This window comes from Neoroseomonas terrae, assembly GCF_018129025.1.
Lineage (GTDB): Bacteria > Pseudomonadota > Alphaproteobacteria > Acetobacterales > Acetobacteraceae > Neoroseomonas > Neoroseomonas terrae.
The window spans coordinates 57,149-114,219 of record NZ_JAAEDI010000003.1; the positions used below are offsets into that span (position 1 = coordinate 57,149).

The following is a 57,071-nucleotide window of genomic DNA, read 5'->3' on the forward strand; positions in this document are numbered from 1 at the left end:
GCTGTGAGTCTCGATGGTCTCGGCGCCCAGGCCGCTGTTCCGGGCGATGACCAAATCAGCGTTGCGGGGGTGTACCGTGGTGTCGTTGTCCGCATGAAAAGCGATCGTTGGAACGGTAAGGGCGTGCTGCGACGCCCGCGCTCCATCTCGCATGGCCGCAAAGGCGGTCGGCACGTCGCGCGCAGCGCCGCAGGGAAGCCCGGAATGAACACCGACCGCAGCAAAAAGGTCAGGATACGTTTGAGCCATAATGGCGGCGGCGGCGCCACCGGCGGACAAGCCCGCCACATAGATCCGGTCGTGGTCGACGGAGTAATCGCTGCCGATCTGCCGGACCATGCCAGCGATCATCGCCGGTTCGCCTTGGTCGCGGCGCTGATCACCGGGGTTGAACCAATTCCAGCACTTATGGGCGTTCGCCGCTTTGCTCTGTTCGGGATACAGCACCAGGAACCTCATCTCCTCAGCAACGTCATTCATCCGCGTCCCCGCGGCGAAGTCGTCGGCTGACTGTGTGCACCCGTGCAGCATTACAATCAGCGGAACGCGATCTCCGTTGTAGTGACTCGGAATGTACAGCTTGTAGTCGCGATTGCCGGAGGGGCCGCGGAACGTCAGGCGTTCAAACCGCGCACCGTCGGGCACGGGCGCGCTCGGTCTAGTTGCGGGCGGGCCTACGTGGCTGGCGAAGCCTGGTCTCAATCCTCCGAGGGCAGCACGTAGGTGAGATGCAGCACGAACGCCGAATGGGATCCTTCGCGACCGGTCGAGGCTTTCGCGGCGGGCATCCATCCCTGCCTTGTTTGGCGGTATGATTTCTCCTGTCTCGGGATCAATGTCGACGACATGCGGGTCATTAGCTGCGCGCGCTCCGCTTTGGTCCTGCTGCGTGTCCACCTTTGCATCCACCGGCGCGGCGCCACGAAGGGCGCGCTGCATTAACTCAGATGCTTCAGTCAGCCGGCCTGCTCGGGTGAGACGGGTGGCCTCGCGCATTTGGTCTGAAAGAAATGCGTTCATCTCGTTTAAGCTCCGTAGGCCAGCGTCGACCGCGCACCCTTTGCTGGAGGGGCGTGCCCGCTGCCTATGAATGAGGGTGTGGAGGTCAGGTCCGCGGACTCCCGCGGTCGTGATCACCGCATGCGGTCTGCAAGCGCGGCCTTGACCGCACTACTCGCCTGCAAGGCACCCAGGACGGAGATCGACGCGATCGCTGTCCGGGCGAGTTCGGGCGAAACGTCATCAGCTATGCTGGCAAGACCCAACACGCGGATGTCGAGACGCTGCCCCGCGGCCTGGGCTGCCTCCAGATCCGCTCGGGTGTAGCGCCGAAGGCCCAGATCCAGGCTTCGGCGGGCAACAGAGTGCTTTGCTGCGTCCGCGTGTCGTTCGATTTGATTGCGGATGGCGGTTCGGATGAAGTCGGTGCGATTGGAGTAGAAGCCGTCCTGCACCAGCAGATCGATGTGGCCAAGATCGACATAGCCGAGATTGATCGTGACCTTCTCGGTGTCCCCCCCGGCCCTTGGCCGAAGTTCATGCACATTGTCGGTCATTGCATATGCGTCCTTACCATCCGGGTGGAAGGTATGTGGATGCTCGGGGCGATGGGTTCAATGCGCGCCTGTTCACCTGCACCAACGGTCGGTGGAAGCCGGTTGGCCGAGTGTTGAGGGGCGGGCGAAGCAGTATTTGGCGGACATGCCGATGCAAAGATACGCGTCGCCTGTTCTCGGGTGCTCGCGAAAGTCGAAAGCACGGCCGGTACCACTGATTATTATGCGAAGTCCGATGCGCGTATTTCGCGTTCGAGACGCGACGCCGATGATTGCGAAGACCAGGTGATTGCCCTAGACAGTCGCTCGGCCAGTCGATTGTATAAAAAAGAGGCCATGAAACGAAATTTCGGACTAGCTCTGGCTTTCGCTTGGTTGTTGTCAGCTTCGCCGGCTTCCGCCTCGGATCCGTCGGATCTGCGCGCCGAGGGCGTTGCCGCGGCGCGTGCAGGGCGGACAGCCGAGGCTGTGGGTTTGCTTGAGCGCGCCCGCTCGCTTGCCCCTGCCGACCGTGAAATCCTTGCCGATCTGACCGTCGTCCTATCCTGGGCCGGCCGTGACCGCGAGGCACTCGCTCGCTTCGCGACGCTGGGTGAAGCCAACGCCCCAGCCTATGCGCTCGCTGCCGCCGCCGTGTCCGCCCGCCGCAGCGGCCAGACTAGTCGTGCGGTGCGCCTCTATCGCCTCGCCATGCGCCGTGGTGACGACAGCCTCGAGACGCGTCTCGGTCTTGCGCTCGCCGAGGCCGCGCGTGGTGACGCCGCGGCCGCGCGCGCGGCTGTGGATGCGGCTGAGGCCATCGCGCCCGGCAACCCGCGTGTCCGGGAGGTTGCGCAGGCCGTCGACCGCACGCTTCAACCTGACCCGGCCGCGGTGGCTAACCGGCTCCGCTCATCGGCCCGCACGTTGGGCGTTGAGCGCGCGACCGCGGATGCCATCAGCGCGTCCCCTGGGGCCTCTCCGGCCACCATAGCCATGTTGTCGGACACGCTGATGGAGCTGGGTCGCCCATTCGATGCCCTCATCGTGCTTGAAGGCGCTCTACGCGCCAATCGCGACGATCGCGCGCTGCGACGTCGCGAAGCCCTGGCGCTGGCGTCCGTAGGAGCACCAGAGCTCGCGCTGATGCGGGGCCAGGGCGTGTTGGATGTCGCCGAGGACCGGCGCATCCGCAACGCCGCCAATGCCTTCCTGGTGCGGTGGGGTGCACAGATCGCCGCCCCCGACCCCCGCGACCCGGCGTCCCGCTACGCCCGAACGGACGCGGCGCTGGCGGCGATCGACGCGGCCATTGCCGCCTGGACGCCCCTGGGTGCCGAGGCCGCCGGTGCCGTTCGCAATGCGCGGCTCGATCGCGTCGTGGCGTTGCGCGACCGCGACCGGATGGCGGAGGCGCTGGTCGAGGCCGATGCGTTGCGCGAGGGCGGCGCCCTGCCGCCCTATGTCCGCGAAGCGGTGGGCGACGCGCTGATGGCCGAGCGCCGCCCCGAGGAGGCGTTGGAGGAGTACCGCGCCGTCGTCGCAGCGGATCCCGCCGCGCTGAACCCGTCACTCGGCCTGTTCTACGCGCTTGCCGAACTCCGCCAGTGGCAGGAGGCGCGCGAGATCGCGGACCGGCTGGAACGCGAAACGCCGGCGTTCCGGACCCTTCGCGGCCCGGAACCGCCGGCCGAGGAATGGGCCCGCGTCGATGCCGTCCGTGCCGGCATCCTGTGGCGCATGTGGGGCGACGACCTCGCCGGCGCGGAGGCGGAAGCTGATCCACTGGCCGCTGCCGCGCCGATGAACAGTTCCCTGCGGGCGCTGCGCGGCGACATCTGGCGGATGCGCGGCTGGACGGAGCAGGCGCTGGAGGAATACGAGACGGCGCTCACCAACGACCCGAACGCGCTCGACCTGCGTCTCGGCCGGACGGAGGCGCTTCTGGAGCGGCGCCGCTGGGCCGATGCGCGGGCCGAGATCGAGACGCTGGGCCGCGAGTACCCGGCAAACGCCGCGGTGCGGCGCCTTGTCCGGCGGCTCGAGATCCACGACATGCGGCTGTTCGAGGCCGAGGTGACCGGCGGCCTGCAGCGCGGCAACCAGGACCCCGAACTCGATGTCCGGACGCGGCTGTGGTCGGCGCCGATCGCGGAGGATTGGCGGGTCTTCGGCGGCTTCAACCTGCGCACCGGCAACACCGTCAACGGCTACCTCACCACCTATCGCGCCGCGGCCGGCGCGCAGTGGCGCGTGCCGGAAGCGATCGTCACCGGCGGCGTGACGTTCGACATGGAAGGCGTGGATCGCGGCGGCGCCTTCCTCAACGCGACCATCCGGCTGAATGACCAATGGACGCTGGACGGCACCGGCGAGATCACGGCGGCCGATACGCCACTGGCGGCGCTGCGGGCCGGCATCCATGCCGATGCCGCGGGCGTCGGCATCACCTGGCGGCAATCGGATCTGCGCGAGGCCGCCGCATCCTTCCGCGTGATGGAGTTCTCCGACGACAATACGCGGCTGATCGGCTTCGCGCGCTGGCAGGAACGCGTGATGAACCTGCCCGACTGGAAGCTTGACCTCCAGCCCTACGCCTACGCCACCAGCAACACGCGGGACAACGCGCCCTACTACAACCCCGAGCGGGACCTGGAGGTGGCCACGACCGGCGCACTAACCTGGATCGCCTGGCGGCGGTATGAACGCGACCTGCGGGTGCGTTTCATCGCCACCGGCGGTGCCTACTGGCAGGAGAATTACGGCTGGTCGCCGGTGGTCGCCCTGCGGTGGGAGAACCAGCACAACCTGACCGACACCATCGCCCTGTCCTACGGCGCCGGCTGGGTGCGGCGTGACTACGATGGGCTGAGCGAGGACAGCGCCTCCGTCACCGCCGCGCTGCGCTGGAGATTCTGATGCGCCTGATGCCTCTCTGCCGGCGGGGATTCCTCGCGCTGCCCGCGGCGCTGGCCCTGCCGCGCGGCACTGCGGCGCAGCCCGGCCCAGGCCGCTTCGCCGCTCTCGCCTACCATGAGGTCGGCGATGATGGGCCGACGCGCCACTACTCGATTTCCGAGAGCGAGCTGGTCCAGCACCTGTCCTTCCTGCGGCAGGATGGCTGGCACTTCGTCGATGTCGATGCGCTGCTCGCGGCACGCGACGGCCGCCGGCCGTTGCCGGACAAGGCCGTGCTGCTGAGCTTCGACGATGGCTATAACGACTACTACACGCGCGTGCTGCCGCTGATGCAGGCGTTCCGGGCGCCGGCGGTCTTTGCCCTCGTCACCGGCTGGATGGAGACGCCGCCGTCCGGCACCTTCGACTATGGCGGCACGCCGACGCCGCGCAGCGCGCTGCTGACCTGGGCGCAGGCGCGCGAGATGCAGCGCAGCGGATTGTGCGAGTTCGCCTCCCATACGCACGACCTGCATCATGGCGTGCTCGCCAACCCGCAGGGCAATGTGCAGCCGGCGGCGATCACGCGCATCTGGGATCCGGCGACGGCGCAATACGAGAGCGACGCCGCCTGGACGCGACGGGTCGAGCAGGATCTGGGGCGCGCGAGCGCGGTCATGGCGCGCGAATTGGGTCGCAGGCCGCGCGTGATGGTCTGGCCGTATGGCCGGTACAACATGGAACTGGTCGGTATCGCGCGGCGGCTCGGCATGCCGGTCGCGATGACGCTGGATCCGGAGCCGGGCCGCGTGGATCGGCTGGGCACGGTCGGCCGCATCCTGACGATGGGCGACCCGCGCGTACCCGATATCTCCCGGCAGCTCCGCTTCGATCCCATCGTGCGCGACCGCGTGCTGCATGTGGATCTCGATCACGTCTACGACAGCGATCCGGCGCAGAGTGCCCGCAACCTCGATGCGCTGATCGAGCGCGTGGCGTTCCTGGGTCCGTCGCATGTCTACCTCCAGGCCTATGCCGACCCGGATGGTGATGGCGTGGCCGACGCGCTGTATTTTCCGAATCGGCACCTGCCGATGCGGGCGGACCTGTTCAACCGTGTGGCCTGGCAACTCTCCACCCGCGCGGGCGTCCAGGTCTTCGCCTGGATGCCGGTGCTTGCCTTCAAGCTCGGCGGCCCGGAGGATCTGGTGCTGTCCGTCCGTGACGGATCAGCGGCTCCGGATCGCGAGCAGTATCGGCGCCTGTCCCCGTTCAGCGCCCGTGCGCGTGGCTGGATCGGCGAGATCTATGAGGATCTGGCGAAATACGCCCCCTTCGCCGGCCTGCTGTTCCACGACGATGCGTTCCTGACGGATTTCGAGGATGCGAACCCGGCGGCGCTGGCGGCCTACCGCACCGAGGGGCTGCCCGGTGACATCGCCGCCATCCGCGCCGATCGCGCGGCGATGGCGCGGTGGACGGCGCTCAAGACGCGGACGCTGACGGCCTTCACCCTGGAACTGACGGAACGTGCGCGTCGGTGGCGCGCGCCGCTCCGGACGGCGCGGAACCTTTATGCGCAGCCGGTGCTGAACCCCAACGCGCAGGAATGGTTCGCGCAATCGCTGCCGGATTTCCTCGCGAACTATGACCGGGCCGCGCTGATGGCCATGCCCTACATGGAACAGGCGCGGAATCCCGATCGCTTCCTGCGGGACCTGTACACGCGCGTCGCCGCCACACCAGGTGGCATCGCGAAGACGGTGTTCGAACTGCAGGCGGCGGATTGGCGGCGTCAGCCGGCGCGCTCGGTCCCGGCACAGACCTTGCGCACCCAACTCCGCCTGCTGCAGCGCCTCGGCGCACATCACATGGGTTGGTATCCCGACGACTTCATCCGGGGCCTGCCGGACGCCAGGATCGTGCAGGACGTCATATCGTCCCGCACTTTCCCGTTTCGGCGGTAGGCCGCCATGGATCCTGCCGCCGCGCTGCTGGCTGCCCTGTTCGCCTTCGTCGGCTACTGGCCGCTGTTCATGATGCTGATCTGGGTGATGGGTGGCCTCACCTTCTACCACCTGCATGAGCGCGGCAGCCGGCAATCCGACGTGCCCCCTGTCGCGCCCGACGGGCCCTTCGTCACCATTCTCGTCCCTTGCTTCAACGAGGAAGACAACGCCGAGGAGACCCTGCGGGCCTGTGCCGCGCAGCTCTATCCGCATTTCGAGATCGTCGCCGTCAATGACGGTTCGCGCGACCGCACCGCCGAGGTGCTGGATGCGCTCGCCGCAGAGATACCGCGCCTGCGCGTCGTGCATCTCGCGCAGAACCAGGGCAAGGCGGTTGCGCTGCGGACCGGCGCACTGATGGCGAATGGCGAGGTCTTCGTCTGCATCGACGGCGATGCTATCCTGCATCCGCATTGCGTCGGCTGGTTGGTGCGGCGGTTCCGCGAGCGCCCGCGCCTCGGCGCCGTCACGGGCAATCCGCGCATCCGCAACCGGTCGTCGCTGCTGGGCCTGCTGCAGGTGGGCGAGTTCTCGGCCACGATCGGGTTGATCAAGCGGACGCAGCGCCTGGTCGGACGCGTCTTCACGGTCTCGGGCGTCGTCGTCGCGTTCCGGGCAAGCGCGCTGCGCGACGTGGGCTGGTGGACGCCGGACAACCTCACAGAGGACGTGGACGTCACCTGGAAGCTGCAACGTCGCCGGTGGGCCGTGCATTTCGAACCCAATGCGCTCTCCTACATCCTGATGCCGGAGACGATCCGCGGGTTATGGAAGCAGCGGCTGCGCTGGGCGGAGGGCGGCGCGCAGACGTTCCTGCGCTACACGCGCGATTTCCTGGATTGGCGCGACAGGCGAATGTGGGGCGTGCTCGCCGAGTACGCCGTATCAGTCCTGTGGTGCTACGCCATGATCCTGACACTCGTGCTGACCGCACTCGCCGTTCTGGGTGTCCTGCCGCCGTGGCTTGAGCCGCCAGCCACCCCACTGGCGATCTGGGGCATGATCCTGTCGGTGGCGTGTTTGCTTCAGTTTGCTGTGGCGCTCTGGATCGATCGCCGGCATGAACGCGGGACTGGCGAAGCGTATCGCCCGCTGATCTGGGTGATCTGGTACCCTGCGGCGTTCTGGGTGATCTCGGCAGCATCGACCGTTGCCGGCTTCCCGAAGGCGCTTTTCCGGCGCAGCGGCCGGCGCGCGCGCTGGGTCAGCCCGGATCGGGGATTCCGGTGATGGAGGGTTTCACGCCGCCGCTGATTCTGCGCGCGACATCGCGTCCAGCCCTCGCAAGGATCGGCGATGTGGTTGTCACGGCATTGCTTTGGACAGGCTGGCTATATCTGCTGGTTGCCGCCGTAGGCACGCTGTGGGTGCCCCCTTTCGTACACCGGCTGCTACCGGTCGATGCGCCGTCGAGCGTCCAGGATATGCTGACGAGGGCCGCGCTGTGTACAGCGATTGCGGGTGGGCTGTGCGCTGCGGTGCGCTGGCGGGTTTCGCAGCACCGCCGTTGGTTCGCCGGCGAAGATCGGCGTCGTTCGGTGCCGCAGCCGGATCTCGCTACCATGGCGGCGGACTTTGACGTGTCAGCCGAGGCGCTTGCGGCGTGGCGCATGTCACGACGACTGGTCGTGCATCAGGATCACGATGGACATGTCATCAAGGTAGAGCAGGGCTAGCATAATATGCGCGATAATGGCGCTTCAGGACCGGTACGATAGCACAGTAGATACCGACACGATCGGCACGCACCGGGTGGGCATCTGCGCCGCAGAGCGTTCGTGGTCCTTAAGTCCCGCAACGCGGGGGGAAGGAGGAGTGGCTGCTGCTGCGTTGCGGTTGCCGGTGCTTTGCCGCTCCATCACCTCGCCCTGGCGCCTTCCCCTTAAGCCACGCGCACCGAGCCCACGTGGTCAATTCCACCGTTGGCGTTGGCGCTCTGCTGCCTGCCGTTGCTGTTCTTCCATATGCCGGCGCATCTCGTCCGCGTGGCGGCGCCGCTCCTCAGCGTAGCGACGATGCTCCTCCGCTTCCCGCCGAGACGCCTCTGCTCGGCGTCGTTGCTCCTCCTCCCGCCGCTGTTCATGCTCGGCGCGGCGCCGGTCCTCCGCTCGGCGGCGCTGTTCCATCGCGTGACGGTGCCGCTCATCGGTGCGTCGCCGCCATTCCTCCTCGGCTTGGCGCTGGCGCTCCCGAGCCTCGCGGTCTCGCTCTCGCGCCTCACGCTCGCGCTCCATGCCTTCGCGGTGACGCTCCGCACGCTGCCGCTCCTGTTCTGCCCGATACTGACTGCCCTGCGCATGAGCAGGGGTGGCTCCACTGACGACATAAAGAAGCAGCGGCAGGATGCGTCGTGTTGTTCGCGGGAGATTACGCATGGGTTCACGTCCTCTAGCCACATGGCTAATGACGCGAGCAACGCACGCGATCGCGGGAAGTTCGCGGCGACAGGATGGCGACCTCGCGGCAAAAGGCGTGGAGGACGACGCCGCCACTAGGTTGCAACTATGCCGCCAAGCCGCAGGAAGGCTACCGCCGGCATGACATGCGAAGCCTGACCCAGCGAGCCGGGCGCGCCTTGATGGAAAATATCAAGGAAATGAAGCTGCGATTGAGCTTTCTACGGTGCATGCACGCTCCGCGGAGGTCCCAGGGGTTTCGCATCCAGCCCTTCAACTTCGAACGCTGTGAGAGCGGTATGCAGGTCCCTTTCCCTTGCGCACGCGGGGGCCAGCAGATGCATTCGCCATAGATCATCCGGCCTTCGGAGCCACGAGGTCCAGTGCCTCCACGAAGCGGGCGGCAAGGTTCGGCAGCGGCCGCTGGCGCGACGTGAGTATCCGCGCCGGAAGCGGCACCGATGGCAGGAATGGCCGGGTCTCCATCCCCTGCTCGCGCGCCGCCAGCACGGCGAACCCATCAAGCACCGTCACCCCCGCTCCGCCGTGTGCCAGCGCGCACGCCACCGAGGATTGATTCACCTCGACCCCGATCCGCAGCTCAACATCGGCGTCCTCGAAGGCACGAGCAACCAACTGTCCTGCCGGCAGGTGCCGCGCCACGGCGATTATGGCCTCGTCGGCAAGGTCGGCTGGCGTCAGCGTGTCGCGCGCGCAGAGCGGGTGTCCGCGCGGCAGGACGCAGCCGAGCGGCAGTACGGATAGGTCCCTTGCCGACACGCGGGCGTCGCCGACATGGCCGATCACCATGCCGATGTCGACGCGATGATCCGCGACCAGGGATGCAGCCTCCAGCATCGTCATGATGCGCATGTTGACGGTGACGTCGGGGCGTTCCGCCCGGAACGCGCGGATGGCGGCGGGCACGATGCTGTGGGCCAGCGTCGGCGTCACGGCCAGCCGCAGCAACCCTGATCGGCCTGCACGGAGATCGCTTGCCATCCGCTGCACGACGTCGATCGCGGCGAAGGCGTTGAGCGCCTCGGGGAACAGCGAATGCGCCTCGGTCGTCGGCAGCAGCCGCTTCTTCACCCGCACGAACAGCTTGAAGCCCAGCCGGTCCTCCGCCTGCTGGAGCATCTTGCTGACGGCGGGCTGGGAGATGCGCAACGCCTCCGCCGCGGCGGTGACGGTGCCGCGTTCCATCACCTGGCGGAACACCTCCATTTCCCGGAGGCTGAGGATCATAACATCAGACCATGATCTCTGTCGGAATTCGTATTTGAGCGCATGAAGGAAGCCTGAGCAAATCGCCCCAGACGCGGCCACCGAAGGGCCAGCGGTGGAGGAAGCCATGTCCGTATCCGAACGCAGCGCGCCCGGCGCTGCCAGCGCCTTCGCCGAACTGATGGAGGTCCGCGGCCTTGGCAATGCAGCCGACGCCGAGGTCGGGATTGCCGGCAGCGACCCGTTCTTCCGCACGCCGCTGCGCGTCGGCGAAGCCGCGGCTGCCGTGCTCGGCGCCATCGGCGTCGCCTCGAACGATCTGTGGGAGGCGCGCACTGGCCGCCGCCAGCAGGTCTCAGTGGACGTCACCCAGGCCGCGGCGACAACCCGCACCGTGGACTACACGGAAGGCCAGAAGCCCGACGGCAGCTTCGAGCACATCCCCATCCCCCAGGGGATGAAGGACATGATCGCCGCCACTCAGCCCTGGCCGACCAAGGATGGCGCCTGGGTCCTGCCGCATCTCAACCTGCCGCATCTGAAGGACCGCGTGCTCGGCGTGCTCGGCGCGGAATTCACGCCGCCAGCCGTGAAGGAGGCCGTCGGCCGCTGGGACGCCGATGCGCTGGAGGAAGCGATCGCCGCCGCGAATGGCTGCGGCGGCCGCGTTCGGAGCCCCGAGGAATGGCTCGCGCATCCGCAGGGCCGCTATCTCGCCGCGCGGCCGGTGGTCGAGATCACGAAGGTCGCCGAAGGTCCGCCGGTGCCGCTGCGCGCTGGCGATCGGCCGGCCTCGGGTGTGCGCGTTCTTGACTTCACGCGCATCCTGGCCGGCCCGATCGGCGGCCGAACCCTGGCCGAGCATGGCGCGGAGGTGCTGATGGTCGGCGCCGGGCACCTCCCGCAGACGCCCGAACATGTGCGCGACACGAGCCACGGCAAGCGCAGCTGCTTCCTCGACCTGCGCGACGCATCGCAGGCCGCGCGGGCGCAGCAGCTGGCGCGCGAGGCGGATATCGTCATCGGCGGCTACCGTCCTGGCCGGCTCGCCGCCAATGGGCTGGGACCCGAGATCGCGGCGGAGAAGCCCGGGCGCATCTACATGACGATCTCCTGCTTCGGATCGGGCGGTCCCTTCGCGGATCGCAGCGGCTGGGAACAGGTCGCGCAGGTCGTCACCGGTGTCGCGCAGGTCCATGGCGCAGCGATCGGCGACGGGACGCCGAAGCTCGTCTTCGCGCCGGTCTGCGACTACCTCACGGGCTACATGGCCGGGTATGGCGCGCTGCTCGCGCTGGGGCGCCGGATGCGCGAAGGCGGCAGCTATCACGTCAACGTCTCGCTATGCCAGTCAGCCATGTTCCTGCTGCGTCAGGGCACGGTCGGCGGATTCGAGAACGCGCCGGAACGGCTGACGCGCGCACAGATCGACGCCATGCACGTCACCTCTGACACGTCCTACGGACGGCTGAAGACGATCGGTCCCGTGCTGCGCATGTCGGAGACCTCCCCGCATTGGGCGCGGCCGACGCCGGCTTTCGGCAGCGACGCGCCGGAATGGCTCGCTGCCTGACTGCCATGGGCACCATCGCGGCTATCCGTGGCCACCATGTCGGCTTCGCGCCGGCGACGGCGCTCGGCAACGCGGCGGGTTTCATCCGCCGGCGCGACTTCCTACTGCTGGAGATCGAAGCCGATGACGGGACGATCGGCTGGGGCGAGGTCGGTGCTTCGCCCTGGGCGGCGGCCGCGCTGATCCGCCACGGCTTTGCGCGACAGGTGATCGGCCAGCCCGCGGCCGCGCATGGCCGCATCTTCGAGGCACTGCTCGCCCAGCGTGGCTATGACCAACGCGGCGTATCGATGATGGCGATCTCGGCCATCGACATGGCGTTGCACGACGTCGCGGCGCGGCGGCAGGGCGTCAGCGTCGCGGCCCTGCGCGGCGGCGCGCTGCGCAACCGCGTGCCGGCTTATGCCAGTGGCCCGTTCATGCTGGAGGGGCCGGATCCCTATGCGGGCTTCCCGCGCGACATCGATGCGTATCTGCGGCGCGGCTTCCGTGCCATCAAGCCGCGCGCCGGTGCCGGGCCCGCGGCGGATGGCGCGATGGCGGAGGCGCTTCGGCGCCAGGTCGGGCCGGACGTCGCGCTGATGGTGGATTTCAACCGCGGTGTTACGGCGCGCGCGGGTCTGGCCTCGGCGCAGCTCATGGCGCCGGCCGGCCTGCTCTGGATCGAGGAACCCACCGTCCCCGAGGACCTTCCCGGCTATCGCATGGTCGCGCAGACCTCGCCGATCGGCATTGCGGGCGGTGAGGCGCTGGGCAGCCTGGCCGCGTTCCGCGAGCTTCTCGAGACCGGCGCCGTCTCGGTCGTGCAGCCGGATCTGTCCGTCTGCGGCGGCTACTCCGGCTATGCGCGCGTTGCGGCGTTATGTGCTGCCTGGGACCTGCCGGTCATGCCGCACGTCTTTGGCACGCTGGTGAACTTCCATGCGTCGTTGCAGGCGGCGGCGCTGACGCCGTCCCGGCGTGGCGGTGCCGCCATGCCCTATCCCTTCTTGGAGTGCGATGTTTCGGGCAACCCGCTGCTGACGATGCTCGGGGAGGTGCCGCTCGATGCCGATGGGATGGTGCGGTTGCCCGAGGGTCCCGGGGCGGGCTTCGACCTGCGCGCCGAGCAATTGTCGCCCTGGCTCGTCGAGAGCTGGTCGGTCGCGGCATGACGGCGCGCATCCCGTTCACCGCCGGTGATGCGGCGCCCGCATTCCGCGCGCCGCCGGGTGCCGCGGACTGCCACCATCACATCTACGACGACCGCTTCGCTCCGGACGCGCGCGCCGTGCTGCGGCCGGACGCTGCGACCGCGGCGATGTACCGGAGCCTTCGCGATCATCTGGGACTGTCGCGCAGCGTCGTCGTACAGCCATCGACCTATGGCACCGACAATGGCTGCCTTCTCGACGCGCTGCGGCAGCTTGGCGATGCGGCGCGTGGCGTCGCGGTGATCGACGAGGCAGCCAGCAACGGCGCCTTGCAGGAGATGCATACAGCCGGTGTTCGCGGCATCCGCTTCAACCTTGCGCGGCCGGCCGGTGCAACGCCGCAATTGCTGGAGGTGCTGGCCAAGCGGATCGAACCGCTTGGCTGGCATGTGCAGATCCATGCGCCGGCAGGCACGATCGCGGATCTGGCGTCGTCGCTTGCCGCGCTGCCCGTGCCGGTGGTCATCGACCATCTCGGCCGCTTCCCGCAGCCTGATGCCACGGCTCATCCCGCCTGGTCAGTCCTGAGGCGGCTGGTCGATGCCGGGAAGTGCTGGGTAAAGGTCTCCGGCGCCTATCACGACAGCGCCGCAGGTGCGCCGGACTACGCGGATACGGGCGCGCTGACCCGAGCCTGGCTGACCGCCGCGCCGGAACGCGTCGTCTGGGGCACCGACTGGCCGCACCCGGCGGCGACCGCCGGCGAGAAGCCGTTGCCGGACGATGCGCGGCTGCTCGACCTCCTTGCGGACTGGGCGCCCTCCAGCGCGACGTTGCATCGCGTGCTGGTGGACAATCCCATCGCTCTCTACGGCTTCGCGCCCGTGGCGCCGGTGGCCGATCAATCACGAACCATGACAGGAAACGAACCATGATCCGCATCGACCGCCGCCGCCTGCTGGCCGGCGCCGCCGTGCTGACCGCGACGCCCTTCGCCGCGCGCGCGCAGGAGGCCGCCTGGCCGTCGCGGCCGATCAAGTACATCGTGCCCTACACGCCGGGGGGCGGCTCCGACATCGTCAGCCGCCTGGTCACGGCCACCATGTCCGGGCTGCCGGGCGGGCCGCAGTTCGTCATCGAGAACCGGCCTGGCGCCGGCGGCAACATCGGCGTCAAGGCGCTCGCGGACTCGCCGCCCGACGGCTACACGATCGGCGTCATCACCATCGCGACGCATGGTGTGAATCCCACGCTGTATCCGAACCTGCCGTTCGATCCGGTCAACGACTTCACGATGATCTCGCAGCTGAACCTGCAGCCGGTCGTGATCGCGGTGAATGCCAATTCGCCGATCCGCACTCTCGGCGATCTGCTGCGCAACACCGGCCCCTCCGCGCGCGAGCTGACCTTCGGCAGCGCCGGGAACGGGCTCAGCGGCCACGCGGCGGGCGAGCTGCTGCGCCAGCGGGCGGGCGTGAGGATGATCCATGTCCCGTATCGTGGCAGCAGCGGCGCCTGGGCGGACCTGCTGGGCGGGCGCATCGACCTGATCGTGGACAATGTGGCGACGGCGGTGCCGCACGCGCAGTCCGGCCGGGCGCGCATCCTGGGCGTGTCGTCGCGCCAGCCGATGCCCGGCGTCGATGCGCCGACCATCGGCAGCCTCGTGCCTGGTTTCGTCGTGGATTCGTGGAACGTTCTGGCCGGGCCCAAGGGCATGCCCATGCCGATCGTCAATCGCCTCGCCGGCTGGGTCGGCCAGGCGATGGAGGTGCCGGCGTTGCGCGCCCGCTATGCCGAGCTGAATCTGATCCCGCCCGAGAACACCTCGCCGGAGTTCGCAGCGACCTTCGTTCGGCAGCAGATCGCGATGTGGGCGCCAGTGGTGCGTGAGGCAGGGATGCGGGTGGACTGAAACAAACGTTGCGAGTTCGACGGGATCTGGCGCGGAATGCGATCGTCGAGCAGGCCTACGAACGATATCGAATGTGCTTGAGGCGTTTCGAGCTTGGCTTTGGCCGCAACGCCGCAGCTGCCGGCCTGTCAACCTTGATCTGTGGCGTGGTGACTTACGGGGCGCGTGACGGCGCGGCGCCTCGATCTTCATGCGCGCGGTAGGCTCGACCGTGGCAATCTGAACGAAGTCGCGCGGAGCTAATTCTGCGCCAGTTCGATCACCGGCACCTCGGCGAGATCCAGCGTGCGCGCGGCGAGCACGCGCCCGTGGCCGGCGATGATGCCGTTAGCGCCGTCGGTCAGCACCGGGTAGTGAAGCCGACTCGCGGACGCTGGAGGCGATCTGCGCGACCTGGTCGTCGGAGTGCGTGCGCGCGTTCGGAGCGTATGGAATTAGGTCTGCTGTTCTAACCCTTTTGTAGGCGGGGAAGTCTGCGGGCGGCGGGGCGTACACCGGCATCCCTTCGTGTTGGAGCGTCGTTTGGCAGCGCGTCGCGACCACAATTAGATACCGGATCGAGATTCCTCGGCACAATCGACCGCAATTGCGATGCTCCACGCGCAAATTGCGATCGGCGCTATTTTCTTTTCGTGCTCTGCCCTGAACTACGACAGCGATCGAGGACACGATCTCGCCTCGCTCTCCCCAAGGAGCGAGCCGGATTCCCGGGTCCGGCTCCTCCCCTTAGGGGAGCAACTCCGGGAATGCCGGAATGCGGTAGAAAACCACCAATTTTTCGCGTCCCGTGCGCGTCGCTGAGTGATCATCCCTCGGCCGCGCCGCAAGTGATGGAGACGTTGCCTCATGCTCGGCTGGGCCGGGACTTGCGGGATTGTGGCGAAGCTGACCGGCACAACCGGTGGAATCGACCACATGGTCAAGGACAGCCAGTGATTGATCGGCACCGGGCAGATGATCGTCGGAAATCATGATGATCTGGCTGATCGGACTACGGACAGATTTCCTGTTCACGGCGCTGAACAGAAGACTTTTCCCCTGGGCGGTGCTGTGATCTCCTGCACGGGCTGCATCCCAAAACCGGAGCACGCCCATGAGCGGCCCGCGCGATTGCCTCTACGAGCCGGTTCAGCTTGTGGCGCCGCAACTTCGGGTCGGCATCCTGCTGGACGCGCCGAAGGCGGAGCGCTGGGTTCGCTCCATCCTTACCGATATACAGGAGGCGCCCTTCACGCAGATCGCGCTGGTCGTCCTGAATGATGAGGCATCTGCCCCGCCACCGCGCCGCTCCGGCGCCGGCATGTGGGCGGCGCATCTCGAAGGGCAGATGTTCTGGCAGTACGCCAAGCGCGACCAGCGCAACCAACGCAATGGCAGTGTCCTGACGCACACGGATGTGGCGGACCTTCTCGCGGAGGTGCCGCGCCTGCAGGTCAGGCCCGCGCGTAAGGGCTTCGTGCATCGCTTCGCCGATGAGGATCTGGCGGCGATCCAGGAGCACGATCTCGACGTCCTGCTGCGTTTCGGTTTCAACGTCCTGCGCGGCGGAATCCTGCATGCAGCGCGGCATGGAGTGTGGTCGTTTCACCACGGGGACAACAGCGCCTATCGCGGCGGGCCGGCGATGTTCTGGGAAATCGCCGAGCGCAATCCCGTCACCGGCACCATCCTGCAGGTGCTTACGGATGAACTCGATGGCGGTGAGGTGATCTACCGCAGTTGGGGCGCGACGGGGCGATCCATGTGGATGTCCGCGAGCCGCGAGCCGCTGTACCGCAAGGCCTCGCCCTTCGTGATCCGCTGCCTGCGCCAACTCTACCAGCGGGGCGGCGAGCCGTTGCCGGTGGAGGCGCCGGGGGCCAAGGGCCGCCTCTACCGCAAGCCGACCAACGCGCAGATGGCTCCGTTCCTGGCGCGGGCGGCGCTCCGTTCGCTGCGGAGCCGGATAGCGAACCGCCTCGGCCAGGAGGAGTGGTTCCTCGCCTATCGGCATGAACGGGAAAAGTTCGTCACCAATACCGCGCGCGTGGACATGTCGGGCTTCGTGCCCATGCGGCCGCCCGCACATGAATTCTGGGCCGACCCCTTCGTCCTGAAGCACGAGGGCACTGATCACGTGTTCTTCGAGCGCTACGACCGCCAGGCCGGACGCGGCGACATCTGGACCTTCGCCTTCGACGCCGCCGGCAGGCCAGGGTCGATGCGGCCGGTCCTGTCGCTGAGCCACCACCTGTCCAGTCCCTTCGTCTTCGAATGGGAGGGGGCGGCGTACATGGTCCCGGAATCCGCGGAGGCGCGCACAGTCTCGCTATACCGCGCGACGCGCTTCCCTGACGGTTGGGAGCATGTGTGCGACCTGCTCTCTGGCGTAGCCGTGGTGGATGCGACCTTGTTCGAGCACGAAGGCCGCTGGTATCTATTCGCCAATGCGAGCGAGGATGGCGGGCCGCTCGACGACGAACTGTTCCTGTTCCACGCCGAGACGCCGCTCGGTCCCTGGCGGCCGCACCCGATGAACCCGATCAAGTCCGATGTCCGATCGGCCCGGCCCGCGGGGCGGATCTTCCGGCGCGGCGGAGTGCTGATTCGCCCGTCCCAGGATTGCTCGGTCCGCTATGGCTACGCGATCAACCTGTGCGAGATCCGCGCCCTGTCCCCCACGGCGTACGAAGAGCGCGTCATTGACCGCATCACGCCCGACTGGCTGCCGGGACTGATGTGCTGCCATACGATCAATGCGACCGATACCGTCGAGGTGGTCGATGCCAGGCGTCGCGCCGGCAAGGGGTGGCGATCCCTGCGCGCCTAAAGGGCGTGATCCAGTTCACCGATGTGTGCAGCAGCGCAGCTGGAAGGCAGCCGGCCACGTCAGGATGACGAGCGCAGGAAGCGGCCCTTCCTAAGATCCGCTTCTCAGAAGCTGGGCCTTGGAGCTGCCGGGCCCCTTTCGGCCAACATCCGACACAGCAATGCGGTGCGCCCGGCCTACCCGCAGGCGAGGCACGTCACCAGGCCGCGTTTCTCTCGCGCAGGCTCGATCGTATAGCCGCAGCGCATGCAGTTCGCGCCGTCGTCGGATGCGTCGAACGGATCAGCGACGCGCCTGATTGGGCCAATCGCCGCCAGATTGCGCCGCTGGGCAACGCTGGAATGCGATTCAGTAGCTGGGGCGAAGGCGGCGCCACCAGAACCTGCTGGCTCGGAAGCTGGATGTTTGCGAGGTCGCCCCGGGCCGCGGCGCGGTGGGGCGTGCAAGGAGGCGGGCGGCGCCGCATCGGCCACTCGGGCTGAAGATTCCCATGCGGGCATAAGATGCGCGGTGGGTGGCAGTGGTGATTGGGCGGTAGGAGCGGGCTCAAGGAGCGCAGGAGCGCCGAGGGGCGCCTTGGCTCGAAAGCCCTCTTCCCACGATGCTGCACGGACATGCGTGTCAACGCGCTGCGGCCGATCGCGGACCGCACCCCCGGATCTAACACGGACGACTTCGACAGCCCGGCTGCCGGACGCGCCAGCGCGTCGTGGAATGGTCAGCACTTCGCGCCTGTTTGGGGCATCCGTGCGGTCGTCTTTGAAGTTGGCGAAAACGCGATCCTTGTCGTCCATCGATAGTCCTGAAGGGAAGTTGTGCATCGCCTGCGTGATGAACTTGGAGGTCGATCACAGATTCGCAGCAACGAAGGACTGCTCAGGCGATCAGGTTACTGAACATTCGACGGAAGCCCAGAAAAACAAGTCCTGATTTCAATGTGTTAAGCTTGAGGGTAAAATCGGCCCACCCTCAAGGTTCGGAGACTCTTTGCTCTCTCCGGCCGAAATTCGCGCTGGTTGCGCCGTCGAACCATCAAGGCCCGCACGCAAACCCCGGCCAAACCTGCGCCTCAGCGGGGTGCCCTGATCAGGAGAGGCAGGTTGTGAGAGAGACGAATGGAGCAGCGGTGGGTACTGGGAACGGAAATTCTCTGGTGGGCGGGAGACCGGTGGATGGAAGCGGATCCACAGGCCACGCGTTGAGAGATTAACCGCCCAGAATGGCCAATGCTCTGATCGGTGGCACGATCCGTGTCGCAGCTGATGTGTCGCGCCTTCCAACTCGCGCGGGTTCATGACGCGGGCCGGAAGCCCAGTCCTATTCACAGCGTATTCTCGGGACTGTCCGCAACGGGATGGCCCCGAACTACGAGCGAAATCAGTCACGAGGCTCCTCTCGCATGCAGGCGTTCGATGCGAGCCAGCTGGTCAAGACCGCGGCCCCGGCCAGGAAATCGCTGATCTCCATTGCCTCGTCGGGGTTATGACTGCCGTTCCTGTTGCGGACGAAGATCATGGCAGAGGGGACATCAGCGGCCGCGAACGCCGCGGCGTCGTGGGATGCCGGGCTGCCAAGTGGCATCCACGGAATGCCGAGCTCATCCGCTCCTTCTTTCAGGGCTACCTGTAGCTGCGGGTCCATACGCCCGACCTCGGCCGCTGTCCGCCGGCCCAGATCGAAAGTCACACCGCGGCGCTGCTCGATCTGGGTGATGATCGACGCGATCTTCCGCTCCAGCCCCTCGAGCACGGCGTCGTCGTAGGCACGGACATCCAAGCTGAAATCGAAGCGGCCGGGAACAATGGTCAGCCCATGCTGTGCCGGGTCGGTCCCGAACTGGCCAAGAGTAAATGCCATCGGCGTTCCGGCCGCCTCGTGCTCCTCCCAAACGGCATCCAGTGCCACCGCGAAGTCGCTGGCAGCTATCGCTGCGTCACGACGGAACCGGCGCGGCTGTCCGACATGGCCCTGAACGCCCGTAATGCGCGCTTCCGGAAACCGGAAGTTGCCCGGAATGCCCGTGCAGATTGCTACGGGACGGCCCTCCGCGACCAAGCTCGGTGCTTGCTCGATGTGCAGCTCGAGAAAAGCTCTGACCTGTGCGGGATTGAGGTGCCGGGCCCCGGCGCGAATGGCGGCCGGGTTCCCCCCGAGGTCGGCGATGTGCTCGCCCAGGCTTCGTTGGCTATCGACCCGACGCGCCTCAAGGGCGCCGGCAGGGAGGCTTCCCAGCGCCGATCGGCTGCCGATATAGGACACCCGGAACCAGATGCTCTCCTCCGCCCGCACGCCCATGACAATCAGGTCGCAACGTGGTGTCATACCGAGTTGCTTCAGGGCGGCGATGGCGACGAGCCCGGCGGCTACACCAGCCGCACCGTCGTAGTTTCCGCCCTGCGGGACCGAGTCCAGGTGCGAGCCGATGATCACAGCGGGTGCGGACGGGTCGCGCCCGGGCCAGCGCATATAGGTGTTCGCGGCGTAGTCCCGTGTCACCTCGAGGCCAAGGGCCTCGGCCCGTCGGGCAACGAGCGTGTGCGCGAACTCTTCACCCTCGCCATAGGCTGCGCGCGTGACTCCCGCTTCGGCCTGACTTCCGGCCCGCAACTCGTCGAAGAGCGAGGCCGCGTAGCCGGTCTGCTGCAGAACAGCCGCTTGGAGGTCGGCGGGTGCGACGGGTCGCGTGGTCGGGGCCATCACAGAATCTCCAAATTCGCAGGTAGCCGGCGTCAGTGGCTGGGCGCGCGCCTTGATAGCCGCTAACCCGTGACGAACGGAAAGGTCCGGTCGATCGGCACGTGACGGTAGGGCAGCGTTGTCAGGTCGGCCGGCCCCCAATCGGGCGTGTCCACGATGATGATGTGCTCGGCAAGGCGTTCCCACACGGCGCGGAAATGCGTCTTCGAGCGAAGCACCACGATACCGAAGTCGCGCGCGTCCAGGCCGAACTGGATGAAGGGGTCCTCGTCCACGCCGAACGCGGGCTCGCTGACCAGGCTGCCGGTGATCCCACCCACTTGCAGCAACGCTGTGGTCCCCAGGCGCACGAGCTTGCCATGTGAGTAGGGACCGGAAACACGGAACTCCTTCTCGCCCGCGAACAGGACCTTACCCGTCAGTTCCACCGGCCCGCCTGCCCGGGAAGAGGACTTGCCGCCGGCCATCACCGTGACCGTGGCGCCGACGCCAGCCGCTGCGGCCTCGGCGGCGGCCTGCGAGTCCCAGAGGAACGGAACCGCGGTTCGCGTGGCACCGCGCTCCAGCAGGGCGCCCAGTGCATAGGTGCTGTCGTTGGCGCGGTCCGCGTGTTCCAGCAGCACCACGGGGCGGGATGCCCGCTCCGCCAGCGCTATCGCCTCAGTGACGCCGTGCTCTAGGCTCGTGACCATCCCCCGGGGCATCAGGTCGTTTCGCGCAGGAAAGACCCGGTCCGATAGGGAGCGGGCCGCAGCCTCGGCCGCCGCCCGATCCCCATCGGCGACGGCAACGACCGAGAAGCCACAATTCGGCACGTCGGCGTAGGAGAAGCCGGCGAAGAGCGGCACGTCGAGCACAGGCCCCCCCTCGCTCCCGGCCGCGGCGGCCAACGCGACGAGATCGGCAAGCGGCCGCAGGGACGTCGCGCTGGCGATGCTGGGCACCATCACCCCTGGCCTGACGATGGCTGTGACGGGGCGGATCTCGCCGCGAAGCGTGCGTACCATGCAGCGCGCGGCGCGCTCGCCGGTCTCGCGAAGCCGACCGACAAGCCGATCATCAGCCAGGGACGGCGGAATGCAAGGCCGACCCTGGGCTTGACCATTAGGTACATGCGAGCCGCACTATTAGCCGTGACGCCCCGGGGATTGGAGCTAAGCCACTATGAGCATTGCCTTCCTGCACTCGAAGGGCACAGAAGCTGCTATCGCGATCCCCGCAATCGGACTCGATCTCCAGGTCCGCATGCCGCCCGAGGCGAGTGGTGGCGCCTTTAGCATCATCGAGACATTAAACGCACCCGGCGCGGGTCCGCCGCGGCACCGGCACGTCGAAGCCGAGATCTTCCGCGTTATCGAGGGCCGCTACCTTTATGAAGTCGATGGCCGACGCTTTTATGCGGACGTGGGCGACGTGGTCAGCATTCCAGGTGGCGCGGCGCACGGCTTCGTCAATGTTACCAACCGGCCTGCACGGCAATACATCCTCATTGCGCCGGCCTTGGATGCTGTCGGCTTTTTCACGGGGCTCGCGCAGATCATGCGCGACGGCGTGCCAGACACGGCAGCGCTTAACGCCTTCAGTAAGGCCTGGAAGGTCGAGTTCCTGGGGCCGCCAGTGAAGGCGAGCGAGGGGTCTACGCCTTAGGCGCGGGAGACAACGAACCGCAGATCTCGCATTATCGGGGATCCGAAAGTCGACCGGCAGCGTCCGCTTGGCTGCTCGCCTGTTTGGAGCGAATGGTGGAGCGCGCAGCGATCATCGGGCCGCCCCGGAAATACTCGGGGCTCGGCTGGTAGCAACCGGCTTATCGGATGCGGAACCGGAGTCCGACGATGATGAAGCTGTCCGACACTCAGCGCGTGATCCTCAGCCAAGCCAGCCCGCGCGATAGCGGGCACCGCTCGCCGGCCCGCTTCGGTCAAGCGCCGAACCGCGCCCGATACTCCTGGGGCGTTGTCGTCAGAAGGCGAAAGAAGCTGCGCCGCATCGTCTCTTCGGAGCCAAAACCACAGCGTTGGGCGATGCGTTTCGTCGGTAGGCCCGTTTCGATGAGCAGCCGTGACGCGGTCTCCACACGAAGGCGTTCGACGGCGCGTGCGGGCGTCAGGCCGGTCGCCTCGGCGTAGTGGCGACTGAAGCTGCGTTGGCTCATGCCGGCCTCGCGCGACAGGATGGCGAGCGAGAGATCGCTACCGAGGTTCTGCTCCATCCAGCGGTGCAATGCGTCGAAGCGGTCGCCCGACTGCAAGGACAGCGTCACGCTGAACTGCGCTTGGCCACCAGGTCGCTTAAGGAACATGACAAGGCGGCGCGCGACCTCCAGAGCGGTGGCGCGGCCGAGATCCTCCTCGACCATGGCCAGGACGAGGTCGATACCCGCCGTGACACCCGCCGAGCTCCAGACTGAACCATCGCGCACGAAGATGGGATCGGCTTCGACCCGGACTGCAGGGAATCGCTGCGCGAGCTCGGTGCACCAGCGCCAGTGAGTCGCAGCCCGCCGTCCGTCCAGTAGTCCCGCGGCTCCCAGGAGAAAGGCGCCCGTGCAGACCGAAGCAACGCGGCGCGCGTCGCGTGCGCGTGCTTGAAGCCATCCGACAAGGTCCGGATCGGCGGCAGCGGCATGAACGCCGGGTCCGCCGGTGACCAGAAGCGTGTCGACAGGGTGATGCGGCGATGGCAGCGGCGCTGCAACAAGACCTAGTCCAGCGGAGGTGGCGACTACTCCGCCTGATGGAGCGACCACCCGCGCCGAGTACGTCGGCTCGTTGCCTTGCTCCGTCGCCATTTGATTGGCCGACGCCAGGACCTGAAGGGGGCCGCAGACATCCAGCAACTGCGCCGCGGGAAACGTGAGGATCTCGACCGCGCGGCAGCCGGTTGGCGAAGATCGAGGGGCATTTGGCATTCCGGCCAGATGCTGACGCGGTAATGTCGGGTCGTCCAGCGAAAAGGACATGCAAGTCATGGCAGTAAAGGCGCTTGGAACGGCCTCTATTTAAGCCCGACGAGCATATCCCTAGCACAAGAAGACCTGGAGGTAGCATCAATGATCGGACGGCGCTCAACATTAGTCGGCACGACTGCTGCTGCGGGTATGCTAGCCTCTCCAAGGCAACCGGGCGCGCAATCCGCGAGCGGAGGTAGGCAGGCAGGCTCTGCGTCGCAACCTGCAGCAGCCGATGCGCCCCGGAGATCGAAGAAGATCGGCGTGGTGATCTTTGCCGGCTTCGAGGCGTTAGATGTCTACGGGCCCGTCCAAATGTGGGGGCGTCTTCCAGATCATGAAGTAGTTATGGTCGCTGAAGATGCAGGCCCAGTGAAGTCGTCGCAGGGCGCGGAGACCGTTGCCGACTTCTCGTTCGCAAACGCGCCACCTCTTGACGTCTTCATGGTTCCGGGCGGCATCGGCACGCGAAGGGAGGTCAACAACCCCGCAATGCTCGAGTTTCTGCGCCGGCAAGACAGTTCTGCAGAATGGACAACCTCTGTATGCACCGGCTCCGCCGTTTTGGCGAAAGCAGGCATCCTTGCCGGAAGGCGTGCGACGACAAATAAGCGGGCTTGGGCATGGGCAACCAGCCAGGATCAGTCAGTACTTTGGCAAGGGCGTGCACGCTGGGTGACCGATGGGAAGTACGTCACCTCATCGGGCATCTCGGCTGGGACCGACATGGCGCTTGGGTTCGTTGAATTGCTTTACGGTCGTGCCCTGGCTGAACGGATCGCCCACGGTGCGGAATACATGTGGAATGATGACCCCAACAATGATCCATTCACCATTGAATGACATGTACTGAGCCGCCTTAAACTTCGCGGTGTCCAGTCGCCAGGACATGCACGAACCTCGCGCCAAGGCGCGAATGAGGCCTCGGACCGGGACGGCTCAGCGATGCCGGCTCTAGATGGGTCGCAGGCTGAGGGGCGAGTGGGTGCGAGGTGCGCCAAGCTCAAACCATACGGGAGCATGATCGCTCGCTCCCTCCTCCCCGCGGACAGCCCGATCGACACTGGCCGATCGCAGCCTCGGAGCGAGATCAGGACTCAACAGGAGATGGTCCAGCCTGAGGCCCGCATCGCGGGGCCATCGCTGCCGCTTGTAGTCCCAGAAGGTGTAGATGCGCTCGCGCGGATGCAGATGGCGGACTGCGTCGGTCCAGCCCTGGTCGAGCAACCGCTGATAGGCTGCGCGTGGCGCCGGCTGTACGAGCGCGTCCTTCGACCATGAGGTCGTGGGATAGATGTCGATCTCCGTCGGCGCGACATTGAAGTCGCCAGCGATCACGATCGGATAGCCGCCGGCAAGCAGCGAGGCCGCATGCGCCGCCAGCCGATCGAACCAAGCCAGCTTGTAGTCGAACTTCGGTCCCGGCTGCGGATTGCCGTTGGGTAGGTAGAGGCAGGCGACCAGGATGCCGTTAACGGCCGCCTCGACGTAGCGAGCCTGGTGATCGCTGGGATCGCCAGGCAGGGCGGTGCGGGTCAGCACCGGCTCCCGACCTCTGGCAAGAATGGCGACGCCGTTCCAGGTCCTCTGGCCGACCCAGACGGCTTCATAGCCCTCGCTTCGTAAGACGGCCTGAGGAAAGCTGCGCTGGTCGGCTTTCAACTCCTGCAGGCATACCACGTCCGGCTCTGCGTCTCGCAGCCACGCGACGAGGTTCTCGAGCCGCCGATTGACGTTGTTGATGTTGAAGGTCGCGATCTTCATAGATGGCCATCGTGCCACTGGACTCTGACCGCAACGCGCGCTGCGCCGTTTCGTTGAGCATCGCCTTGAGCGACGCGGCGGCTGAACGAGGGACAGCGATGCGAGACCGACCGATCGGCAGTATCGTCGTTCTAAGACATTACGTGAGCAGGCAAACCAAATCGCCCAAGCCCCGGGATCTTGAGCGCCGGCCGTCGCACATCGAGCCCGGCTACTGCTCCGAGGATATTGAGCTCTATACCTTCAACCCACCCCACCGTTAGGCCGGCGTAACCCCCGAGGGTTAGCCTGAAACCGGTGCCCGATGAGGTGCCTCGCAGCCACCGACCGTCATGCGGGTAGTCTTTTCCAATGGCCGTCGGGGGAAGAATGATTCGGGCCTCGGGAGCTGCGTCTATCACAGCTGCGACAAAGGTGTTCGAGTTTGGGCCCGGCCAAACGTTGTAGTCGCCCCTGTTCTGCCAGGCATAGCTCGTAACCGCAGCCTGCATGCGCGGGATCAATGCTGCAGCCGCCGCCCCATCGGCCGCAAAGATCACCTCCGGCGCGCTACCGAACCATCGGCCGTCCGGCTCGAAGCCATTGATGCGGATGGGATCTCCCCACGCAGTGTAGTCGTAGCGTGTGTACACCGCCGCTCCCTCAGGCTTGACGACAATCCAGCTGTGCACGGCGAAGATGCCGCGCCAACGGACGGTCGGAGCCACGAAGACGCGCACGACTGCCGGACGGTAGGATGATGGTGGCGGAAGGTGACCGATGCTGGACCGATCGGCACGTTGCCAGTCGGATCCGCCACTACCAAAGTAGTACATCCCCGCGGAGATCCCGATCGGGAGCAAGTACCCTAACACGAACAAGACGAGCGCGTACTTGAGCGCCCGCATCGATCCCTTAAGCATGTTGCTCCGAGCCGATGCATCGGCGCCACAGTGTTCGATCCGATCCAGCATAGTGCTATCTTTAGCGCATCGTCAGTCGAGGCGAGCCCCCGACCGTCGGACCGCTTCACCCCACCGGCGGTAGTCATCCTCTAGGAACTGGCCAAATGTCTGGGGGTCGCCGCCAATCGCATCGACGCCGAGGACAGAAAGGCGGGCCTGAAGATCCGGCTCCTGCAGGGCCGCTGCGATCTCGGCGCTCAGCTTTGCCGCGAATGCCTCGGGGACGCCGGCTGGGAAGAGGGCACCCTGCCAAACCGTGACGTTGAATCCGGCTATCCCGGCCTCGGCAATCGTCGGCACATTGGGCAGCGAGGGCGCCCGCCGGATGCCGCTCACCGCCAACGCGCGCAATTGTCCGGCCTCGATTGCTGGGCTCGACGACAGCACATTGTCGAAGGCGACGGCGATACGGCCCGCGATAAGGTCGGTCAGCAAAGCTGGGCTCCCTCGATAGGGAACGTGGATAAGCTCTATCCCAGCCTCGGCCTTGATCAGCTCCATCGCGAGGTGGCCTGCTGTGCCATTCCCTGCTGATCCGTAAGAGAGAGGCGCTGACGAAGTCCGGGCGGCCACCATGAGTTCCTGAAAGCTGCTGAATGGAAGCGAGCGGCTTGCGACCAGCACGTAAGGCGCGGAGGTTAGAAGCGAGATCGGCGCAAAGCCACGCATCGGATCGAAGGGTAGTTGTCGAAAGAGGTGTGCATTGATGATGTGGCTGGGGCCCGTAAGGAGCACCGTGTAACCGTCGGGGCTGCTTCGTGCGGCCGTTTCGGTCCCGATATTGCCGGCCCCGCCTGGCCGATTGTCGACGACAAACTGCTGTCCGAGCCGCTCGGATAGCTTCTGGGCCAAGGCTCGGGCCACGGCATCAGCACCGCCACCGGCGGCGAAAGGCACGATGATACGCACTGTCCTCGATGGATAGGCATCTTGAGCATCTGCGGTCATTGGTCGCCACAAGGCCAGTGCGGAGGCGCCTGCGGCGGCACCTCTGATCATGCGGCGGCGGGCAATCGATGTCGGCATTAGTCGATGCTCCCCAGGTTTGCAGCGCATCAGCGTGATCGCTGGACATGACGGGGGTCAAGGCGCCGCCGGCTTCGACATGATCGGATGGTACGACTGCAGCACTTCCACGAGGCACATTGATCAAAGCCTGTTCACCACGGACCAACGGTCGTTGGTCGGTGTTGAACAGATGCGATGGTGGCTCACGGCAGCGGCTTGGGTGCGTAGCGGTCGAGCCATTCCTGCTCCGACAGCCGCGGTGGGACGCGGATGACGTAGCGCTGCCGCTGCTCCGCCTTGATGTCGATCTCCTGCTTCTCCCGCCAACCCGCCCCCGCCTTCATCCAAAAGAACGCCGCCGCGCCGTTGTTCTTCTGCGTCGCCATGGTGAACAGCGCCTTCGCCACCTTGCTGTTCACATCCGCCGAGCACGACGCGATCGTGCCGCGCGACCTGTGGGACCGCGCACACGCCATCCTGCAGGTCAGCCCGCGCAGCCGTGCCGCGCAAAACCGCCAACACGCGCCAGCGCTGCTGAAGGGCCTGATCTTTGGCATCGGCGGCCGCGCCATGTCACCGACACACGCGGTGAAGAACGGTCGGCGCTACTGCTACTACGTGGCGCAGCGCGTGCTGATCCTCAACGGGCACTTGGCAAGCGACGTCACGCTGCCCGCACTTGTCGAACCATTCCCTAATCTATGGGAGGGCCAACGCGAGCACTTGGGGCGGACCTGACGAAGCCGACCGCCGGATGTCCGCTTTGCGCCCGGTTCAGTCGCTCAGGTCACCCGTGCTCGACATCGCAGGCGGACACAAAGCAACTGCAGGAGCACGCGTTGCAGAATGGCCGCGGAGCAGCAGCCTCCGGGCACACCCATCCATCGATGCGAGCCTTCAAGCCCGTACACCGGTGCGCCACGGAAGCTCGCGCCAAGCTGCATCAGCTGTAGACCGGCTGCGTCCCTGGGGGGGGTGTGTAGCCGTAGTTTCCACCTGCCAGGATCTTCTCTCGCCCGCCAACTTCCTCGATGCGCGCGGCCTGGTCGCGGAAGGCCAGCGCGTCTATCGCATCCGGGTCCAAGATGGCGCGCAGCGCCTGCTCACACTCCCGGCGTGGTCCGGCATAGTCCGGATCGCGGGCGAGGTCGTGCTCCTCGCCAGGATCGGTGCGAAGGTCAAACAACTGCGGCTCCATGCCCGTGTAGTGGATGTATTTCAGCGAACCACGTCGCAGCATGAAGGCTCCGGTCACTGCGCCAGAGGCATGGTACTCGCTGAACACGTCGCGCGGATGCGTCAGGCCATTGGCGATGTCGAACAGTGAATTGCCAGGCAAATCCGCATCGTCGGGATGCCGCGGCGCGCCTACGCAGTCGAGGATCGTCGGGAAGCCGTCCACCAGCGTCACCGGTTCGTGGCATACCTGCCCTGCCGGAATGCCCGGCCCGGCCATGATCATCGGAACCGCGACCGAGTCCTGGTACATGTTCGACTTTCCCCAGTAGCCGCGCGCGCCGAGGTTGTCGCCATGGTCGCTGGTGTAGACCACACGCGTGCTGTCCATTAGCCCGGCTTCCTCCAACGCCGTCATCAGTCGCCCGATGTTGTGGTCGAGGAAGGAGATCATGCCGAAATACGCCGCGATCGCGCGGCGCATCTTGCGCTCGCTGTCGAAGCCTTCGTGGTAGTTCTGGAAGATGCGCAGCGTGTCCAGGAACGGATGCCGCGGCCATTCCTGCCGTTCATGCCGGTGCGGCAGCGGCACCTGGTCCTCGGGGTACAGATTGAACCACTCCTCGCGCGCGATCAGCGGGAAGTGCGGGCAGACAAGCGACACGAACAGCGCCCATGGCTTGCCGGCGCGCTTGTCGGCGCGTTCCTTGATCCACTGGACCGCCGCGTCGGTGATGGCATCATCGTAGCGCTGATAGGAGGAATCGCCCGGCCCTGCCTCTGTCGCCAGCTTCAGCGTGGCCTTGCCGGGGCGGACATCCTTGCGCAGCAGGCCCGACACCATGCCGACGCCGTTCAGCACGTGCATGGGCAGCACTTCCTCGACGAACCCATTGTCGTCGTCAGTCGCGCGGAAGTGCAGCTTGCCGATCGACGTGACCTCGTGACCGTTCTCGCGCAGCCGGTGGTGCCAGGTCGGAACCGTTCCGTCGTAGGGGATGGCGTTATCCCAGAAGCGGATCTGATGGACGTAGCGGCCCGTCGCGAAGCTGGCGCGCGACGGCACGCAGATCGGCGAATTGCACGACGCATCGCTGAAGCGCACGCCGCCGGCGGCGAGCCGGTCCATATGCGGCGTCTTCACCATCGGATGCCCGTGGCAGCCGAGCATGCGCGGGTTGTGTTCGTCCGACATGATGAACAGCATGTTCGCAGGCGTCATGGAACTCGCTCCTTCAGCAGTGGCATTCGTCAGGCCCAACGCGCGCGATCTGCGCTGTCGGTCGCCGTCAACAGAGTGGTGGTGCAGACGGCGGTCCAGTCGCAGAGGTCGTACCGCCGGCTGAGCGCGTCGCGTACGGCGGTCTCCGCCGCGCCCTGGGGCAGCTTGGAACGTTCCCACATCGCGAGGTCCGGACGGCGCGTGAGAAGCAGGCTGACAATGCTACCGGGCGGAACCGTCGGCACCAGGCCAAGGGCCGTGTCACCGGTCTCCATGTCCGCGCATCGCCACAGCCCGATCACCTGGGAATCGTAGGCCGCCTCGAAGCCGGGCCAGGCCGCCGCGCACAGATCGAGGAACTCAGGCCAATGTGCTTCCGGGGTGATGAACCAGCGGAAGGCGTAGTTGCCCTGTCGCGTCGGGGCATCGGTACCGGTCGGGCGGATCGTTGGCGTCATCGCGCGGCTCGACATCGCGAGGATCTCGGCGTCGGCGAGCGCGGCTTCCGCCTCCTCCGGCGCGACGGCCCGCGGCCAAAGCGTGATGGCCGTCACCTCGTCGCGCGGCCGTCCGATCTGGCTGCGCCAGAGGCCGTAGACGGAGCCCCCGGCGGCTGTGACCGGCTGCGCCAGCCGATCGGCGACGGCCTGCCAGCGGCGCGGCGCGCAGCTGATGCGGTGATGAATGTACGTGGTCATGCCTGGGATCCCGGAAAGCTGCGGCATCCGCAGCGCGTAGCTTTTGCCGTCATGGTTTTGCCCGGCCGTCGTCATGCGCCGGCCACGCCTGCCGCAACGACTGCTCCAATTCCTGCGCCAGCACGCCGTAGCTGAGGTCGGCGCGCTCCAGCAGCGCGTAGGTGAAGGGCAGCGCCGGGCGGAACGGCCGGCTCACGACCTCAGCGGGAAGATCGCGCGCCGCCACCGGATGGATGACCGCCACGCCAAGCCCCGCGGCCACCAGCCGCGACGCCAAGTGGTTGCTGTCCACGGTGAAGCGTCGGCGATACGCGACACCTGCCGACGCAAAGGCGTCTTCCACCCAGCCGCGAAGGATCGACCCGTCGGGCAGGCCGATCTGCTCGAGCCCCGCGAGATCGGCCGGTGCGATGCTGGCGCGCTGCGCCAGGGCATGGTTCGACGGGATGAGGCACACCGCTTCCGTCTCGGCGAAGGGGCGCACCGTCAGTCCCGGCTGGCCGACCGGAAGCACCGCAATGCCAAAGTCGATCCCGCCACGCTCGAGACCCTGCAATATCTCGTGGCGGCGCCGGATCTGCACCTCGATCTCCACGCCGGGCCGGGCCGCGGCGAAGTGCGCCAGCGCATCGGGCAGCACTTCCTGGAACAGGTTGGTCGGCGCTGCGATCTTCAGCTTCGCGAGACGGCCCTGGCGGATGGTCAGCGCGAGCTGGCCCAGCCGCTCGGTGCCGACCAGCGTCGCGGCGGCCTGGCTGAGGAACAGCTCTGCCGCCGGTGCCGGCTTCAGTGTCCGCCCCGTCCGGCTGAAGAGCGCGAAGCCAAGCTCGCCCTCAAGCGTCGCGATCAGGCGCGACAGGGCTGGCTGGCTGGTCCCGAGCCGCCGCGCCGCGACCGTGACCGAACCGGCGTCACGCACCGCCACGGCGGCGCGCAGCAGGCGCAAATCAAGGCGCGGCAGGCTGCTCATGGTGCTTCGTCAGGCATCATAGGCCAGGCGGAAGCCCGTATGCCCCGCGGAGGTGTCAGGCGAGTGCCCGACCCGCGCAGCGATGCGATAGCGATAGCAGTGGCTGCGGTGGCAGAGGTAGGAACCGCCCTTCATCACGCGCTCCCGCGCGGCCGTAGCGGCACGATTGCGGGCCTTTGCCGCCATTCCGAGTGATCGCACGCGGAACGGATCGCTGGTCCATTCCCAGACATTGCCTGCCATGTCGAAGAGACCGTAGCCGTTGGGCGGATAGCGACCCACGGACGCGGTACCGGCGAAGCCATCGGCAAGGGTGTTCCGCAGCGGGAAGTCGCCCTGCCAGATATTGCACAGATGGCCTGCCTCGTCGGTCGGTTCCTCGTCGCCCCACGGGAAGCGGGCAGCGGTCGCACCGCCGCGCGCCGCGTGTTCCCATTCGGCCTCGCTCGGTAGCCGGCCGCCGGCCCAGCCGGCGAAGGCCATGGCGTCGGTCCACGACACATGGACCACCGGATGGTCGGGGCGATCGAGGGTGCTGCTGCCCGGGCCCTCAGGCGCATGCCAGAAGGCGCCCTCTACCTTGCACCACCACGGCGTCGCCTCCGGGCTCTCCGCCACTTGGCCCGGAAGCAGGAAGTCGCGGAACACGAAGGACCACCCGAAGCGTTCGGCTTCGGTTCGGTAGTCCGTTGCGGCCACGAAGGCGGCGAAGCGCGCATTGGTCACGGCGCAGGCGTCCAGGCGGAACGCCCGAAGGGTGACGCGCCGTGCCGGGCCCTCGCCGTCATCGCGGAACACCGGGGCGTCGGTGCCGATCGTTGTCCCGCCACCGGGGATGTCCACGACATGGTCACGGCGCGTCGATGTCGGCATGGCGGCCGCACACGGCGCGGCCGTCGCGATGGCGGCCGTCATGCGCGATGGTACGCAGCACCCCTTCGCCGTCTCGGTCGTTGCGTGGGCGCCCAACGTCATTCGGGCGGTACGCCCGCGATGCGCACCACCTCCCGCATCCGAGCCATCTCGGAGAGGAGGAAGTTCCGGTAGTCCTCGACCGACATGGAGACCGGCTCCGCGCCGTTGTCGATGAAGATGCGGCGGATCTCGGGGTCCTGCATGGCTGTGTTCACCGCCGCATTGAGCTGGACGACCACATCGGTCGGAAGGCCGCGAGGGCCGGCGATACCGACGGAGTTGCTCAGGTCGAAGCCGGGGAAGCCGAGTTCCTCGAAGGTCGGAACATCGGGAATGTTGACGTTCCGCCTGGCTGACATGATGCCGAGGATGCGCAGGCGGCCATCGCGCGCCTGCGCCAGTACCGGCGGCAGGCCCATCGCCACGGCCTGCACGGTGCCCGAGACCGTGTCGGCGACCGCCGGCGCCGCGCCGCGATACGGCACGTGCGTCAGTTCAACGGCGGCGCGCTGCGCGAGATAGGCCGCCGCCAGGTGCATCGTTCCGCGCGAGCCCGAGTTGGAGACGTTGATACGGCCGGGCTGACGGCGCGCGAGTTCGATGAACTCGTTTAAGGTCTGGGCAGGGACTCTCGCATTGACGGCGAGCACGACAGGCGTTGATCCGCACATCGCGACGAGGTCGAAGTCGCGGCTCGTATCGTACGGCAAACCGAGTTCCATCAGCGGCTTCAGTGCGAACTCGCCGCCATTGGCGAACAGCAGCGTGTACCCGTCGGGCCGCGACTGCGCGACCGCCAGCGTGCCAACCGTGCCGTTGGCGCCGCTACGGTTCTCGACGACGATCGATTGCTTGAGGACCTCGCCGAGCTTCTGTGCGACCGCACGGGCCATGATGTCGGTGCCGCCGCCGGGTGGATAGGCGACAATCAGGCGGATCGGGCGATCGGGCCATTCCGCATGGGCAGGCCGGCTCGTCAGCGGCGTGAGACTGCCGGCCGCCGCGATGAGGGTCCGCCTGCTGATCGCGGCCCGTGCCAGCTTTCTGCCCACCAGCGGTGCCAAGTGATTGGTCATCGCTTCCTCCATTGCTTGCGCAGACATTGGCGCAAACGCCGACCATGCATAAAGACGCGATCTTTGCATAGTTTCATGCAGATTCGATCATGATACGACGCGGATGCGAAAGCTGTTGGTTAGACTGCGGCGATTGGGTGGGCTGCGGCTCGCGCCTCCAGGTCGTTGAACGCTTCCCAGGCCGAACTCGGTCAAGCCTTCGCACGTCCGCTTCAAGGCGATTCAATGCCGGAATCAGCCATTCAGCATTCGGCCAATTTCAGACGTTCCGTGATGCCCTTTCCGGGCTACCTGCACTCTGAGCAGATCGTCAGCCCACGCTTCTCCCGCGCAGGCTCGATCGCATACCCGCAGCGCATGCAGTTCGCGCCGTCGTCGGATGCGTCGAACGGATCAGCGACGCGCCTGATTGGGCCAATCGCCGGCAAATTGCGCCGCTGGGCAACGCTGGAATGCGATTCAGTAGTGGGCTGATCTGGGGCGACGGCGGTGCCACCGGCGCCTGCTGGCTCGGAAGCTGGATGTTTGCGAGGTCGCCCCGGGCCGCGGCGCGGTGGGGCGTGCAAGGAGGCGGGCGGCGCCGCATCGGCCACTCGGGCTGAAGATTCCCATGCGGGCATAAGATGCGCGGTGGGTGGCAGTGGTGATTGGGCGGTAGGAGCGGGCTCAAGGAGCGCAGGAGCGCCGAGGGGCGCCTTGGCTCGAAAGCCCTCTTCCCACGATGCTGCACGGACATGCGTGTCAACGCGCTGCGGCCGATCGCGGACCGCACCCCCGGATCTAACACGGACGACTTCGACAGCCCGGCTGCCGGACGCGCCAGCGCGTCGTGGAATGGTCAGCACTTCGCGCCTGTTTGGGGCATCCGTGCGGTCGTCTTTGAAGTTGGCGAAAACGCGATCCTTGTCGTCCATCGATAGTCCTGAAGGGAAGTTGTGCATCGCCTGCGTGATGAACTTGGAGGTCGATCACAGATTCGCAGCAACGAAGGACTGCTCAGGCGATCAGGTTACTGAACATTCGACGGAAGCCCAGAAAAACAAGTCCTGATTTCAATGTGTTAAGCTTGAGGGTAAAATCGGCCTACCCTCAAGGTTCGGAGACTCTCCGCTCTCTCCGTCCGAAATTCGCGCTGGTTGCGCCGTCGAACCATCAAGGTCCGCACGCAAGCCCCGGCCAAACCTGCGCCTCAGCGGGGTGCCCTGATCAGGAGAGACAGGTTGTGAGAGAGAGGAATGGAGCAGCGGTGGGAACCGGGGAACGAAACTCTCTGACCGCAGCAACAGGGCTATGTCCGCCGCGCCGCTTTCGCGATCTGGCGCCCCGCCTCGGATTCCGTAGTGGCGCATTGGGCAGCTGGCGGGGATCGTTGTGCTTGAAGGCAAGCCGCTGCCCGCAGTATGTGTGCGAATCAGCTCCAGAAACGCGTCCAGATGGCGCCGAAACCCGGCAATTCCGCGAAGTCACCTTCCCCCGCGAGCGTATCCCCCGCCCCGCGTCGCGGCGGCACGGTGGATTACATCGTCGCGGATACGGAGGACGCCATTCACTCCGGGCGGCTGGCGCTGGGCCAGCGCCTCGTCGAAGCCGATCTGGTTCGGGAGCTGGGCGTCAGTCGCAGTTCTCTGCGCGAGGCCTTCAATCGATTGTCGGCCACCGGCCTCGTCGAGATCGTGGCGAACCGGGGCGCCGTCGTCCGCCGGATCGGCCGGAAGGAAGTGGCCGACCGTTTCGCCATACGGGAGAAGCTCGAAGGTCTGGCGGCCGCACTGACCACGAAGCACCTCGACGAGGGCGACAATCGCGCCCGCTTCGAAGCGGCTGGCCGCTATGCCCTTTCAGGAAATGCCGGCGCTACGGGCACGGAGCGGAACCGCAACTACGAACTGCATGGCGTCATTGCCGACTTGTCCGGCAACCCGCATCTCTGTGCCATGATCCGCCCGCTCTGGTTGCCGGCGGTCATGGTCGAGATGCGCCGGTCCCTGCATGCCTCATTCTGGGTCAACTCGAAGCGGGATCACGCCCGCATCGTCGAGGCGATCCTCGATCGCGATGCGGTCGCGGCGGAGGCAGCGATGAGCACCCATCTGCGGACGCAGTGCGAAGCCATCCTGTCGCTGCCGGCGCGGGTGTTCGGCGAGTAGCGGATCCGCCGCCTCAACCGGGCGCCGCCCGGTCGAACAACCAAGGATGCCGCGCGCGATAGGCCGTCTCGGCGGTCAGGATCGCATCCTGGTGCCGAAGCGTGATGCCAATATCGTCGAGCCCCAGCAGCAGCCGACGTTTCCTGGCGATCTCGACCTCGAAGGCGACGGATGTGCCATCCGGCTGCGATATCGTCTGCGCGTCGAGGTCGATGGACATGGTCGAACCCGGCGCGGCGCGCAACTGGTCACGCCAGCCGGCGAGAGTTGCCTCGTCCTGGCGGATCAGGAGCAGGCCGCCCTTCACCGAATTCTCCCAGAAGATATCGCCGAAGCTCTCCGCGATGACACAACGAATGCCGTAATCCACGAGTGACCACACGGCCTGCTCGCGGCTTGAGCCGCCGCCGAAATTGCGGTCCGCGACGAGGATGCTCGCCTGGCGGAAAGCCGGTTGGTTGAGAACGAAGTCAGGATACTCCTCGCCAGGCGCCGAGAAGCGCAGGTCGTGAAACAGGATGTCCCTGTATCCCTCCTTACGCGGGCGGCGGAGGAAACGCGCGGGCGCGATCTGGTCCGTATCGACATTCGGGCGGTCGAGCGGCGCGGCGATGCCGGTCAGCAACGTGAACGGTTCCATGTCAGGCGGCTCCCTGCGCGAACTCGCGCACATCGGTGATCCGGCCGCGCAGCGCGGCCGCGGCCGCCATGGCCGGGCTCATCAGATGCGTGCGGCTGTCCTTGCCCTGGCGTCCTCGGAAGTTCCGGTTCGAGGTCGAGGCACAGCGTTTGCCCGCCGCAACGAGATCCCCGTTCATGCCGACGCACATGGAGCATCCGGACTCGCGCCACTCGAAGCCGGCCTCGCGGAAGATGCGGTCGAGCCCCTCGGCCTCGGCCTGCTGCTTCACCATGCTGGACCCGGGGGACACCATCGCCGGCACCATGGCCCGTCCCTGCCGTGCGATCGCCGCCGCTTCGCGCAGATCCGACAGCCGGGCATTCGTGCAGGAGCCGATGAAGACCTGGTCGATCGCGATATCGCGCACCGCCTGGCCTGCTGCCAGTCCCATGTAGTCGAGCGCCTCGCGCATCGTGTCGCGCTGTACGGTCGAGGCAGCGTCCTGCGGGCTCGGGATGCGCGCACTGACGGGAACGGCATTCTCAGGGCTGTTGCCCCAGGTGACCATCGGCTCCATCGCGGTCGCGTCGAGTTCGACCTCCGTGTCGAAGACGGCGTCCGGATCGCTCGGAAGGTTGCGCCAGTGAGCAACGGCGGCATCCCAGTCGGCGCCCTGCGGAGCAAACGGCCGGCCTCTGAGATACTCGATCGTCGTGTCGTCCGGCGCGACCATGCCGGCGCGTCCACCAGCTTCGATGGACATGTTGCAGACGGTGAGGCGTTCCTCGACGGACATCGCGCGGATCGTGGATCCCGCGTACTCGATGACGTGCTGCGCGGCGCCGTTGGCGCCGATGCGCGCGATGATCGCCAGGATCACGTCCTTGGCGGTGACGCCGGCCGGACGAGTGCCATCGACGGTGATGCGCATGGCCTTCGGGCGCTTTCGCCAGACCGTCTGAGTGGCAAGGACATGCGCGACGTCCGATGCGCCGATACCGAAGGCCAGCGCCCCGAGCGCGCCATGGGTCGAGGTGTGGCTGTCGCCACAGACCAGCAGGAGGCCAGGCTGCGTGATGCCCTGCTCCGGCCCGACGACATGGACGATCCCCTGCCGGACATCGCCGAGGCCGAAATGCGTGAAGCCATGGCGGGCGTGGTTGCGCTCCAGCGTCTCGACCCCGCGCCGCTGTGCGGCGTCGGTGACGTCGTCGAGGCTGCGGCTGCGGGTCGGAACGCCATGGTCCGGCGTCGCGAAGAACTGGTCCGGACGGCGCAGCTTCAGGCCGCGCTCCTCGAGCACGCTGAAGCCGTAATACGACCCGTCATGGCCGAGGTGGCAGCCGACCATGAGCAGGGACTGCCCGTCCTCCTCAAGGATCTGGTGGTCGTCCCAGATCTTCTGCAGCAAGGTACGCGGCGCCATCTCCATCCTCCCCTGACCTGCCGTGACCGATCCGCTTGGCAGGAACCAACGTTGCGTCAACAGGCTCGCGCGGCGCCCGGCGGCGTGCCGCCGGGCGCCTGTGCCGTCACTCCGCGGCGTTCGGGAGCGGGTCGCGGAACTTCGTCCGGTATCCATCCCACTCATCGGCCCCAGCCAGGCGGAAGCCCTGTGCGGGTGTGATGTCGGCAAGCGGCTTCGGGTGACGGCCAGCTCGGCTCAGTTCCGCCAGCGCCGCATCCGCGGCGCCGAGCACCGCACGCGACACGACCGCCGGCAGGATGGTGAGGCGGAAGCCCATGCGTTCGGCGTCCGCCAGCGCCACGTCCGGCGTCTTGCCGCGCCAAACGAGGTTCAGCATGCACGGCGCCGAGATCAGCTTGGGGATCGCCTCGACTTCCTCTAGGCTCTGCGGCGCCTCGATGAACACCATGTCCGCGCCGGCGGCGTGCGCCGCCTTGCCGCGGCGCACCGCTTCCTCGAAGCCCAGCACGGCGCGCGAATCCGTGCGCGCGATGACGACGAAGTTCGGGTCGCGCTTCGCGCTGACGGCAGCACGGATCTTCGCCACATAGTCCTCGAGGGGGATGATCTCCTTGTCCTCGAGGTGGCCGCACTTCTTGGGGAAGCCCTGATCCTCGATATGCATGCCCGCGACGCCGCGCTTCTCGTACTCGCGCACCGTACGGACCATGTTCAGCTCATTGCCGTAGCCGGTGTCGGCGTCGGCGATCACGGGCAGCGAGACGGCCGTGGCGATGCGCCCGGCGTTCTCCGCCATCTCCGACATGGTCAGCAGCCCGTAGTCGGGGTAGCCGTAGCTCGCCGCCGTGCCGCCGCCGGTCATGTAGACGGCGCCGAAGCCGGCGCGCTCGATCGCGCGGGCGGTGATGCAGTCATAGGCCCCGGGGGCGACGATCATGCCCCCCTTCGCCATCTGGTCCCGGAATGCCTTGGCACGCGACATGCGAAGTCTCCTCCTTGGTAGCGGTTCGACGTATCTGCGGTCAGGTCACGCGGCGGCTGCGGCCCCTTGCCAGGTTCCGATGTCGCGGGCCTTCATCCGGAACTCCGCGGCGCGGTCGATGAAGTGGCAGGCGGCCACGTGACCTGGCCCGACCTCGACGAGCGCCGGCGCCTCCGCCCGGCAGCGGGCGGCGGCAAAGGGGCAGCGATCCGCGAAGCGGCAGCCCACCGGCGGCGTGAGCAGGTTCGGCGGCGCCTTCGGGATCGAGATCAGCTCCCGTCCCCGATCGGCAAGATCAGGGAAGGCGTTGCACAGCCCCATCGTGTAGGGGTGGAACGGAGTCTCGAAGACATTATGGGCGCCATGCTCGACCAGCTTCCCGGCGTACATGACGGCGATCCGGTCGCAGTTCTCCGCAACCACCGCCATGTCATGCGTGATGAGCAGCATGGTCTTGCCGAAGCGGGTGTGGATCTCCTTGATCCGGTGGAGGATCTGGTCCTGCACGATCACGTCTAGGCCGGTCGTCGGCTCGTCGGCGACGATGAAGCCGGGGTCCAGCGCCATGGCCATGGCGATCATCGCGCGCTGCCGCATGCCGCCGGAAAACTGATGCGGAAAATCGTGCGCGCGCCCGCGCTCAAGCCCGACGAAGGCAAAGAGCTCGTCGATGCGCTTGCGCTTCTGTTCGCGGCTCCAGCTCACATGGGTGTCGATCGCCTCGTTGATCTGCGCCTCGATCGTGTAGACGGGATCGAAGCCGTTCATGGCGCTCTGCGGCACCATGGCGATATCCCGCCAGCGGAGGCGGTTCAGCTCCTGCAGGCTGCTGTGTGGCAGGCTACGGCCGCGGAATAGGATATCGCCCTCGGCGACAGCGCCATTGCGCGGCAGGATGCCAAGCACCGCCTTGGCAATCGTCGACTTGCCGCAACCGGATTCACCAACGAGGCCGAGATACTCGCCTTCCTCGATGTCGAGCGAGAGCTTGTCCACGGCGCGTGCCGTGCCCGCCGTTGTGCGGTAGTCGATGCAGAGGTCGCGGATCTGGAGGAGTGCCATCTCAGATCTCCCGCAGCCGTGGATTCAGCAGCTCCTCATAGGCACGGGTCACCATGAAGACCGACACGACGAAGAGCGATAGCGCAATGCCCGGCGGCGCCACCCACCACCAGGCCGTGCGCATGGCGCCGGCCTTGAAGGCTTCATTCAGCATGGAGCCCCAGCTCATCACATGCGGGTCACCGAAGCCGAGGAAGCTCAGCGCTGCCTCCAGCATCACGCCGCCCTGCACGCCGATCGCCATGTAGAGGAAGCTCAGGGGCAGGACGTTCGGTGCGATGTGGACGAAGATGATCTTCGCCTCGCTGGCCCCGGCCGCCTTTGCCGCCCATACGAAGGGGCGCGTCTTCAGCGTGAGGACCTGGGCGCGGATGACGCGCGCGGTTGTGCGCCAGAGGAACAGCGTGATGAGCAGGATGATGAGCGCGAGACTGGGTCCGGTGATGGAGATGATCACCAGCGCCGTCGGCAGGAACGGGATGCCGAAGGCAACATCGGTGATCCGCATCAGCACCTCGTCCGTCCAGCCACCGAAATAGCCGGCGATCAAACCGATCAGCGTGCCGAGGACGATGCTGCCGATGGCGGAGATGACGCCGACGGTGAGCGCCACCCGCGCCCCCCACAGAAGCTGGCTGAAGACATCGAGCCCCTGGTTGGTCGTGCCGAGCCAGTTGTCCCAGCTCGGCGGTGAGAGGCGGACGACGCCGCCGGCAGCGGTGCGGGAGACCTCGAAGGGGGATTGCGGCGCCAGCATCGGGCCGAAGATCGCCATCAGCGCGAAGAGCAGGATGAGCACAAGGCCGATGGCGCCGGTCGGGTAGCCCATGATGATGCGCAGCACTCGCCACAGGGCGCCGATGCCGCTCGCGACGCCAGCCGACGGGGCCACGGCCGGGCTGCGGAGAGACTGTGTTCCTGCCATGTCCTGCTCCCGCTCAGTCGTAGGCCACGCGTGGGTCGATCACGCTGTAGAGGATGTCGGCGATGAAGTTCGTGATCAGGATGATCAGCGCCATCACGAAGAAGCACGCCTGCGCGACCGGGTAGTCGAGGTCGTTCAGCGCCGTCACCAGCTCTCGACCCACCCCCGGCCACGCGAAGATGATCTCGAGCAGGACCTGTCCCTGGAACAGGAAGCCCATCATCACCGCCACGTCCGTCACCAACGGCAGCAGGGCGTTGCGTGTGGCATGAACGACGATGCGGCGTTCCGGCAGCCCCTTCGCGCGCAGCACGTCGAGGAAGTCGCTGCCCTTCACCTCCAGCATGGTGCTGCGCAGGAGGAGGGCGGGGCTGGTGATCTCGCGGGACACCAGCACCAGGCATGGCAGCGCCAGGTGATGCAGGAAGTCGATCGTGAGTACCGTCTCCCAGAAGGAATCGCCGGCACCGCCGACCGACACCATGCCGCCGGGCGGAAACCATCCGAGCCAGTAGGAGAAGATCATGAGGACCATGATCCCGGCGAAGAAGGATGGCACCGATCGCAGAGTCAGCAGGGTGACGACCGCCGCACCTTCCCGCCGCGTGCCGCGGCGCCAGCCCAGCCAGGCCCCGAGCGTGGCGCCCAGGGCGACGCTGATGATCACCGCCGGCACGATCATCGATGCGGTGTGCAGCAGTTTCTCGACCACGATGTCGCGCACCGGCATCATCTGGAAGAACGATGTGCCGAAGTCGAAGGTCAGCATGTTGCCCATGTAGCGCAGGTACTGGACCCAGATCGGCGCATCGAGGCCCCACAGCGCCTTCTGCCGCTGCACCATATCGTCGGGGAAATTGCTATCGACGAATACGGAGGTCGGATCACCGGGCAAGAGTTTAAACAGGAAGAACATCATCGTCAGGATCGAGACGATGACGAACAGCAACAGGGCGAGCCGTCGCAGCACGAATGTGCGCCAGGCGTGCATGGGGTTCCTCCGCCTTCGCCGGTCGGTTCAGGCGTCGTCGATCATCTTGATGCCGGCCCATTCGTACCCGGCGCCGGGCTTGACGACGCCGCGCACGCGTTGCCGCCAGGCTTCATCGGTCGGTGCGGGGTACATGAGCCGACCGTCAGACGCCCAGCGATAGCCCGCCTGCTGCAGGATCTGGCGCGCTTGATCCAAGTCGAAGGCCGGGATCGGCGGCAGGCCGGGATTGTGCCAGGGGTGGCCCTCGACCAGGAAAGTGTTGGCCGCCGGCACGCGACCGCCGCCTTCCCAGACGACATCGACCAGGAAGCGGCGGTCGAAGGTGTGGTGCCAGGCGCGGCGGAACTCGTAGTCGCGCCAGGGCAGCCAGGCGGCGCGGGTGACGCCATGCACCCAGTTGATGTCACGCGCCGGCGCCATGGTGATGTGCCGCTGGCCTTCGAGCGAACGGGCCTGCGACGGTGTCATCCAGACCCCGTCCATGAAATCGATCTGCCCGGACTGCATGCGTCCGAGCAAGCCATCGACCGACGGCACGACGACCATGACGATCTCGTCCAGCTTCGGCGCCGCGAAATGCTTCTTGTTGGCGATGAGCTGCAGTTCCGTGTCGCGCCGGTAGCGGCCGAAACGGAACGGGCCGCTGCCGATCTGGTCGCGCGGCTCGACCACCAGGCGTCGCGCGTCCTCGCCTTCCTTCAGTCCTTGCTCGCTGGCGAGCCGTTCCCAGACATGCTTCGGAAAGATCACGTTCAGAATCAGGAAGTAGGTCTCGAACTCCGCATAGGGCTGCTTGAAGGAGATCCGGACGACGCGCCGCTCCTCATCGCGGATCGCCACATTCTCGATGTTGCTGTTCGCGGTCCAGAAGAAGCCACGGTCGTAGGCCATGAGGAAGTCGAAGGTGAACTTCAGGTCGTGGACCGTGACCGGGCGGCCGTCGTGGAATTCCATTCCGTCGCGCAGTGTCAGGTCCCAGGTCTTGGAATCGATCTGCGTCCAGGATTCCGCCGCCCAGGGAATGACGTTGAGGTTCTCGTCGAGGAAGGCGAGGCGGTCATAGATCATGCGCCCGATAGCGCGGTAGCGGTTCGCCGCGCTGATCAGGTTGATCGATCGATCGACCGACGTCACGCCGACGACCGCACGCCGGCGGTTGGTCCGCGGCGTCGCGCGAAGATAGGTATGGAAGATGTTGAAGTCGGCGATGCCGAAGCCGGTCGCGGAGACCACGTCCGACCAGGCGGCGCTGTTGTAGGCCTGGATGATCTGCGGTCCCCAGCCATACTGCGTGATGTAGAGATCATCAGCGAGGATCGCCTGTGCACGGTGCACATGCTGCATGCGTTCGTCGCGCGATGTCGTGCGGGCCTGCGCCTCGATCTCGGCATCGTATTGCCGGTTGGCCCATTCGCCGTAGTTGCGGCGGTCCAGGCCATAGGCGCGGGAGACGAGCCATTCGGACGGATCGAGCCGTTCGACACGCGGCACCGCATTGTGGACTTCGACGTCGCCGTGCCGGTGGCTCAGGATCGCTTCGAGGTAGCGCGCCTGCGACACTTGCTGGACGTTGTACTTGATGCCGACCTTCTCGGCATCCACCACCCAGCGGCGCCAGGCATCGATCCAGTCGGGCCGCGAGGTCTGGAGCAGTACCTTGAATTCGGGGATGCGCTCGCCGTCGCGTGGCCATGTGATGCGCGGCAGGGTCTCCTCGACCCAGCCGGCGTCGCGCAGGAAGTAGTTCTCCCGTTCATTGTAGAAGTCGCGATAGGCGGGGTCCACGAAGCTAATGCGCGCCGTATCCTGCGCGCGCACGGGCCGGCCGCCGAGCGTGGCGGCGCCGCCCATGAGTGCGGCCATCTTCAATGCGGTGCGGCGATCGAGGCCTGGCGGCGTCGTGTCGATCGTCATGATTGTTCCTCCCAGGATCTCAGGCCACGAGATGGCAGGCGGCCTCTCGGCGCTCGCCAGCGGCGTGGAGTTGCGGATCGTCCGTCCGGCAGCGGTCGATGGCCTTGGGGCAGCGGGGATGGAAACGGCATCCGCTCGGCAGGTTCGCCGGGTTCGGCACGGCGCCTTCAAGATGGATGCGCCGGCGCGTGCCGCGCCGCATGACCGGTGCCGCGGCAACAAGGGCTTGCGAGTAAGGATGCCGCGGGTCATCGAGAATCTGGTCGGTCGGCCCGATCTCGACGATGCGGCCGAGATACATCACCGCGATGCGCGTGCAGATATGCCGCATCGTCGAGAGGTCATGGGAGATGAAGAGGATCCCCATGTTCAGCGTCTCGGCGAAGGATTTCAGCAGGTTCAGGATGCCGGCCCGGATCGACACATCGAGCATGGACACCGGCTCGTCCGCGACGAGGAAGCGTGGCTCGACCGCGATGGCCCGCGCGATGGCGACGCGCTGAAGCTGCCCGCCGCTCATCTCGTGCGGGTAGCGATGCATGAAGTTCTCGGCCGGCAAGAGACCGGCACGCTCCATCGCCAGGCGGGCCAACGCCTCATACTCGGTGCGGCGGTCAGGAAAGTGAATGCTGATTGGCTCCAGGACGCTGCGGAGTACGGTGAAGCGCGGGTTCAGCGCTTCATAGGGATTCTGGAAAACGATCTGCGCGTTTCGTCGGAAGTCGCGCAGAGGCCCGCGTCCGGTGAGGGTGGCCAGGTCCGCGCCGTCGAACAGGATCTCGCCACCGGACGGCGCGTGGAGCTTCAGGACGGTCATGCCCGTCGTGGACTTGCCGCAGCCACTCTCGCCGGCCAGGCCCAGGACCTCGCCCGGATGAACAGCGAAGCTGACGTCGTCGACCGCGCGCAGGTAGCGTTGCTCGCCCACGCCCAGCAACGAACTGAGCATGCTTCGGCGTACGGGGTACCATTTCCGGAGCCTGCGCACCTCGATGACCGGAGAGGTGCAGGCAGCCCTGGGGGCGCGATCGCTGCGATTGACGTCAGTCAGGATGTTCATCGGGCGGCGGCGCGCGCGTGACCCGCGCAGCGATGCAGCCGGTCGGCGAGACGATCGATGAATGCATCCGGGCGCGAGGCTAGCCACGCGCGCGCAGCCATTTGGCCGTGCATGAATTTCCTTCCCGAACGTTTCCTCGCGCGCCGGTTCGTCCGACGCCGCTTTCCCCACACATCGGCTTCAAGATCCAAGCGACGCCGGGCCGCGTAGCTGAAGCCAAGATTGTCGGACAAAACTATATGGCAAACGGACGAGCCATCAAGGGCTCATTTGGCGTGGGTAGAAGGGGTATTGTTCAGTCCGTGGCGATGATCGTCGCTCGCCATCGTGGCGCCGACGGCGCAATCGGCAGCCTTACGGCATCATCCCGATCTCGGCGCCACCAGGTCCAATGCCTCCACGACGATGGCCGTCGATATCCGTCAAAGGCGCTACTCGGCGTCGCTTGGCACTACGAGGATCCGTCTAGGCCGGCGCTGCGGCACACACAGTTCGGCGGCGGCGAGAGGACCGTGCAGCGCAAAGGGCTTCGAAGTCGTCGTCGAAGCGGCTCCGCTGGGATCTGCCGCGGTGTCGACGAGGCAGACCGAGACGCGAGCCAGCGGGCCAGCCGACTGGTGGGTGAACAACAAGCAGACGAACCGCCAGGAGATCGCAGGCGGCTATCTGTGGTCCCCAAGAACCAAGACGAATGGCGCGCGGAACGAAACCTACCACAACATGGGACGTGTTCGCGCGGGCGACCTCGCGCTCGCCTATGCGTCTCAGCGCATAGCGCATGTCGGCGTTGCCACGCAGGCCGCCGTACCGGCCCTCAAGCCGCTCGATTTCGGGACTGCTGGCGCGAACTGGGCACGCGACGGCTGGATGGTGCTGGTCCGAAGGTCGGCGGTGCCGTCGCCGCTTCAGCCGAAGGCGATCATCGACGATATCCGACCGCATCTGCCACGGCGTCACTCTCCGCTGCAGCCGACGACAAGGGACGGGAATCAGAACGTATACCTGGCCGCCGACTCGAAGGCGCTCGCAGAGCTTCTCCTGCCTCGGCTTTATGTGGATGAAGACTCGCTCCGCGCGGCTGCATTGGCGAGCGGCGTAGACAAAGACGCGCTCGCCCACTCAGACGATGCGGTCGAAGATGCCGTGAAGTCGGACGCAGGACTCTCTGCGACCGAGCGTGAGGCAGTGATCGCTGCTCGGCGCGGACAAGGTCGCTTCCGCGCTGTGGTGCTGGCCGTCGAGCCAAGGTGCCGCCTGACCGGCGTATCCGACATCCGCCTTCTCCGAGCGAGCCATATACGACCGTGGCGGGCCTGTGAGACGCATGCGCAGCGCCTCGACGGCGAGAACGGCCTGATGTTGACACCCACCGCCGACCACCTCTTCGACAAGGGCTTCATCTCATTCGCTGACGATGGCACGCTGCTGGTCTCGCCGCACATTGACAAATTGACTTGGAGCGCCTCGGCATCGGGGCTAAAGCGACGCGCAACGTTGGCTCGTTCACCGGCGGTCAGCGAATGTACCTGGCCTACCACCGCGCGGTCGTCTTCCTGACTTAACCGCACGGCTGGTCGGCCAACCACTCGGTGGAGGTATCGTCAGAGCCTCGCAGACGAACCGAACGTGATCCTCCGGGGAGCAGCGTCGAGCATGGCAAACGTCGCAGCAAATGCCCGACTCGGCGCGCGCGCCATGCTTGGCGAAAACCCAATCGATGATGCGCAGCGCCAATGGGCGGCGTGGTCGAGTGCGAGCTTCACCGAAGTAACACAGCAGTGCATCACGGAAGCAGCTTCGGTGAAATGCGAAGGTCTGCATCTGCCGCGACAGCCGCCGTTTCTGAGTCAGAAGTGCAGTGTGCTCGCCCGCCGTCACTTTCGCGTCCTCGACGGTCAGTCCGGCCATGAAGTCGAGCAAGCTGAGCGCTGGGCCGTCTGGCTTGGGGTCGGTGAGAAGGATAGCAACGCTTCTCTGGCCGTTGCGGCCGGCGCGCCCGAACTCTTGCAGGTAGTCCTTTGGTGAGGCCGGGTGCTGCCAGTGGATCACGAGGCGCACGTCAGGAATGTCGACTCCCATGCCGAAGGCATTGGTGCAGATGATGCGCGACAGCTTTGGCTCGAGATGGCCCCCGAAGCGCTGCACCAGATCCTCCTTCTCCTGCGTGCGGAGCTGGCCATGGAAGAACGGCGTGGCGACGCCCTGCGTTGCCAGGGCCGCGGGGAGGGCGTCGCCGATCTTCCGGGTTGGCACGAACACCATCGACTTGACGCCGATCGCATCGGCGAGGCGCAGGAGTTCGGCGACGAAGGCCGGTCGTGCGTCCTGGCGCACCCGCCGCCGAAGGAAGGTGATGTTGGGTCGATTGGCGCCATGCACGAACACGTCGCCGTCCCCTGCACCGAGCGAGGCGAGGATGCGCGCCTGCGTCTCGCGACCGGCCGTCGCCGTGAAGGCCAGGACCGGCGGATTGCCCAGTTGCTCGCGGACTTCCCCCAGCCGCCCATACTCAGGCCGGAAATCGCGGGCCCAACGATCGATGCAGTGCGCCTCGTCCACGACGAGATAGGCAGGGCGCAGCGTACGGAGCAACGCCAACTCCCGCTCATTCGCTCCGAAGAACCGCTCCGGCGCCAGGTAGAGGAACTTGAAGGACCCCTTCGTGAGCAGGCGAGGCGCAGCTGCTTCTCCTCGGACGAGAGGTCCGAGTTCATGAAGGTTGCTGGGATCCGATACCGCAGGAGGCCCGAGACCTGGTCCGACATCAGTGCCTTGGGGGGGAGACCACGAGGCAGAGGCCTGGTGTCAGCACGGCCGGCACCTGGAAGGCGAGGCTTTTGCCGGATCCAGTTGGACTTACCAGTAGCAGGGAGCGGCCCCGCAGTGCCGCTTCTACGACGTCGATTTGCGCTGGCCGGAAGGTGTCCAAACCGAACAGTCTCAAAGCGGGGCCGAGGTGCCCGGTCTCGCGCGCCAGTCTTCCCTCGGTGTCGAGCCAATGCGCCAGGCGCACAGCCGCTCTTTGGAGCAGGCGACGGGCCAGCCCAACACCGAGATGCGGATGCACCGCCGCATGGCACATTGGGCATAGGCTGATCACGTTCGCCGGCTCGTCGGTGCCACCAGACGCCCGCGGCAGCAAGTGGTGCACGTGCGCGCCATCGGCCTTGAGGTCGCCGCCGCACTGAACGCACCGATGCCCGTCACGCCGCAGCACCGTCTGGCGTGCAATCTCCCAATCCCCGGTCATTACGCCCTCTGGCAACCCGCTCGTCAGCTGCCGGCCCGGCGCCGGCCCGCTATGGGACCCCGGCTGATCCACGGGATGCAACCCACGCGTAAACCTGCCGGTGGAATGTAGACGTCATTGTAAGCCGAGAGCGGATTTCTGCTTGGGTAGCTCCCATAGATGGGATTCCGCCTGCGGGGCCGCAGGGGCTTGGAAAGCGTGTGGCAGTTCTGACGCAACCTTACCCGTAGCGGTGTTCTCGGGTCCGCGAGGGTGGCGCCCTCAGACGCGCGGCAACCAACGGGGTTCGCCGAGGACGCGGCCCTACCGGCGTTTGACCGCTCGGCAGGTCTCGGTCGCCCGCGCTACCCGGAGCCACGACAGGACGACGTCGTGCGCAGCTCCGAGACCGAGGCGTCGTTTCCTTCCACGGGCCCGCACGGCCATCGATCGCGGATGCGGGATAACTGCTGACCCGCGGGGCGGATGCGGCTACCGGGCTGGTCGAGATCCAGCTGGCCGGCGCAGAACAACCCGTGCTCGTCCTCCCGGAAGCCGGACCGGGTGCCGATCGCCTTGCCGGGGTCATGGAACCACAGCATGCGGGGACCGGTGCCGCGGCGGGCGTGCTGACGAGCGTTTCGGCGAGCCGGCGCTGGCGTTCCTCGCGCGTCATCAGGTCGACCCGGATCCGTTCCTCGAGGCGGCGTTCACCGTTGCGCCGGACTTTGCGGGCAGACGCAGCGCCTCCCAGACGCCCGGCGCGAAGGTTACGGATTTCCGCTCCCGCCATAGGCGACCGAGACTGCCGAGCAGCTTCACGGAGCACCTGCGACACAGCGCGCCTCCCAAAATTCGAAGGTTCACGCCGAAATCTGTGGTGAAATCGGAATGATTGGCACAGCATCGATCGGGTAAGCTGTTTGTCGGAGACAGGGTCAGGGGGGCGAACCGGATGTCGGGCAGCCTTACGAGCCGTATTGACGACGTCATCGCGGAGTTCTCAGCCAGAACTCAGTGGCGCCTATCCACTGGCGCGATGATCGTCATCCAGCAGGCAGCACTGGCGACAACTTCGGATGTGTACGGAATGGGCGATATCTCAACGCCAGCAGAGCGACGCTCCGCTTCGGCCAAGGCTATCGAGACATTGCCCGAATTCCTGCGACATCTATTCGAAGTTGCCCGAGCCGAACGCGAACGGAGATCGGGCGGGGACAGTCCCGAAGTGATCGGCGCAATCCTCGTACTACAGAACATGAGCATCTGGGCGCAGCTCTTTGACTGTCCTTGCTGGCCATGAGCGGTCCGATGGGGGAGCAGCCGGTTCAGTCGAAGCAACCGCTCAAGGACGCTGTCGACGCCAACTCCGGCCGCTTTGAGTACTTCAAACAAGCCCTGACGCTCGGTCTCGCCGGACTTGCTGGTATGGCGGCGCTGTTCACGGATAGCACCAGAGTGCCAACCGGCGGATTGGCGCTCAGCTTTTCGGTTGGGGCGGGCACATGTCTTCTTATAATAGTGGCATGGTCCGCATTTGCGCTCGGAACTTACGCCAACTTGCTCCAATGTATCGCGCTTAAGGAAGGCTTGATTCCAAAGATCAAATCCAAAGCGGAAACGAAGGAACCGGAATACTTCGCTGCTGGGATTAATTTACAAGCTCAGGTAGTGACCGCCGCCCTCATTGCTGCGGGAGTGTGCCTCGTCGGATTTGCGGCTGTGAGGATTTTCGCGCCATCTACGACTGAAGTGGAAGCAGCGATCGCCATGGGTAGAGAGATGGTCGCAAGGCAGACCGGGCAGCGAGCGCAGGCGCCTGAGCTGCAAAGGCTCGAATTGAAAGGCGGAGCTTTTGAACTCGTTTTCAGCGACGGACGTGAACGCTTGATCGTTAGCGTTAGTAGTGACGGACGGAAGGTCACTGCCTTCTCCAGGCAGCCGGGTCCCTGATGGCTAAGTAGGAGATTGCATCAGGGTCGCGACTCAATCAGGTCCACCAGATGATGGCGGCAATGAGGACGACAGCGGAGGCAAAGTTCCGCGCGAGCTTGCCGTAGCGGGTGGCGATGCGGCAGAATTCCTTGAATCGACAGAACATGCGCTCCACTACGTTACGCGCGCCGTATCGGCTTTCGTCGAAGGGATGCGGATTGCGGCGCGTGGGGTTGGTGCGGGACCTCGCGCAGCCGTCGGGGTTGGTGGTTATTGTTGCGCTGCACGACCTGAACGCCGCTGCACGTTTCGCGGACCGTATGCTGGTGCTGAGCGGTGGGCAGTTGATGGCAATCGGCCTACGCGCTGACATACTGCACAATGGGCAGATCCCAGGCCACCTCGGCGGCGAACTCCCGCTGCCCCGCCGGCAGCGCTGGGGCGCCGCAGAGCAGCGCCGGTGCCGCCTCCGGCAGCCCGTAGAGCCGCAGCGCCTCGACCTCGATCTGCCCGTCGAAGCCCACGACGTTGATCTAATGATCTCAGAGGCGGCCGCCCCCAGACGCCCAATTGAGCAATGCAAGCCCACTGCCTTGAGTTGTAGCGTTTAGGAGCAAGCACCGCTCGGGGAGGGCATGCGTCATGCACATGAATCTGCGTCGCTATCCGATCGTTGGGGTCAGCCGCGCCACGATCGAGGAGGCTGTGGAGAAAGAGCTTCTCCCCTTACTGAAGGCTGACGCGGGCTTTGCGGCATACTATGCGCTCTGGGACGAAGGCGGCGCCGGCGTCAGCGTCAGCAGCTTCGCGGACGCGGAAGCAGCACACAACTCTACCAGCTCAGCGCGCCGCTGGCTGGCGAGCCACACTGACTTCTTTCCTTCGCGCGGCGAGGAGTTTTCCGGCGAATGCTTCGTCCAGAAGGAAGCGCCGCGCGGGGCGCGCGCTGGAAGTCGGCCCTACGTGCTCGTCCGCCTGCTGACTGGCGTTCCAGCGACGCAAGACACCCGTGCTTTCGTGGAGCAGCGAACACTTCCATTGATTGAGCGCTCCCCGGGCTTTCGCGCCGTTTGGATGGCTCGGAGCGATCGGGAGGCTGACGGAGCGGCAGTCGTGACATTCTTCGACAGCCAGAGTGAAGCCATGGCCTGCCATGAAGCGGCGGTGGGCCTACTGCGCGAAGGTCTGCCAACCGTCTCGGTGATGACGGTGGTGCAGGGTCACGCCACGATCTCAGTAGGCCCCGAGAAAGCAAGCTTATGACCCTCTGTTGCGCTTGGCTTCGCGCAGCTTTGGAGCGAATGGTCGGTGGCGGGGAGAGCACCGTGCTGCCCCGCCGAGGGGCTCGGGCTGGTAGCACCCGGCTCATCCGGGTGCGGCACCGGAGCCCCCGACCATGGCCCACCTTTCCGACACACAGCGCATCATCCTCAGCCAGGCGAGCCAACGGGACGACCGGCTGACCATACCGCCGGCGCGCTTGCCGGCCGCGGCGCGGCAGACGGTGGCGAAGGCGCTGCTCAAGCAGGGACTGGTCAGTCGGCGTCCACACCTGTGCCGCCCTCAGCCACCGCTGATGAGGCGGAGGCCCCTCAGCACCCGGCGATGAGTCCGCACGGGGCTATCGGGCGCGCCGCGGCGCTGCGCATGGCCGCGGCTGCTGTGGTCGTTGCCTGGGATGAGCCGGAGCACCAGGGCCTGGAGGATGCCATCAACGCCCTTCGCGAGGCGTTGGCGACGGCGCCGCGGGTCCAGCGTGATGCCTTTGCCTCCGCCAGCCGCGCACCGGCACCAAGCAGAAGGCAGTGCTCACCCTACTGCGCCGCGACCACGGCGCTACGGTGGCGCAGGTCATGAGAGGCAACGGGTTGGCAGCAGCACATGGTCCGCGGCTTCCTGGCCGGCCTCAAGCGTAAGGACATCACCGTCGAGGTGCTGGAACGCGTTCGCCGGGTCGGGCCGAACAAACAGGGCGCGAAGGGCTCGTACTCGATCTACCGCATCGCTGCGGCCGCCCCGGTAGAGGCCGGCTGATGCGCAGCGGCACGCAGGCTCGCCTCGCGGTGAGACTCATCCGAGTCACCAGCAGGTCTGGCAAGCCGCTGGACAAGGGCGATGTCTACAAACTGCTGAGCAACCGCACCTATGTCGGCGAGGCCGCGCACAAGGGGCAGGTGTATGCTGGCGAGCACCAGGCCATCGTGTCGCGCGACCTGTGGGATCGGGTCCACGCCATCCTCCAAATCAGTCCGCGGACGCGCGCTGCGCAGAACCGGCAGCAGGCCCCGGCGCTGCTGAAGGGCATCCTGTACGGCATCGACGGGCGGGCACTGTCGCCGACGCACACCAGGAAGCGCGGCAGGCTGTATCGCTACTACGTGGCGCAGCGGGTAATGAAGGGCGATGCCGACGACGACGGCAGCATCGTCCGCCGGATCGCGGCAGCGCAGATCGAGGCCGCAGTCGTGAGCCAAGTCCGCGCTCTGCTACGCCAGTCTGAGATCGTGGTCGGCACCTTGCTCGCGGCGAAGCGGGAAGCGCCCGACCTGACCGAGCGGGAGGTCTGGGATGCGCTGCATCGGCCTGATCCGCTGTGGGACGAGCTGTTTCCTGCAGAGCAGGCGCGGATCGTCCGCGCACTGGTGGAGAGGGTGGTGGTGGGCCCTGCCGGCGCCGACATCCGGCTGCGCGTCGAGGGGTTGGCGGGGCTGGTTCGGGATCTCGGCGTCGTCGCGCCCAGCGCCCTGAGCGCCGCGGCATGACCGGCGCCACCAGCATCACAGTTCGGGTGCCGCTGAAGATCCGACGGCGGCCGGGGCGGAAGACAGTCGTGACGCCTGTTCCGACCGCTGGCGCCAACACCGCGATCGCCACGCGCGCCGACCCCGCGCTGCTGAAGGCGCTGGCGCGGGCGTTCCGATACCAGCGGTTGCTCGACGAAGGGCGGTATGCCTCGATCAGCGAGATGGCGGTGGCAGAGCGGATCGATCGTGGATACCTGGGCAGCCTGCTACGGCTGACGCTGCTCCCGCCCGATGTCGTTGAAGCGGTTCTCGAAGGCACAACAAGATACGATGCCTCATTGCCCGACCTGTTCGCGCCTCTGCCGACCGACTGGGCGCAACACCGCGCCGCTTTACTGGACGAATCATCACGATGCGACGGGGCCCGGGACTGAACGGCGTCATCTGGTCAAGATAACTAGCCGCTTAGTAGTATGGTGCGCATGGAAGACACCGCGCTGTTCCTGCTGACTGTGCTCATCATCCTCGGCACGCCAGGGCCCACGAATACGCTGCTCGCGACGTCGGGGGCGGCTGTCGGTTGGCGTCGCTCGCTGATCCTGCTCCCGGCGGAGGCGGCTGGCTACTTAGTATCCATCCTTTTCCTGGGGCTGGTTCTCGGTCCAATCGTGGCCGCGTCACCCGCCATTGCGCTGACGCTAAGGTTGGCGGTCGGCAGCTATCTCTTGGCCCTCGCTCTCAAGCTTTGGCGCCGTGGGACCGTGCTGGAGGATGGGCCGATAGCGACAGTTCGTCCGCACCAGGTTTTCGTGACGACCTTGTTGAATCCCAAGGCGATCATTTTCGCGCTTGGTGTTGTTCCGTTAGGATCGCCGCATGTTTGGATTTATCTCCTGGCGTTTGTGGTTCTTCTTACGATCGTGGCCTTCTCCTGGATCATTCTGGGCGCAGCGATGGGCAGGGTCGCGCGCGCCAATGGACAGGAACGGATCGTGCCGCGTGTGGGCGCCGTCGCGATCTGTTGCTTCGCCCTGCTCATCGTCGCGTCGCCCTTCGTGCGGTAGCGCACCGCCGAGGCCTCGGAGGGCATCACCACATGCAAGTCTCGTCGGAGATCGCTCAGCCGGATGTTGTCGTCGTCGGCGGCGGACCTGCCGGATCGACCGCTGCGGCGTTCCTCGCGAAGGCCGGCCGCCGCGTCCTGCTGCTGGAGAAAGATGAGCATCCGCGCTTCCACATCGGCGAGAGCCTGCTGCCGAGGAACCTGGACATCTTCCAGCGGCTAGGCGTGCTCGATCAGGTTCGTGGCATCGGTGTGCACAAGCCGGGTGCGGAATTCGTCTCCGACCGCACGGGGCGCAGTTGCGCCTTTCCGTTCGCCAACGCCCTGGACCGAGACCGGACTCACGCCTGGCAGGTGAAGCGTGCCGAACTCGACCGGCTGCTGTTCGAGAATGCGGTAACGTGCGGCGCTGAGGCGCGGCAGCGCACCCGCGTGACCGACATCCGCTTCGGCGGGAGAGGCGAGCGCAAGACGGTTACCGCGCTAGGCCCCGAGGGCGATACGATGGAATGGCATCCGCGATACGTGCTCGATGCCTCTGGTCGTGACACCTTCATGGCCGGCAGGATGAAGGTGAAAGAGTCGAACAAGTACAACAACACCGCTGCGATTTACGCCCATTTTCGCGGTGTTGAACGGCGGGAAGGTGCGCTGGACGGCTACATCAGCATCCATCTAGCCGAGGACGGCTGGTTCTGGCTGATCCCGCTCCCAGGGGAGGTCATGAGTGTGGGCTTCGTGGGCAACCAATCTGCCTGGAAGGGCCGCAGCGGCACGCCAAAGGAACTGTTCCTCGCCCGCATCGCGTCGAGCCCAATGGTATCAGCCCGCACCCGGCATGCTGAGATGATCTCGAACATCTACAGCACTGCAAACTACAGCTATCGCGCGAGGCAGGGGCATGGCGAAGGCTTCCTGATGATCGGGGATGCCTACGGCTTCGTCGATCCAATGTTCTCCACGGGCGTGCTGATGGCGATGACGGCCGGCGAACTGGGGGCACGGACGGCAGATGTCGCGCTGGACGATCCGGCGCGCGGCCTAAAGATGGCTGCCGCGACGAATCGCGAACTGGCGGATGCGATGGATCGGATCAGTTGGCTGATCTACCGCGTCAACGATCCGGTCCTGCGGTCACTGTTTATGGCGCCGCGGAACACCCTGTGGATGCGGGACGGCATCATCAACATGCTCGCTGGCAATCTCCGCGGCAGTCCCCGGGCGATGCTGCCGGTGATGTCCTTTCAAGGCCGTGTACTACCTGCTTTCGCTCCTGAACCGCTTCGGCCTGGGTCCAGACATGCCTGAGAAAGTGCCGACGCAAGTGGCGCGCTGAAGCTGGACATGATCCAGCGCTGGCGATGGCGCTGGCGCGGGCGTTCCCCTACCAGCAGCCTGCTGGACGAGGGGCGATACGCGTCGATCAGCGAGATGGCGGGCGCGGAGCGAATTGAGTGAGGATACCTGGGTCGCCCAGCGGCTCGCGCCGCTCGCTCCGCGCATTGTGGAAGCGATCTTTGGGTGGACGAGTACCCAGCAGCGTCGCACTACCCCGGCTGCTCGAGCCATTTCCGGCCTTATGGGAACGCTAGCCTGAGCAGGTAGTTCGGACCTGACGAGGCGGGTCGCTGGATATCTGCTCCGCGCGCATACCGAACTCTCGGCACAATATCGAACAGCGGACGAGCTGCCGTCGCCGGGCGCTGTTGGGTCGCGCCCTCCCGCTCACCGAGACAATTGAGTTTCGTGTAAGCAGATTATTGGCCTTCATCATACCGCCCGCTAGGTTGGCCTAAACCTTGTAGCCGGATCCACCAAATGATGCCCCTCCTCCGCCTCGTGCTTATGACGGCACTGTTCGCGGTGCCCGGTGTCTCCTCGGCCCAGACAGCCGGCGGCACGGCCGTCATCGCGGTATCCGGCGACCCTGGCCATCTGAACCCGGCCATCTCCACCGCCGGCCCGCTCCACGCCGTCGCGGGATCGCTGTTCAACGGGCTGGTCTCGCTCGACGAGGCCGGCATGCCGCAACCGGACCTCGCAGAGTCATGGACCGTCGCGCCGGACGGCCTCAGTGTGACGTTCCGTCTGCGCCCTGGCGTGCAGTGGCATGACGGCCGGCCATTCACCTCGGAGGACGTGAAGGTCAGCTTCGAGCAGGTGCTGCTGCGGTTCCACGCGCGCGCCCGCGCCGGCCTCGCGCCGGCCATTGCTGGCATCGAGACGCCCGACGCGGCCACCGTGGTGTTCCGCCTGCACCGCCCACACCCCGCCCTGCTGCGCCAGCTCGACGTGACCGAAGCGCCCATCGTGCCGGCCCATCTCTTCGCCGGCACCGATCCGAACGCCAACCCGGCCAACCTGCGACCCGTCGGCACCGGCCCCTTCCGCTTCGATTCCTATCGGCGCGACGACCAAGTCGTGCTCACGCGCAATCCGCACTACTTCAAACCCGGCCTGCCGCGGCTCGACCGGGTCGTATTCAGGATCATTCCCGACGCCAACACCCAGGTGAATGCCCTGGCGGCCGGCGAAGTGGACATGCTCGCGCGCGTCTCCCCGCCAGACGTCGCGCGTCTGCGGGGCCGCGGCGTGACCTCGATGGAAACGCGCGCCGCGGCGGGCGGTGCCAACTGCATCATGACACTTGCCTTCAACCTCGACCGGCCTGTCCCTGGGAACATCGCCCTACGACAGGCCTTCGCGCTGGGCCTCGACCGCCAGCAGGTGCTCGACCGCGTCGCCTTTGGCCAGGGGCGCGTGGCCGATGCGCCGATCGCCTCGGGCATCGCCTGGGCGCATCAGACGGGTGCCCTGGCCGCGTGGAACCACGACGCCGCCGAAGCCAACCGACGGCTTGACGCTGCTGGCCTCGCGCGCGGCGCGGACGGCCTGCGCGCCACGCTCGACATCGCCCACTTCCCGGCCTTCGCCCGCTGGTCCGAGATCATGCGCCAGCAACTCGCCCCGCTCGGCATCGCCCTGCGGGTCCGCACGATGGACCCAGCGGCCTTTGCGCAGGCGGTCTTCACGCGACGCGATTTCGACCTCGCCCTGATCTCCTACTGCAACGGCACCGATCCCGAGATCGGCGTGCGCCGCATGGTGCATTCCTCAGCCGTGGGGAACGTCCCCTTCTCGAACGCTGCCGGCTATCGCAATGCGGAGGTGGATGCGCTGTTCGACCGGGCGGCCTCCTTGCAGGACGACGCCGCGCGCGGTGAGGCCTATCGCGCGGCGCAGGCGATCGTCGCGCGGGATCTTCCCTACTGGTGGCTGGTCGAGACCGACTTCACCGCAGCGTGGCGCGACAACCTTGCCGATTTCGCGCCGTGGACGGGGCAAGTGGCGGAGCGGGCCTGGCGCAGTCGCTAGCCGGCGCCGTTGGCCGCCTTCCTGATCCGGCGGGTCGCCTTTGGTGCTCTCGCGGTGCTGGCTGCGGCGAGCATCGCCTTCGTCCTCGCCTGGCATGCTCCCGGTGGACCCGCGGTCGGGCTCGGCGGTGAATACGGCGCGCCGGGCTACCTGGAGGAAGTCACCGCGCGCCTCGGCCTCGACCGGCCCGGCATCGAGGTATGGCTCGACTGGATGGGTCGTCTGCTGCGGGGCGACCTCGGCGTATCTTGGCGGGAGCAGCAACCAGTCGCCGCACTCCTGCTTGAACGGCTACCGCTGACGGCGAGCCTGACGCTCGGGGCGGCGACGCTTGCGGGATTGGTCGGCACCGTGCTCGGCGTCGCCACCGCTCGGCAGGCTCGCTGGCCCCTGGCGCTGTTCTCCGCCCTCCATGCGGTGCCGGGCTATGTGGCCGCGCAGGTCCTCGTTCTCGTCTTTGCCCTCTGGCTCGGGATGCTGCCGGTGCAAGGAATAGCCGACGCCCGCGCCCCCGCGGCAGGCGGCGTCGCCCTGCTCGCGGAGCGCCTGCGCCATCTGGTTCTGCCGGTGCTGGCGCTGACCCTGCACCAACTTTGCTTCACGGCGCTGCTCGTTCGATCCGGCGTGCTGACGCAGATGGCGTTGCCCTATGTGACGGCTGCCATGGCGCGCGGG

At 66.5% G+C, this 57,071-nt stretch carries 51 protein-coding genes and 2 pseudogenes (2 of these 53 running past the window's edge); 26 read left to right on the forward strand and 27 right to left on the reverse strand.

What is annotated here, in order from left to right; all coding sequences use genetic code 11:
- A protein-coding gene (locus tag GXW78_RS02970; protein WP_211865943.1) for an extracellular catalytic domain type 1 short-chain-length polyhydroxyalkanoate depolymerase crosses the window boundary here: on the reverse strand, positions 1-1,020 show its 5' portion. Its footprint begins 204 nt before the window's first position; the window shows 1,020 of its 1,224 coding nt (coding positions 1-1,020); it begins with the start codon at positions 1,018-1,020; its stop codon lies off the left edge, out of view.
- A gap of 113 nt (positions 1,021-1,133) precedes the next feature.
- A complete protein-coding gene (locus GXW78_RS02975; RefSeq protein ID WP_211865945.1) occupies positions 1,134-1,556 on the reverse strand; it encodes a CopG family transcriptional regulator in 423 nt (140 codons plus the stop codon).
- A 468-nt stretch (positions 1,557-2,024) separates the two neighbouring features.
- Here GXW78_RS02975 and pgaA point away from each other — a divergent pair, with 468 nt between their 5' ends.
- From pgaA to GXW78_RS03000, 5 genes are all read left to right on the forward strand, one after another.
- Positions 2,025-4,454, forward strand: a complete 2,430-nt coding sequence (gene pgaA, locus GXW78_RS02980; RefSeq protein WP_211865947.1) for a poly-beta-1,6 N-acetyl-D-glucosamine export porin PgaA — start codon at positions 2,025-2,027, stop codon at positions 4,452-4,454.
- A complete protein-coding gene (gene pgaB / locus GXW78_RS02985; protein WP_211865949.1) occupies positions 4,454-6,400 on the forward strand; it encodes a poly-beta-1,6-N-acetyl-D-glucosamine N-deacetylase PgaB in 1,947 nt (648 codons plus the stop codon). Before pgaA ends, pgaB begins: the two co-directional genes overlap by 1 nt.
- A 6-nt stretch (positions 6,401-6,406) precedes the next feature.
- Positions 6,407-7,672 (forward strand): poly-beta-1,6-N-acetyl-D-glucosamine synthase, encoded by a 1,266-nt coding sequence (gene pgaC, locus GXW78_RS02990; RefSeq protein WP_211865950.1) that lies wholly within the window; start codon positions 6,407-6,409, stop codon positions 7,670-7,672.
- Positions 7,672-8,118, forward strand: a complete 447-nt coding sequence (gene pgaD, locus GXW78_RS02995; protein WP_211865951.1) for a poly-beta-1,6-N-acetyl-D-glucosamine biosynthesis protein PgaD — start codon at positions 7,672-7,674, stop codon at positions 8,116-8,118. The genes pgaC and pgaD overlap by 1 nt, the downstream gene beginning before the upstream one ends.
- A 246-nt stretch (positions 8,119-8,364) precedes the next feature.
- Positions 8,365-8,937, forward strand: a complete 573-nt coding sequence (locus GXW78_RS03000) for a hypothetical protein (RefSeq protein ID WP_211865952.1) — start codon at positions 8,365-8,367, stop codon at positions 8,935-8,937.
- Positions 8,938-9,192: 255 nt separating this feature from the next.
- Here the strand turns inward: GXW78_RS03000 and GXW78_RS03005 are convergent, their stop codons facing one another.
- Complete coding sequence (locus tag GXW78_RS03005) at positions 9,193-10,086, reverse strand: LysR substrate-binding domain-containing protein (RefSeq protein WP_211865953.1); 894 nt, start codon at positions 10,084-10,086, stop codon at positions 9,193-9,195.
- 106 nt (positions 10,087-10,192) lie between these two features.
- Here GXW78_RS03005 and GXW78_RS03010 point away from each other — a divergent pair, with 106 nt between their 5' ends.
- The 5 genes from GXW78_RS03010 (at position 10,193) to GXW78_RS03030 (ending at position 17,495) form a co-directional block, all read left to right on the forward strand.
- Positions 10,193-11,638: a CoA transferase gene (locus tag GXW78_RS03010; protein ID WP_211865954.1), complete on the forward strand. Its 1,446-nt coding sequence runs from the start codon at positions 10,193-10,195 to the stop codon at positions 11,636-11,638.
- Between the two features lie 5 nt (positions 11,639-11,643).
- Positions 11,644-12,792 (forward strand): mandelate racemase/muconate lactonizing enzyme family protein, encoded by a 1,149-nt coding sequence (locus GXW78_RS03015; protein WP_211865955.1) that lies wholly within the window; start codon positions 11,644-11,646, stop codon positions 12,790-12,792.
- Positions 12,789-13,706, forward strand: coding sequence for an amidohydrolase family protein (locus GXW78_RS03020; RefSeq protein WP_211865956.1), 918 nt, complete (start codon positions 12,789-12,791; stop codon positions 13,704-13,706). The genes GXW78_RS03015 and GXW78_RS03020 overlap by 4 nt, the downstream gene beginning before the upstream one ends.
- Complete coding sequence (locus GXW78_RS03025) at positions 13,703-14,686, forward strand: Bug family tripartite tricarboxylate transporter substrate binding protein (RefSeq protein WP_211865958.1); 984 nt, start codon at positions 13,703-13,705, stop codon at positions 14,684-14,686. The genes GXW78_RS03020 and GXW78_RS03025 overlap by 4 nt, the downstream gene beginning before the upstream one ends.
- A 1,093-nt stretch (positions 14,687-15,779) precedes the next feature.
- Positions 15,780-17,495: a glucosamine inositolphosphorylceramide transferase family protein gene (locus GXW78_RS03030; protein WP_211865960.1), complete on the forward strand. Its 1,716-nt coding sequence runs from the start codon at positions 15,780-15,782 to the stop codon at positions 17,493-17,495.
- A gap of 1,377 nt (positions 17,496-18,872) precedes the next feature.
- Here GXW78_RS03030 and GXW78_RS03035 read toward each other — a convergent pair.
- Together GXW78_RS03035 and GXW78_RS03040 are read right to left on the reverse strand one after the other, a co-directional pair.
- Positions 18,873-20,192 carry a Zn-dependent hydrolase gene (locus GXW78_RS03035; protein WP_211865962.1) on the reverse strand — a complete coding sequence of 440 codons (1,320 nt, stop codon included), beginning with the start codon at positions 20,190-20,192 and terminating at the stop codon, positions 18,873-18,875.
- A gap of 62 nt (positions 20,193-20,254) precedes the next feature.
- Positions 20,255-21,271: an MlrC C-terminal domain-containing protein gene (locus GXW78_RS03040; protein WP_338147678.1), complete on the reverse strand. Its 1,017-nt coding sequence runs from the start codon at positions 21,269-21,271 to the stop codon at positions 20,255-20,257.
- Between the two features lie 85 nt (positions 21,272-21,356).
- Here GXW78_RS03040 and GXW78_RS03045 point away from each other — a divergent pair, with 85 nt between their 5' ends.
- Positions 21,357-21,839 (forward strand): cupin domain-containing protein, encoded by a 483-nt coding sequence (locus GXW78_RS03045; RefSeq protein ID WP_211865964.1) that lies wholly within the window; start codon positions 21,357-21,359, stop codon positions 21,837-21,839.
- A gap of 274 nt (positions 21,840-22,113) precedes the next feature.
- On the opposite strand, the gene GXW78_RS03050 is transcribed toward GXW78_RS03045, so the two are convergent.
- A complete protein-coding gene (locus GXW78_RS03050) occupies positions 22,114-23,154 on the reverse strand; it encodes a GlxA family transcriptional regulator (RefSeq protein ID WP_246521816.1) in 1,041 nt (346 codons plus the stop codon).
- 252 nt (positions 23,155-23,406) lie between these two features.
- Here GXW78_RS03050 and GXW78_RS03055 point away from each other — a divergent pair, with 252 nt between their 5' ends.
- Complete coding sequence (locus tag GXW78_RS03055) at positions 23,407-23,985, forward strand: DJ-1/PfpI family protein (RefSeq protein ID WP_211865965.1); 579 nt, start codon at positions 23,407-23,409, stop codon at positions 23,983-23,985.
- Between the two features lie 111 nt (positions 23,986-24,096).
- On the opposite strand, the gene GXW78_RS03060 is transcribed toward GXW78_RS03055, so the two are convergent.
- The 4 genes from GXW78_RS03060 to GXW78_RS03075 all read right to left on the reverse strand — a co-directional run bounded on the left by GXW78_RS03060 (position 24,097) and on the right by GXW78_RS03075 (position 27,244).
- Entirely contained in the window at positions 24,097-24,906 is an 810-nt protein-coding gene (locus GXW78_RS03060; protein ID WP_211865966.1) for an exodeoxyribonuclease III, read from the reverse strand.
- Between the two features lie 131 nt (positions 24,907-25,037).
- The gene (locus tag GXW78_RS03065) at positions 25,038-25,859 is read right to left on the reverse strand and encodes a DUF3750 domain-containing protein (RefSeq protein ID WP_246521817.1); all 822 of its coding nucleotides are present in this window, start codon (positions 25,857-25,859) and stop codon (positions 25,038-25,040) included.
- A 21-nt stretch (positions 25,860-25,880) separates the two neighbouring features.
- Positions 25,881-26,876 carry a tripartite tricarboxylate transporter substrate binding protein gene (locus GXW78_RS03070; protein ID WP_211865967.1) on the reverse strand — a complete coding sequence of 332 codons (996 nt, stop codon included), beginning with the start codon at positions 26,874-26,876 and terminating at the stop codon, positions 25,881-25,883.
- A gap of 185 nt (positions 26,877-27,061) precedes the next feature.
- Positions 27,062-27,244, reverse strand: a complete 183-nt coding sequence (locus tag GXW78_RS03075; protein ID WP_211865968.1) for a hypothetical protein — start codon at positions 27,242-27,244, stop codon at positions 27,062-27,064.
- On the opposite strand from GXW78_RS03075, the gene GXW78_RS03080 reads away from it, so the two are divergent.
- On the forward strand, positions 27,243-27,596 hold the full coding sequence (locus tag GXW78_RS03080) for a hypothetical protein (RefSeq protein WP_211865969.1): 354 nt from the start codon (positions 27,243-27,245) through the stop codon (positions 27,594-27,596). The genes GXW78_RS03075 and GXW78_RS03080 overlap by 2 nt on opposite strands.
- Positions 27,597-27,801: 205 nt before the next feature.
- On the opposite strand, the gene GXW78_RS03085 is transcribed toward GXW78_RS03080, so the two are convergent.
- From GXW78_RS03085 to GXW78_RS03105, 5 genes are all read right to left on the reverse strand, one after another.
- Positions 27,802-29,256 (reverse strand): sulfatase-like hydrolase/transferase, encoded by a 1,455-nt coding sequence (locus GXW78_RS03085; RefSeq protein ID WP_211865971.1) that lies wholly within the window; start codon positions 29,254-29,256, stop codon positions 27,802-27,804.
- A gap of 29 nt (positions 29,257-29,285) precedes the next feature.
- Positions 29,286-30,029 carry a hypothetical protein gene (locus GXW78_RS03090; RefSeq protein WP_211865973.1) on the reverse strand — a complete coding sequence of 248 codons (744 nt, stop codon included), beginning with the start codon at positions 30,027-30,029 and terminating at the stop codon, positions 29,286-29,288.
- Entirely contained in the window at positions 30,004-30,924 is a 921-nt protein-coding gene (locus GXW78_RS03095) for a LysR family transcriptional regulator (RefSeq protein WP_211865975.1), read from the reverse strand. The genes GXW78_RS03090 and GXW78_RS03095 overlap by 26 nt, the downstream gene beginning before the upstream one ends.
- Positions 30,925-30,933: 9 nt before the next feature.
- Positions 30,934-31,797 (reverse strand): formylglycine-generating enzyme family protein, encoded by an 864-nt coding sequence (locus GXW78_RS03100; protein ID WP_211865977.1) that lies wholly within the window; start codon positions 31,795-31,797, stop codon positions 30,934-30,936.
- A 98-nt stretch (positions 31,798-31,895) separates the two neighbouring features.
- Positions 31,896-32,915: a Bug family tripartite tricarboxylate transporter substrate binding protein gene (locus GXW78_RS03105; RefSeq protein WP_211865980.1), complete on the reverse strand. Its 1,020-nt coding sequence runs from the start codon at positions 32,913-32,915 to the stop codon at positions 31,896-31,898.
- Between the two features lie 225 nt (positions 32,916-33,140).
- Between GXW78_RS03105 and GXW78_RS03110 the strand changes: the two genes are divergently transcribed.
- Positions 33,141-33,389 (forward strand): hypothetical protein, encoded by a 249-nt coding sequence (locus GXW78_RS03110; RefSeq protein ID WP_211865981.1) that lies wholly within the window; start codon positions 33,141-33,143, stop codon positions 33,387-33,389.
- Between the two features lie 959 nt (positions 33,390-34,348).
- Positions 34,349-35,062 carry a GntR family transcriptional regulator gene (locus GXW78_RS03115; protein ID WP_211865982.1) on the forward strand — a complete coding sequence of 238 codons (714 nt, stop codon included), beginning with the start codon at positions 34,349-34,351 and terminating at the stop codon, positions 35,060-35,062.
- Between the two features lie 13 nt (positions 35,063-35,075).
- Here GXW78_RS03115 and leuD read toward each other — a convergent pair whose 3' ends face one another.
- From leuD to GXW78_RS03155, 8 genes are all read right to left on the reverse strand, one after another.
- Complete coding sequence (gene leuD / locus GXW78_RS03120; RefSeq protein ID WP_211865983.1) at positions 35,076-35,702, reverse strand: 3-isopropylmalate dehydratase small subunit; 627 nt, start codon at positions 35,700-35,702, stop codon at positions 35,076-35,078.
- A gap of 1 nt (position 35,703) precedes the next feature.
- On the reverse strand, positions 35,704-37,110 hold the full coding sequence (gene leuC / locus GXW78_RS03125; RefSeq protein ID WP_211865984.1) for a 3-isopropylmalate dehydratase large subunit: 1,407 nt from the start codon (positions 37,108-37,110) through the stop codon (positions 35,704-35,706).
- 106 nt (positions 37,111-37,216) lie between these two features.
- Positions 37,217-38,095 carry an isocitrate lyase/PEP mutase family protein gene (locus GXW78_RS03130; protein ID WP_211865985.1) on the reverse strand — a complete coding sequence of 293 codons (879 nt, stop codon included), beginning with the start codon at positions 38,093-38,095 and terminating at the stop codon, positions 37,217-37,219.
- A gap of 45 nt (positions 38,096-38,140) precedes the next feature.
- Positions 38,141-39,157 carry an ABC transporter ATP-binding protein gene (locus tag GXW78_RS03135; protein WP_211865986.1) on the reverse strand — a complete coding sequence of 339 codons (1,017 nt, stop codon included), beginning with the start codon at positions 39,155-39,157 and terminating at the stop codon, positions 38,141-38,143.
- 1 nt (position 39,158) lies between these two features.
- Entirely contained in the window at positions 39,159-40,082 is a 924-nt protein-coding gene (locus tag GXW78_RS03140; protein ID WP_211865987.1) for an ABC transporter permease, read from the reverse strand.
- 13 nt (positions 40,083-40,095) lie between these two features.
- A complete protein-coding gene (locus tag GXW78_RS03145; protein WP_211865989.1) occupies positions 40,096-41,073 on the reverse strand; it encodes an ABC transporter permease in 978 nt (325 codons plus the stop codon).
- 27 nt (positions 41,074-41,100) lie between these two features.
- Complete coding sequence (locus tag GXW78_RS03150; RefSeq protein WP_211865990.1) at positions 41,101-42,990, reverse strand: ABC transporter substrate-binding protein; 1,890 nt, start codon at positions 42,988-42,990, stop codon at positions 41,101-41,103.
- A gap of 19 nt (positions 42,991-43,009) precedes the next feature.
- The gene (locus GXW78_RS03155; RefSeq protein WP_246521818.1) at positions 43,010-43,939 is read right to left on the reverse strand and encodes an ABC transporter ATP-binding protein; all 930 of its coding nucleotides are present in this window, start codon (positions 43,937-43,939) and stop codon (positions 43,010-43,012) included.
- A gap of 438 nt (positions 43,940-44,377) precedes the next feature.
- On the opposite strand from GXW78_RS03155, the gene GXW78_RS28410 reads away from it, so the two are divergent.
- Positions 44,378-45,607, forward strand: coding sequence for an HNH endonuclease (locus GXW78_RS28410; protein WP_211865994.1), 1,230 nt, complete (start codon positions 44,378-44,380; stop codon positions 45,605-45,607).
- Here the strand turns inward: GXW78_RS28410 and GXW78_RS03165 are convergent.
- Both GXW78_RS03165 and GXW78_RS28580 read right to left on the reverse strand, forming a co-directional pair.
- Positions 45,554-46,720, reverse strand: coding sequence for a helicase-related protein (locus tag GXW78_RS03165; protein WP_338147679.1), 1,167 nt, complete (start codon positions 46,718-46,720; stop codon positions 45,554-45,556). The genes GXW78_RS28410 and GXW78_RS03165 overlap by 54 nt on opposite strands.
- 94 nt (positions 46,721-46,814) lie before the next feature.
- Entirely contained in the window at positions 46,815-47,300 is a 486-nt protein-coding gene (locus GXW78_RS28580; RefSeq protein WP_211865997.1) for an HNH endonuclease, read from the reverse strand.
- A gap of 1,018 nt (positions 47,301-48,318) precedes the next feature.
- Between GXW78_RS28580 and GXW78_RS03175 the strand changes: the two genes are divergently transcribed.
- Both GXW78_RS03175 and GXW78_RS03180 read left to right on the forward strand, forming a co-directional pair.
- Positions 48,319-48,582 carry a hypothetical protein gene (locus GXW78_RS03175; protein ID WP_211865998.1) on the forward strand — a complete coding sequence of 88 codons (264 nt, stop codon included), beginning with the start codon at positions 48,319-48,321 and terminating at the stop codon, positions 48,580-48,582.
- Complete coding sequence (locus GXW78_RS03180) at positions 48,579-49,232, forward strand: hypothetical protein (protein ID WP_211866000.1); 654 nt, start codon at positions 48,579-48,581, stop codon at positions 49,230-49,232. Before GXW78_RS03175 ends, GXW78_RS03180 begins: the two co-directional genes overlap by 4 nt.
- 37 nt (positions 49,233-49,269) lie before the next feature.
- On the opposite strand, the pseudogene GXW78_RS28585 reads toward GXW78_RS03180, so the two are convergent.
- Positions 49,270-49,419 (reverse strand): annotated as a pseudogene (locus tag GXW78_RS28585) (transposase); the annotation flags it as partial.
- Between the two features lie 154 nt (positions 49,420-49,573).
- The gene (locus tag GXW78_RS03190) at positions 49,574-49,738 is read right to left on the reverse strand and encodes a hypothetical protein (protein ID WP_211866004.1); all 165 of its coding nucleotides are present in this window, start codon (positions 49,736-49,738) and stop codon (positions 49,574-49,576) included.
- 118 nt (positions 49,739-49,856) lie between these two features.
- Here GXW78_RS03190 and GXW78_RS03195 point away from each other — a divergent pair, with 118 nt between their 5' ends.
- The 8 genes and pseudogenes from GXW78_RS03195 to GXW78_RS03230 form a co-directional block, all read left to right on the forward strand.
- Positions 49,857-50,477: a hypothetical protein gene (locus tag GXW78_RS03195; protein WP_211866006.1), complete on the forward strand. Its 621-nt coding sequence runs from the start codon at positions 49,857-49,859 to the stop codon at positions 50,475-50,477.
- Between the two features lie 606 nt (positions 50,478-51,083).
- Positions 51,084-51,248, forward strand: a pseudogene (locus GXW78_RS03200) (hypothetical protein); the annotation flags it as partial.
- Between the two features lie 29 nt (positions 51,249-51,277).
- Complete coding sequence (locus GXW78_RS03205; RefSeq protein ID WP_338147670.1) at positions 51,278-51,976, forward strand: recombinase family protein; 699 nt, start codon at positions 51,278-51,280, stop codon at positions 51,974-51,976.
- On the forward strand, positions 51,973-52,392 hold the full coding sequence (locus GXW78_RS03210; protein ID WP_211866009.1) for a hypothetical protein: 420 nt from the start codon (positions 51,973-51,975) through the stop codon (positions 52,390-52,392). The genes GXW78_RS03205 and GXW78_RS03210 overlap by 4 nt, the downstream gene beginning before the upstream one ends.
- Positions 52,393-52,440: 48 nt before the next feature.
- On the forward strand, positions 52,441-53,022 hold the full coding sequence (locus GXW78_RS03215; protein ID WP_211866010.1) for a LysE family translocator: 582 nt from the start codon (positions 52,441-52,443) through the stop codon (positions 53,020-53,022).
- A 32-nt stretch (positions 53,023-53,054) separates the two neighbouring features.
- A complete protein-coding gene (locus GXW78_RS03220; RefSeq protein WP_211866011.1) occupies positions 53,055-54,329 on the forward strand; it encodes an NAD(P)/FAD-dependent oxidoreductase in 1,275 nt (424 codons plus the stop codon).
- Between the two features lie 510 nt (positions 54,330-54,839).
- Entirely contained in the window at positions 54,840-56,396 is a 1,557-nt protein-coding gene (locus GXW78_RS03225; RefSeq protein ID WP_211866013.1) for an ABC transporter substrate-binding protein, read from the forward strand.
- A gap of 9 nt (positions 56,397-56,405) precedes the next feature.
- Positions 56,406-57,071, forward strand: the 5' portion of a protein-coding gene (locus tag GXW78_RS03230) for an ABC transporter permease (protein ID WP_211866015.1). 291 nt of this gene lie beyond the right edge of the window; only the first 666 of its 957 coding nucleotides appear in the window; its start codon is at positions 56,406-56,408; the stop codon falls past the right edge of the window.

Coding starts and splice junctions, on each gene's coding strand:
- GXW78_RS02975 (WP_211865945.1), bottom strand. CDS start 1,556: ATGACCGACAATGTGCATGAACTTCGGCCAAGGGCCGGGGGGGACACC.
- pgaB (WP_211865949.1), top strand. CDS start 4,454: ATGCGCCTGATGCCTCTCTGCCGGCGGGGATTCCTCGCGCTGCCCGCG.
- pgaC (WP_211865950.1), top strand. CDS start 6,407: ATGGATCCTGCCGCCGCGCTGCTGGCTGCCCTGTTCGCCTTCGTCGGC.
- pgaD (WP_211865951.1), top strand. CDS start 7,672: ATGGAGGGTTTCACGCCGCCGCTGATTCTGCGCGCGACATCGCGTCCA.
- GXW78_RS03005 (WP_211865953.1), bottom strand. CDS start 10,086: ATGATCCTCAGCCTCCGGGAAATGGAGGTGTTCCGCCAGGTGATGGAA.
- GXW78_RS03010 (WP_211865954.1), top strand. CDS start 10,193: ATGTCCGTATCCGAACGCAGCGCGCCCGGCGCTGCCAGCGCCTTCGCC.
- GXW78_RS03015 (WP_211865955.1), top strand. CDS start 11,644: ATGGGCACCATCGCGGCTATCCGTGGCCACCATGTCGGCTTCGCGCCG.
- GXW78_RS03020 (WP_211865956.1), top strand. CDS start 12,789: ATGACGGCGCGCATCCCGTTCACCGCCGGTGATGCGGCGCCCGCATTC.
- GXW78_RS03025 (WP_211865958.1), top strand. CDS start 13,703: ATGATCCGCATCGACCGCCGCCGCCTGCTGGCCGGCGCCGCCGTGCTG.
- GXW78_RS03030 (WP_211865960.1), top strand. CDS start 15,780: ATGAGCGGCCCGCGCGATTGCCTCTACGAGCCGGTTCAGCTTGTGGCG.
- GXW78_RS03035 (WP_211865962.1), bottom strand. CDS start 20,192: ATGGCCCCGACCACGCGACCCGTCGCACCCGCCGACCTCCAAGCGGCT.
- GXW78_RS03045 (WP_211865964.1), top strand. CDS start 21,357: ATGAGCATTGCCTTCCTGCACTCGAAGGGCACAGAAGCTGCTATCGCG.
- GXW78_RS03050 (WP_246521816.1), bottom strand. CDS start 23,154: ATGTCCTTTTCGCTGGACGACCCGACATTACCGCGTCAGCATCTGGCC.
- GXW78_RS03060 (WP_211865966.1), bottom strand. CDS start 24,906: ATGAAGATCGCGACCTTCAACATCAACAACGTCAATCGGCGGCTCGAG.
- GXW78_RS03065 (WP_246521817.1), bottom strand. CDS start 25,859: ATGCTGGATCGGATCGAACACTGTGGCGCCGATGCATCGGCTCGGAGC.
- GXW78_RS03070 (WP_211865967.1), bottom strand. CDS start 26,876: ATGCCGACATCGATTGCCCGCCGCCGCATGATCAGAGGTGCCGCCGCA.
- GXW78_RS03080 (WP_211865969.1), top strand. CDS start 27,243: ATGGTGAACAGCGCCTTCGCCACCTTGCTGTTCACATCCGCCGAGCAC.
- GXW78_RS03075 (WP_211865968.1), bottom strand. CDS start 27,244: ATGGCGACGCAGAAGAACAACGGCGCGGCGGCGTTCTTTTGGATGAAG.
- GXW78_RS03085 (WP_211865971.1), bottom strand. CDS start 29,256: ATGACGCCTGCGAACATGCTGTTCATCATGTCGGACGAACACAACCCG.
- GXW78_RS03090 (WP_211865973.1), bottom strand. CDS start 30,029: ATGACGACGGCCGGGCAAAACCATGACGGCAAAAGCTACGCGCTGCGG.
- GXW78_RS03095 (WP_211865975.1), bottom strand. CDS start 30,924: ATGAGCAGCCTGCCGCGCCTTGATTTGCGCCTGCTGCGCGCCGCCGTG.
- GXW78_RS03100 (WP_211865977.1), bottom strand. CDS start 31,797: ATGCCGACATCGACGCGCCGTGACCATGTCGTGGACATCCCCGGTGGC.
- GXW78_RS03105 (WP_211865980.1), bottom strand. CDS start 32,915: ATGACCAATCACTTGGCACCGCTGGTGGGCAGAAAGCTGGCACGGGCC.
- GXW78_RS03110 (WP_211865981.1), top strand. CDS start 33,141: ATGCCGGAATCAGCCATTCAGCATTCGGCCAATTTCAGACGTTCCGTG.
- GXW78_RS03115 (WP_211865982.1), top strand. CDS start 34,349: ATGGCGCCGAAACCCGGCAATTCCGCGAAGTCACCTTCCCCCGCGAGC.
- leuD (WP_211865983.1), bottom strand. CDS start 35,702: ATGGAACCGTTCACGTTGCTGACCGGCATCGCCGCGCCGCTCGACCGC.
- leuC (WP_211865984.1), bottom strand. CDS start 37,110: ATGGCGCCGCGTACCTTGCTGCAGAAGATCTGGGACGACCACCAGATC.
- GXW78_RS03130 (WP_211865985.1), bottom strand. CDS start 38,095: ATGTCGCGTGCCAAGGCATTCCGGGACCAGATGGCGAAGGGGGGCATG.
- GXW78_RS03135 (WP_211865986.1), bottom strand. CDS start 39,157: ATGGCACTCCTCCAGATCCGCGACCTCTGCATCGACTACCGCACAACG.
- GXW78_RS03140 (WP_211865987.1), bottom strand. CDS start 40,082: ATGGCAGGAACACAGTCTCTCCGCAGCCCGGCCGTGGCCCCGTCGGCT.
- GXW78_RS03145 (WP_211865989.1), bottom strand. CDS start 41,073: ATGCACGCCTGGCGCACATTCGTGCTGCGACGGCTCGCCCTGTTGCTG.
- GXW78_RS03150 (WP_211865990.1), bottom strand. CDS start 42,990: ATGACGATCGACACGACGCCGCCAGGCCTCGATCGCCGCACCGCATTG.
- GXW78_RS03155 (WP_246521818.1), bottom strand. CDS start 43,939: ATGCTCAGTTCGTTGCTGGGCGTGGGCGAGCAACGCTACCTGCGCGCG.
- GXW78_RS28580 (WP_211865997.1), bottom strand. CDS start 47,300: ATGACCGGGGATTGGGAGATTGCACGCCAGACGGTGCTGCGGCGTGAC.
- GXW78_RS03175 (WP_211865998.1), top strand. CDS start 48,319: ATGATCGTCATCCAGCAGGCAGCACTGGCGACAACTTCGGATGTGTAC.
- GXW78_RS03180 (WP_211866000.1), top strand. CDS start 48,579: ATGAGCGGTCCGATGGGGGAGCAGCCGGTTCAGTCGAAGCAACCGCTC.
- GXW78_RS03195 (WP_211866006.1), top strand. CDS start 49,857: ATGCACATGAATCTGCGTCGCTATCCGATCGTTGGGGTCAGCCGCGCC.
- GXW78_RS03210 (WP_211866009.1), top strand. CDS start 51,973: ATGACCGGCGCCACCAGCATCACAGTTCGGGTGCCGCTGAAGATCCGA.
- GXW78_RS03215 (WP_211866010.1), top strand. CDS start 52,441: ATGGAAGACACCGCGCTGTTCCTGCTGACTGTGCTCATCATCCTCGGC.
- GXW78_RS03220 (WP_211866011.1), top strand. CDS start 53,055: ATGCAAGTCTCGTCGGAGATCGCTCAGCCGGATGTTGTCGTCGTCGGC.
- GXW78_RS03225 (WP_211866013.1), top strand. CDS start 54,840: ATGATGCCCCTCCTCCGCCTCGTGCTTATGACGGCACTGTTCGCGGTG.